This window comes from Paenibacillus sp. JJ-100 (genome assembly GCF_948329825.1).
Classification (GTDB): domain Bacteria; phylum Bacillota; class Bacilli; order Paenibacillales; family Paenibacillaceae; genus Paenibacillus.
The window spans coordinates 1-57,671 of the sequence record NZ_CAOJCM010000008.1 but is presented as its reverse complement, the minus strand read 5'-3'; the positions used below and the strand labels follow the sequence as shown (position 1 = coordinate 57,671).

Sequence of the window (57,671 nt, the reverse complement as noted above, 5' to 3'; positions counted from 1 at the left end):
GCTCTATTGCCAGAGAAGAGCTTTTGATTACTTCCAAGCTTCCGGGCAGATATCATGCCTATGACAAAGCGTTGGTCGCGATACAAGAGTCACTATACAGAGCTGACCTCGATTATTATGATCTGTACCTGATTCACTGGCCTAATCCGAAGAAGGATATGTATGTAGAGGCATGGCAAGCCTTGATTGAAGCTAAAAAACGCGGATATATCCGTTCCATCGGTGTCAGCAACTTCCTGCCGAAGCACAATGAACGGCTGATTCAAGAGACCGGCGTAGCGCCAAGTCTGAATCAGATTGAACTGCATCCATTCTTCGACCAAGCGAATCAGCGGGAGCAGGATGCGAAGCATGGTATTGTCAACGAGTCGTGGAGTCCCATTGGACGTGGCAATGACGCTTTGCAGGATATTTTGAAAGACGAGAATATTCTTCGCATTGCGGACAACCATGGGAAAACACCGACGCAGATCATTCTGCGCTGGCATATCCAGCTTGGTTCGATCCCGATTCCTAAGGCAGGTTCTTTAGAGCATCAGCAGGAGAACATTAATATTTTTGATTTCGATCTGAGTGCAGAAGAGATGCAGATGATTGCCTCGTTTAATCGTGCGGATGGACGATTGTGGAATCAAGATCCGAGCGAGTATGAGGAATTTTAATAGATTCTAGTTGAAAAAAAGAAGGGTTGCCTCCATGTCGAATGACAGGAAGCAACCCTTCTCTTTTTGTTGCTATTCATCTTACGATAACCATTTCTATGATTGCCGTTTTAGCTGTTTTTTACATTAGGGATGGATTAGTTGGATGCGCTCGGGATACGGAATGTCACAATCTCATAGGGCTTGATGTCAAAAGCAATGCGTGCATTCTCCATACGGTACTCTGCTTCGATATTTTCCAAGAGATCACATGCGAACCCTGTATCACCTGTTCCTTCAGGCAATTGCAGGGAAGCACGGCTGCGACGGCCATGGGCTTCATACACACGGATGATCATGTCATCGTTGTCCTCGGCTTTTTTCACAACCTCCAGCACGACATTCTCCTGATCTACGGAAGCCAGGGACCACATGTCCGGTAATGTGCCGGTCTGTGAACCTATTCCCAGGCCAACCAGCGGACGGTTGAGATCATAAGCCGCCTGAATAACACGTCCCTCACGGAAGTCACCTTGATGTGGAAAGAGCGAGTAGGTGAAGGCATGCTGCTCTTTGTCGGCATTTTCGTTCGGATAGGTCGCGCTCTTGATCAAGGACAGGCGCATCACAGAATTGTGAATGTCATATCCGTATTTGCAGTCATTCAGCAAGGCAGCACCGTAGCCACTCTCCGCCAGATCCGCCCACTTCTGACCACATACTTCGAATCGGGCCTGATCCCAGCTGGTATTGCGGTGTGTTGCACGTTCCACATTACCATACTGGATTTCATAGACGGCCTTTTCACTCCAAATATCGAGTGGGAAGGCTGCTTTCAGCAGCAAATGCTCCTGCTTCCAGTCTACGAAGGTACGGAAATCAATCCGCCGTGTATGTGCGTAGAACATAATTGTTTGCTCCACGACAGAGTCCAAGAATTGTCTTTTTACTTGAAGCACAGAACGTACAGGGCCGCTTTCGACCCATTCCATCGACTGTAAGTCATTGATTTCCCACATCTGCTGTTCATAATAATCATCAATATTCCATGCCTCATATTCCGCAGGACGATCTTCGAACACTTGAAGTACGTTGCCGCGCTCGCCAGATTGAAGCAGTTCACGCCCCTCCAGCTTGTCCCACACGGATATGAATTCAGCACTTTCATTCAGGCGAATATCATACCAAGGGGTCTCGATGGATTGCTGCTCGGATTGCCACTGGGCGACCGATACACCTATACTACTGTGTTCTGCCGCAACATCTGATATGATCCGGAACGTTTTATATCCTGCAGCAGGCACATTCTCTGCAAGGAACACAAGACCGCCTTCCGGCGTGTACTGACTTGGTACAGGGCGCTCTCCATCGTATACCGTTACTTTTCTCGCAAAAGAAGGCAGTTCCACCACATCTGTCCGTGCAAAGCCCGTGCTGTTAAAGACAACAATTCCTTCGCCAGCCGATGTAATCTGGCTCACAATGCTGTTCAAGGCGCTATCCTTCAGCTCGTCCGTGACACGAAGCACCTCTTCGTACTGCTCCTGCGAATCGACGTAAACTTGTTCAATGGAGCTGCCCGGCAGAATATCATGGAACTGGTTCAGCATCGTCAGCTTCCATGCGTGCTCCAATGCGTCTGTTGGATATACAGTCTTTGCATCCGCCTGACGTTGAATCATGGAGAACAGCTCGGCATCCGCCAGCGCAAATTCGCTGTGACGGTTGTACTTTTTGTTACGAGCCATGGATGTGTACGTACCGCGATGGTATTCCAGATACAGCTCGCCTGACCAGCGTGGAACGGAACGCACACCTGCTAGATTCTGCTCTAACTTTTCAAAAAACTCACGTACGAAAGTACGTTTCACCGTAGGTACGCCAGGAAGTCCTTTTTCAAGCCGTCTGCCATGTTCCAGCATCTCCTCCGTTGGTCCACCGCCGCCGTCTCCGAAGCCGAAGCATTGCAATACATCTGTGTTGATGTTTTTGTTCTGATATCGCTGCCATGTGCCTTTCACTTGTGAAGCGTTGAACCGTCCGTTGTATGTCGTTTCGAAACGGTGCTTACCGAATTCAGGGTGTTTGATATAGTCCTTCGCCGTAATAAAATGAGTTAGAACCTCCGAACCATCAATCCCTCTCCAGTACATCGTGTCGTTCGGAATCTGGTTGGTATCATTCCAAGCAATTTTCGTCGTCATAAAATAATCAATACCGCTCTTGCGCATAATCTGTGGCATCGCTGCACTATACCCGAATACATCGGGCAACCACAGTACACGGTTCTCAACGCCGAACTCTTCTTTGAAGAAACGCTTGCCATAGATAATCTGGCGGATCATGGATTCACCGGAGATCAGATTGCAATCGGCCTCCAGCCACATCGAACCTTCGGCTTCCCAGCGGCCTTCGGCCACTTTTTCTTTGATTTTTTCATACAAAGACGGGAAGTCGGCTTTCAGGTATGCATAGAGCTGAGGCTGAGAGGACATGAACGTGTACTCCGGGAATTTATCCATCAGATAGAGCACACTGGCGAAGCTACGAATGACTTTTTCCCGTGTCTGATCCAGCGTCCACAGCCAGGCCACGTCAATATGAGTATGACCGATACAATGAACGGTTGGGATGTGATTACTGTCAGGACGAGCCTCACCATAGATATGGTTTTGCAGATAGTCGCGTGCCTTCAGCACAGATGCGTGAAAAGCTTCGCTATTTTCCTGCCGTAAATCTAGCAGATTCACAGCTTCGTTCAGTTGTTCAATCAGCTTCAGGCGCTCGAGATCATCCTCTGGTAACAGGTCTGCCGCATCCAGTGCAGCCTTCAGGTCATAATACAAATTCGAAACAGGCTCATGATGCTCGGCAATATATACGTTTAGAAAGACATCGGCTGCGGACGTGCTGCAATAGGCGTACAGCGCCAGCTCGAACTCGTCGCCTTTGACAGCGGCAGGCGTCAGGTCGATCTCGGTATGATTCACATCCAGACCGCAGATCAGCTCTCCGTTCAGGAACGCCAGAAACTGCGGGTTATCATAATTCCAGATATCTGTCGCACCGGTAACGATAGCACATACGACCTTTTTTCCTTCCATATGATCAGGGATCTGAATGCGGGTCTTGAAGCAGCTGTGCACATCCTTACCGCCCCAGCCATCACCCTTACGGAACACATTCCACGAAGAAGGGTCTTCATGCACGAGATCCCACGTATGGTATCCGCTCTCTTTATGATAAAGCTCGGGTATATAGGTCTTAGACGTTAATCGTGCAGTCTCCAAGTGTTTCACAATCGTATGAATTCGAGTGGACAAAGAATTGATTTTCATATGTGTTTCCCACCTTGGTATGTAGTAAGTACAGGTTGTAAGGATTAATCGACAACAATCACAACAATAGAATTTCTAACTTTGAAAACGCTGACATTTTAACTTTATCATATCAAACCGGAAATGATCGAAACTACGTAATGTATGCTGAAAATGCCGTCTTTTTATTGCATTTCATGCTAAAATAAAGCTATGAATGAACAGGGAAGGAGCATGTCCATGACATCATCGGTTTTGTCATATGAGAAGGGATATGCGATCCATGTGAACCAGCCGGAGGATTCCCTTTTTTATTATCTGGATTACGATGAGCGTTCGCATGATCTCAATATGGAGTTTCAGCATTTTCACGATTTCTATGAAATTTGCATACTGCTGGATCGTACCGCTGCACATATTATTGAAGGCAGTTTATATGAGATTCAGCCTGATGATATTGTGCTGCTTCGGCCTGCTTTGCTTCATAAAACCCAATATCCGAAGGGCATGCCGCCCAAACGGTTAATGATCAATTTTGCTATGCCCCGCAGTGTGCCTGGACTTGAGAGCGGTTACAGCGAGCTATTTTCGATATTTCATGCTCCCGTTCCTATTTTTCGGTTCTCGGAAGAGCGGCGGAAGGAGATCCTTGCCCCCATTAATGACATTTTTGCGCTATCACAGCAGATGTCTCCCATTCAATCCGTGGCTATTCATCATAAATTTGTAGAATTCCTGTGTGGTATACATCGGTATTCAGCGGAGAATACCTATGTACGTGAAGAGACTGGATCCGTAATGTCCCGGCGGATGTATGCCGTTGCATCGTATATTCACAGCCACTATCAGCAGGAGCTGTCACTGGATGAAGTGTCCAGACGCTTTTATGTGAGTGCCCATCATCTGTCTCGCCAGTTCAACAAAGTGACGGGTTTCACCTTTACAGAGTATGTACAGATGACCCGAATCCGTAATGCGCAACAGTTACTGCTGCATACAAGTGAGAAAATTACAGATATCGCTTCCCAGTGTGGCTTCAGTAGCTTCTCGCAGTTTAATCGGATTTTCAACAAACAGAATGGGATGTCACCAAGTGCATATCGCCGCAGTAGACCAGTACAGGACGAACGCCAGATGGGGTTTACAAAGGAAAGGGTACAAGGCAACTTAAGGAGTACTTAAGCCTCTTGAGCATCCTGAGCAGGTTATGAGCGGCAGTCAGATAGAGTGTCTAAAGTATGAGGTAGGAGCGGAGTAAGCGGAAGCTAGTATAAAAATAAGGAAGAATCAGCGCCAAATTAGGGAGCTGATTCTTCATCATATAGGGAATTACATCATTTTCATTCATCGGTTAAATGGGTTAAAGCTTGTTCTAGGACGTTGTAGCAAGGGTTAGAATTCCATCATTCATTCGGTATACCTTATCGCAATAGGCAAGCATACGCTCATCATGGGTAACCATGATCGCTGCTTTTTGGCGTGATTTTACCTCTTGGGCCATGAGACTGACCACTTCATGTGCTCTTTTGGTATCCAGGCTGGCCGTGGGTTCATCCGCCAAGATCAGGTTGGGATCATTCATTAATGCACGAGCAATGGCCGTCCGCTGTTTTTCCCCGCCGGATAATTCATCCGGGAATTTTCTGAGCTTCTGTCCGAGCCCGAGCTCTTCCAGCAGTTTGGTAGCAAATTTCCGATCCTCTTTCTGAATGGTTCCAGACATTCTTTTGACGACGAGGAGCTGGTCGAGAACATGTAGATAAGGAACCAAATTGGATGATTGCATAATAAAGCCGATCTCTTTCAGTCGTATATTCGATAATTTTTTTTCCGTAAGCGTGGATATTACATTTCCATTCAGTCGGACTTCTCCTTCGGATGCTTTGAGCATGGCCCCCGCAATAGACAAAAATGTACTTTTACCCGACCCGGACGGACCAACAACAGCAACGAATTCTCCCGGCTCCACAGATAAGGACACCTGATCGAGTGCCTTTATCCGCTGACTTCCTTCACCGTAGTACATTGTGACTTCATTCATCTGCAGTCCTGTTGTCATTATTCAACCCTCCCGAGCGCTTTAAGTGGATCAATCTTAGTAATTTTTCGAACAGAGACCATTGAGCTTAACATCGCAATCACCAGCAAGATGATAGAATACGTCACGACTAGACTGGTTTCCAGCTTGAATGGCATGCCTTTAGGCATAATCGCAGCAGTTCCATAAGTCAGTAGGATCCCAACGATGATACTCGTCAGCGACAGTACAAACACTTGAGATACAATGGCTTTACTCAAAAACCGGTTACTAGCACCTATAGCTTTCATAATGCCGAATTGGTTGGTCTTTTGCATGGTGATGACATAAAAGAATACACCCAACACAAAGGCAGAGATCGCGAGAAGGAAGGCAAGCATCATCAGAATCGTACCGTTTTCTTCTTTGTATCCCGGCATACCTTGTACAGCTCCGGAGCGGGTAACGGTATCTGTACCGGACAGCTTGTTATTCATTTCAGCCGAATCAATATTTGCGCCTTGTAGCATAATGGCATTAACCGGTTCGGCTATTCCTTTATCGGAACCCGGAGCCGCAAAGGCAATCTTCCGCCATTGATCCATCGGTGTAAATACGGATGCAACGTGGTTATACGTCTCATTCTCTACAAATCCAACGATCGTTAAGGATTCTGTCGTACCATCGAGCTGAAAAGTATCCCCGAGCTTGAATCCCTCATCTTTCAGGGTCATATTCACTACGACACCCTTAGGGTTATCCGAAGACAGACCTTGACCTTCTACAATATTGGGCTCTAGAAAACTCCCTGGATTAATGCCTAGAATGGCTACATCGACCTTATCTTCATTCTTCGAACTTTTTCCCTTCATCGCTGTTGCCATGGTACTTCCCATAGGTGCAGCAGCTTCTACATTGGGCAGCTTTTCCGCCTCCGTCACACGTTGAGCAGATAGTAATGACTTACTCATGGAAGACTGTGAGCCTTCTTCGAAGATGACATAATCAGCTTTCATATTCTTGAAGGTGGCGGCAGCTAAGTTGGATAATCCATTACCGAGACCAGATAGAATAAATACAAGCCAAGCAATTAATACAAAAATAATGATAATCATTAGAAATTTCAGTTTGCTATGCATTAGTTCTTTTATAGCTAGAAACATGAATTCAACCCCTTTTTTATGACACTTGTGTCAAATTTGAAGTGTCGCGACACACGTTCTCAATTATTAAACAATATAAATGACACATGTGTCAAATTGAACCCAAGAAAAAACTCAGTTCTTGGCTCCGCCGATCCACGTTTGAAAAAGTAGTCTACCCCAGTCAGCCGTAGGAATATTCATCATGTTAGGTGTGTTAAATAAGTTGAAGAAGACACCAATAAGTACAGGTAAAGGGATATCTTGGCGCAGAGATTTATTCTGTTGAGCGCGCTCAAACAAACGTGATAATTGCATTTTGAGCGTCTGATGTGCATCCTCAATGAATTCAAGATCCCTCGCCGCTGCAGGAGAGTTGGACGTATTAATTTTATTCGCATCCCCCAGAAGCTGATGAAGTGCGGCTTCTTCCACATAGACCAGGAGTAAATCTTCCAGTGCTTTCATGGGATCAGACTCATCCACAGCGGATGCTTGTTCCAACACATCAGCGATAACTCGCTTCATGCAAGCAGCTACAATTTCTTCTTTGTTCGCGTAATACTGATATATGGTGCTTCGGGCTCCGGATAGATGCTGTGAAAGCAGCTTGAGGTGGAAACCGTCGTAACCATGCTCAAGGACCAATTTTTTGGTCATATCCAGCAGCTCTGTTTTCGTAAACGATTGCTTTCTTCCCATCGACAATCTCTTCTTTCATATGATTTAAAACCTGTCTTACAGGAATAGAAGGGTACTACTACCGATTTCATCATTGTAATTAGTTTAGCATAAGATTCTCCATTCCGAACATGGACCATGAAGCGGACATACTAATCCCGATGCTGTGCGCCCCATTCGCACATCTGTTCCAATACAGGCAAGAGCGTCTGTGCTTTTGGTGTCAGTGAATATTCCACCTTAGGGGGGATCTGTGGATACTCCTTACGCTCAACCAAGCCGTCTGCCTGCAGCTCCTTGAGCTGTGCGCTCAAAATCTTGTAAGTGATCGCTCCGATCTGCCGCTGCATTTCATTGAAACGAACAGGTTGTTTGGCAGCGAGCAGATACAGAATAATCATCTTCCATTTGCCACCGATGACTGACATGGTGTAACCAAAAGGTGAATCTTGAATAAGCATATTCTCGTCTTGAAAGTCGGAAATCCCCATGTTTACACTATCCTTTCAGATAGTACCTATCGTTATTGTGCGTACTATCCTAATCTTTGAGCTCAGTCTATACTAGCCTTAATTTAAAGTAAAGGGGCAAGGAATATGACGACTATTCAAACGTACAATCATCAATTGTGGGACCATGGGATCTCTCAAGGCTACTGCGTTAATAACACCCTATATATTTCTGGACAATTCTCTCACAACGCAGAAGGCCACTTTGTTGGAGAGGGTGACATTCAGGCGCAAGTGTCACAGACACTACAGAATCTGGATCATGTGTTAGCACAGTTTAACGTAACGAAGTCGAATCTTGCATATGTCGAAATATATTTGACCCAGGCACAAGAGCATGGTGGGATTGCCATCGAGATGTTTAAAGAATATGTTGGAGAGCATCGACCAGCGGGTAGTCTGATCGGGGTGAATTATCTGGCATTCCCGGAACAATGGGTAGAAATAAGTGCAGTTGCTCATGTGAATTAATGGAAATATAAAATTAATGGAATGGTGCTCAGCTCGCGTTTCATCCAATCTCCAATAGGGTAAATAAACACTTCTCCATATACAGATATCATGTGCTAAAGGAGTGGGGATGAATCGTACATAAAGTAGCACCTTACATACTTATGCTCGGCATCTGGACTGTCATGTTGGATGGACTGTGGATTGTAGAAACCTATGATTCCTATGGCAGTTATCCTGGAGCAGCATGGATTCTTTTGGCGATTGGACTAGGCTTGATGATACTCGCTTACTTCATGATTCAACTTAAACGGAAACGGGATACCCGTTCAAAAGATGAAGTACCCGGACCACAGGAGAAGAGGGAATCTGCTGCCCAGCAGTTCGTTAACCGGATGTGGAAGGAACGAGAGGCTGTTGGTGGCAAGATCATTCTGGTTCTGCTGATCATCCTTGCAATCATCGCTTTCTTTCATCTCAGTCTGGCTTTGCGTATGTTGCAGATTAGCATATTTGTTGGGATCATTACCTTCACGTTCTTCTATATTATGAATGATGAGCAGGGTGATCTGAAGGAGCAGGAAGAGGATCTGAGACCAGAGAGTCACTTTATGCAAACCTTCATGCGTTTGATTGATTACAGGCGACACCCTTTCAGTCTAGGGCTTCTCGTGTTTCTTATCCTTGTGCTGACATGCCTGATCTCGAAGGGATTGGGAGTAGATCTCAGTTTTGAGACGGGCGGTAATCCGCGCTATGTCATGAGTTTATCTACATCTGCTGTTTTGTTATCGGGTCTCACGTTCGCTTGTGGACTAATCTATACCAATCAACATGGTGACTTTTTAGGAATTCCCCAAAAGGAGCAGGGGGCATACAGGGTGTTTCAGATTCATTTTTTTGAAATCATTGTTTGCGGTGCCTCCTTCTTGATCTGGCTTGGCCTTATGATATTGAGCTGAGTTATAGGTAGACGCGTATTGGATATGTAACAGGAAAAAAGGAAAACTCGCTGTCAGAAGCGGGTTTTCTTTATTTTGTCTATAGTAGTTATAATCATATGACAATTCATTACATAATATAAACTTTTTAGAGTTAGTAGATCGTGTAAAATAAATTAGATGATGGAGAGTTATACGTCGTTTCAAAAGGGAAAGAAGCCACTGGACATATCACTATACCAAGTGTTCTGGGAGTTGAAGGAGATATGTTTTATTAAGGGGATTATGCTGTGATGTACAAGCATAATAAGAGTGAACAAGAGTTAGAAGAGTTAAGGGATCTTGTTTTTGTTCAACCCTCGGATCAACCTGTTTCTTTCGAGATAATCAACTTCGACACAATGGATGTATTCCTGCTGACTCCTGAATACACCGGATCAAGAGGGTTTAATTCGTATGTTTTTGGTGTGGATCAAAAAAGCGGAGAAGAATTTACGATTATGTTTAAAAAGGATGCAAGAGTTTGGGAAACCATCAATTATGAAAAAGTCAGTACTCCTGTGAATAAAAATGATAAGCTGGTTGTCACAACTAGAAACACCGAAGGCCAAGGGGATACTTTAACTGTAGAATACAGGTTCGATCGAGATAGTAAACAATTCATAGCAGAACAGTAAATGAATAAGAAGAAGGAGTGAAGAAGCATGCCCAATATTCATAGAGCTGCAGATCCCGATCACATTATTCAGTGCGTTGTGGAACGATTCCCGTGCAGAGTGCTCTGGAGCGAAGGCCGTCCATGTCTGGAGTACCAGCGGGAGGAAGATGTGGCAGTGATCACCGACTATGTTCGGACGACATACGGGGTGGAGCTGCTGGATGTCTTCTTTACAGCGGTAGAGAGTCTGCCGGAGGAGACAGAATGAATACCGGATCATCGACGGCGGATACGATTTACATAATACGAATACAGAACAAATAGCCGAGGAAAGTATAAAATGTATTGCAGAGCTAAAGATGAACTGATTATTAAATGTGAAACGTATGCCGTCTTATTCATGTATTATATTCATATGAACATACCCGAAGGAGGAACGAATGATGGGAATCTTATCGAGGTTTAGAGACGTGATGAAAGCGAATGTGAACCACATGCTTCGCCGGTCGGAGGACCCGGAGCAGACCGTGAATGAGTATATGCGCAGCCTGAGTAGTGATTTGGGACAGGTGAAGGCAGAGACAACTGCGGTGATGGCGGATGAAAATCGAGCGAAGCGGGCACTGGATGAGTGCCAGGCTGAGGTGAACAAGCTGCAACGTTATGCGGAGAAGTCAGCCGAGTCGGGTGATGTAGACAAAGCACGGAGCTTTTTGGAGAAAAAAGTGAAGCTGGCAGATAAACGGAATGAATTGCAAGCGGCTTATGATCGAGCTTCTGCCAAAGCAAAAATGATGAAACACATGAACGATAAACTCGTTGCAGATTTGGAGAAATTGGAAGCGAGACATGCTGAGCTGAAGGGCCGAATGGCGGATGCGAAGGCACAGCAGCAACTCAATGAACAGAATGCCTCCGCGAGCCGCGCTGAAACAGCGTTTAAAGCGATGGAGGATCGAGCCAATCAGGCACTGAACGAAGCGGAAGCACTTGCCGAGCTTCGCGCAGGTACGCAGGAGGACGATCTGGATGAACTGATTGCACAACTGGAGCGGGATATGAACGCCGATGCGGGTAATAGGGAGAGTGAGCACCCGACTCCTAGTGCGGATGAGGAACTGGCGGCCATTCAGGAGAAACTCGGGAAGTAATTTATCACATTGACACACAATTCAGACACGGAGGTGAGCAAATGCCGGTATTAGAGTACAAGTGCCCGAACTGCGGCAGTGGCATGATTTTTGACAGTGTATCCGGTGCATTATCCTGTCCCAGCTGCGGACGCGAGGACAACATCGAGCAACTCCCTGATCCCCTGAAGAAACAGGTGTTTACAGAGGGAGAAGTCAAAGAATATCACTGCAATAGCTGCGGAGCAGACATCGTAACCGAACCGGAGACAAGTGCAACGACATGCAGTTTCTGCGGTGCGGCAGTAGTGCTTAGTGATCGGCTTACGGGCAACCTGGCCCCGGCGATGGTCATTCCTTTTTCGATCAATAAAGAGCAAGCCAAGCAGGCATTCAAAAAGTGGTGTAGAAACGGCTTGCTGACACCGAGCGGCTTTATGACCGCAGATCGGATCCAGAGCATCACGGGTATTTATGTGCCGTTCTGGCTGTACGATTTACATAATCGAATAGAAGTTCATGCCCAAGGCACCAAGGTGAGATCTTACACGCAGGGTGATTACCGATATACAGAGACACAACATTTTGATATTTATCGTAAAATTCGGTTGGAATATGTGAATCTGCCCATCGATGCTTCGGAAAAAATGAACGATGAACTAATGGATAAACTAGAGCCGTTTCCTTACAATGAGCTAAAATTATTTAAGACCCCGTATCTAGCCGGATATATAGCGGAAAAATACAGTTATACCGAAGATGAGCTCTTCCCACGAGCCAAGGATAAAACGAGATCCTATATCGATTCTTACATTGCCTCTACCGTGTCCGGATACACGAGCGTGAGCTACACGGATAAACAGATCGACACCACGCTCAAAAATGCAGACTATGTGCTTCTCCCGGTATGGATGGTCAACTATGACTTCAATCGTAAACAGTATACCTTCGCCATGAACGGACAGACGGGTAAAGTTGTCGGCAAGCCGCCGATCAGTAAGGCCAAAGTAGCCGGATGGTTCACAGGTGTATCGGCTGTTTCGCTATTATCGCTGAAGCTGGTGTCGTGGATGATGGGAGGTGGATTCCTGTGAGCAAAAAACGGCCTATAGCTGTGATGGCTGCGCTAATTGTACTCCTAGTAACGATGATTGCTCCGATCTTCCCTATACCATCGGCATCCGCAGCAGAGACCAAAAATCTCATCTTTGATGAGGCTAACCTGCTAAGTGAGCAGGATCGAACTGAATTGAATGCCCTGGCGAATAAGTATTCGGCAGAGCGCCAGACGGATTTAATTATTTATACTACTAACAATGAGGAGCAAAAGGAAGATGAGCTCCTGACTCAGGAATTCTACGATAACCGGGCACCGGGGTATGATAAACCTCATGGAAACACCGTTATGCTGACAATGGATATGTATCATCGTAAAGTGTATGCAGCGGGGTTTTACAAAGGTGAAGAGTACGTTGATAACAGCCGAACAGCCAAAATCACAGAAAAAATCGCTCCAGACTTGTCGGATGGCAATTATCGAATAGCTTTTGAAAAGTTTCTAAATCTCTCTTATGAATATCTGGATCTCAAGCCTGGGGTGAACCCGGATAATATTTTGTTTAAGACATGGTTTCAGCTTGCCGCATCTGTTGCCATTGGCGGTATTGTTGTTGGTGTCATGACGTATCGTTCGGGTGGACGTGTGACGGTGAACCGTGCTACCTATGAGGATTCGGAGAACTCGCATGTGATTGATCGTCAGGATCGATATATTCGTACAACGGTCACGAAGACCAAAATTGAGAAGAATAACAATAACGGCGGAGGTGGCGGTGGAGGCACTACCGCAGGCGGACATTCACATAGCGGTAGCAGTCGGTCGTTCTAAAAATGAAGGGATGGGATCGAACATGGGATTTTTCAGAAATCAGTTTTCTAACGTAGTGGAATGGGAAGAATTCAGAGATGATATGATCTTCTGGAAGTGGAGCAATCGGGAGATCAAGAAGGGCAGTAAGCTGATTATTCGAGCGGGGCAGGATGCGATTTTCCTTAATAACGGCAAGGTGGAAGGTATTTTTGAGGACGAAGGTACGTTTAATATCGATTCGGAGATCATTCCATTTCTGTCTACGCTGAAAGGCTTCAAGTTTGGATTCAACAGCGGCATGCGAGTAGAGGTATTGTTCGTAAATACAAAAGAGTTCACGGTACGCTGGGGCACGAAAAGTCCGGTATTAATTCCGACACCGCAGCTTCCGGGCGGCATGCCGATTCGGGCGAACGGAACGTTTAACTTCAAAGTGAGTGACTATGTGACCCTGATTGATAAAATTGCGGGCATCAAACAGAGCTATGTGGTCGAGGATGTCAAAATTCGCATCACATCTGTACTGGACCAGTTGCTGATGAAGTGGATCAGCCGTGAAGGTAAAGATATGTTTAATCTTCAGGCGAATGCTTCGGACATTGCACGCGGTATTCAAGAGGATCTGGATATGCAGATGATGGATATCGGGATTGGCATTACCGGGTTCCAGGTGATGAGCTTTAACTATCCGCAGGAGATTCAGGATATGATCACCAAAACCGCTTCCCACGAGATGATCGGTAACCTGCAGAAATACCAGCAGGTGAGCATGACCGACGGCATCTCCTCTGGTAAAGTACAGGGCGGCGGTGCAGCATCAGATATGGCAGGCATGATGATGGGCATGAACATGGCGAATGAAATGATGAAAAACATGAACCAGAATCAAAACCAGCAGAACAATCAAAACTCGAATGCTCAGAACCAAAACAACCAGAATCAAGGTCAACCGCAGAACAATAATTCGGGTGCGTCTCCGTCTTCTAACGGTGATGGCAAAAAGCCGAACTTCTGCCCGAACTGTGGCACCAAAAACGAAGGAGCTAACTTCTGTCCGAACTGTGGTCAAAAGCTGGCATAATGGAGTAGCAAGGGGTGAGACACCCTGGAATAGAAGAGTTAGCTTCGCAGTAAGACTTAATGTCTGTTGTGGAGCTGACTCTTTATATTTCTAATGACAATAGGCACAAAGAGTAAGAGAGGCGGAAAGAGGCTGTTCCTTTTTCACATTAGCAAACGGTTGACATCGTAACAAAAATCATTTATCTTTATATTAAGACATTTAAATTGAATCAAATTGACAGCAATACCAACTTCAGAATATACTCCAATAAATATCTTCAATCTATATACAGGAGGAGAGATCCAGATGATGATTCCAGCACTGACACGAATTAATGAGCTCGCGAGAAAAGCCAAAGCGGGTGGATTAACGGAGATGGAGAAAGCAGAACAGACTCGCCTTCGTCAGGAATATTTGAAGACTTTTCGAGGTTCGGTCAACGACATTTTGCTGAATTCGACCATCTACGATCCAAACGGCGATGACGTGACTCCGGATAAATTGAAAAAAGTGCAGGCTTCGAGACAGAATCCTTAGGGCGCCTTGCAGTAGACAGACCTTTTCGAACAGCAACTATGCAACGTCCCCAATTCGTTAAACAGAAAGCTCGTACTGGTGCCAGTTGCAGTTCAGATCTGGCACGAGTACAGCAGATCATATATCTTAATATAAAGATAATTTGAACATCACTCATGAGTATACAAGCCAAGGAGGCTATAATGATGAACATTCAAACAACGGGTATTCACCACATTACCGCTTTTGCAGGAGATCCACAGGCTAACGTTGACTTTTACGCTGGTGTACTGGGACTTCGACTGGTGAAAAAAACAATAAACTTCGATGCACCGGATGTATACCACCTGTACTTTGGAGATGAGCACGGCAGCCCGGGTACCATTATCACCTTCTTCCCGGCTGCTGGTTCACCACGAGGCCAGATTGGCGGCGGTCAAGTCGGGATCACTTCGTATGTCATTCCACCGGGTTCTATGGATTTCTGGCAGAACCGTCTGGAAGGTTTTAATATCGACGTGACCAGAACGAATCGCTTTGATGAAGAATTGCTGCAATTCCAAGACAGCGAAGGGTTACGCCTGGAATTGGTTGAACGGGAAGAGGGAGCAGCGAATACATGGGTGCAGGAAGGTATCCCGGCTGAACATGCGATCAAAGGTTTCGGCGGAGCAGTACTGTTCAGTGTGAACCCGCAGCGGACAATGGATGCATTACAGCGTATTCTCGGATTTGAAAAAGTGGGCCAAAATGAGGTTTATGCCCGTTTCCGGTCAATCGGAGATATCGGCAATATTGTGGATGTTCCGGTTAACCGTGTACCGCTGGGCATGGGCGGTGCAGGAACCGTGCACCATATCGCATGGCGCGCAGTCGATGATGTACAACATGCACAATGGAGTGAAGCCGTGCGCAATTATGGATATCAGCCGACTCCGGTGCGGGATCGTCAGTATTTTAACGCCATTTACTTTAGAGAAGCTGGTGGCATTCTGTTCGAAATTGCTACCGATCCTCCGGGTTTTGCAAAAGACGAACCGGTTGAAGCGCTTGGACAGAAACTGATGCTGCCAGAATGGTTTGAGCAGTACCGCACTCAGATTGAGGATAATCTGCAACCGATACAGGTAAGAACGCTTATGCCTGCAACAAAGGTTACCGAGTAAAGAAAAGTTCAAGAAGATCAGGGTATAGGACAAATATAAGAGTAGATGAAAAATATGATCTGCAAGAGCCACGGACAGCCTTTGTTCGTGGCTTTAATATTTATTATAAGAGCATAAATATTTCTCATATATTTTCCTACATGCAATCTGTTAATATGGGACTAAGTACAAGTAAATCTGCCATATCTATGAAGTTCGTTGCATGTTAGATGAGCTTAGCCCGGGAAGAGTGTTTCCCAGATATGGGGATGACAATCAGGAGGGAAATCATTGAGTACAAGTCTAATTGGTGTTCCGTTGGAAGGGTTTGCAGAGTTTAGCCGTACAGTAGCAGCGGAAGGTGCTGTTTTGCTTAGAAATGAAGGGGACATTCTTCCGCTTGGTCAATCCGAAAACGTTTCAGTTTTTGGCCGAATTCAAGTGAACTATTATCGCAGTGGCACAGGTTCAGGCGGTAGTGTTCATGTGGCGTACACAACGAATCTGCTGGATGGACTGTGCAGCAAAAAGAATATTAGTGTTAATGAAGAACTGGCCGCTGTGTATGAGCAGTGGATTGAGGAGAACCCGTTCGAGGACGGCGGAAAAGTATGGGCAGCCGAGCCGTGGAATCAGAAGGAAATGCCGCTCACGGACGAGCTGGTTGCAAAGGCCCGAAGCAAATCCAGCAAAGCGATCGTAGTCATTGGACGTACCGCAGGTGAGGATCAGGATAATGCAGATGCACCCGGAAGTTACCGACTGACCGATGATGAGAAGGCTATGTTGAAGCATGTTACGAACCATTTTGAACATACCATTGTTGTACTCAATGTCTCGAATATTATAGATATGAGCTGGCTGAACGAAACGGTTCTACATCCCATTCAAGGTGTGATCTACTCTTGGCACGGCGGCATGGAAGGCGGGAATGCCATTGCGGACGTACTCGTAGGAGAGGTGACACCAAGCGGTAAACTGACAGATACGATTGCATATTCTATCGAAGATTATCCGTCCACAAGCAATTATGGAAATGAGTTTAAGAACCTGTATCAGGAAGACATTTATGTGGGATATCGCTTTTTTGAAACGTTTCGACCTGAGAAAGTACAATATGAGTTCGGTTATGGTTTGTCTTACACCACCTTTGCGGTTCAAACCGAGGAAGCGCGCACCGTGACCGAAAACGGGGAGACATCTATCGAGGTTCGCGTGAAGGTAACCAACTCGGGTACGACTTATGCGGGTAAAGAAGTAGTTCAGGTGTATTACGAGGCACCGCAAGGAAAACTGGGGCAACCCGTGAAAGCGCTGGCCGCTTTTGGCAAAACAGGACTGCTACAGCCCGGTGAATCCGAACGGTTAACGATACGTTTCCCGGTTCATCGCATGGCTTCGTACGATGATGCAGGTGTGACGGGATATGCGTCCGCATACGTGCTTGAAGCCGGAACGTATCGCTTACATGTCGGTACCAGTGTGAAACAGGTAGAGCATGTTGGCATCGATGGCCAAGATGGCTATGTTGTGGACAGCATTCAATTGGTGGAACAATTGCAGGAAGCAATGGCGCCAACGGAAGATTTTACACGTATGAAACCGGGTACTCGCAGAGCAGACGGTACGTATGAGTTGACGTATGTAGATGTGCCTAAACGCAAAGTGTCCATCGCAGATCGCATCACACAGAACTTGCCGCAGACCCTGGAGCAGACGGGCAATCAGGGCTACAAGCTGAGCGATGTGAAGGCAGGTAAAGTCAGTCTGGAAGCTTTTGTAGCTCAACTGAGTGATCAGGATCTCGCAGCACTTGTGCGCGGGGAAGGTATGAGCAGTCCACTGGTTACTTCGGGAACCGCTTCAGCTTTTGGCGGTGTCAGTGACAGCCTCTTTAACTATGGCATTCCGGTGGCCTGTACGGCAGATGGCCCATCCGGTATCCGTATGGATAGCGGTGAGAAGGCGACACAAGTATCGATCGGAACACTGCTGGCAGCAACGTGGAATACGGATTTGGTAGAAGAACTGTATGTGATGGAAGGGCGCGAGCTGCTCCGTAATCAGGTGGATACCCTGCTCGGTCCTGGACTTAACATTCGCCGCAGTCCGCTGAACGGACGTAACTTCGAATATTTCTCGGAGGACCCGCTGATCTCGGGTGTATTTGCTGCAGCATGTACGAAAGGCATTATGAAAGGTGGCTCCAACGCCACATTGAAGCACTTTGCCTGCAACAATCAGGAGAAACACCGCAGCAAGGTCGATGCTGTTGTATCTGAACGCGCTCTGCGGGAGATATATCTGAAAGGGTTCGAGATTGCAGTGAAAGAGGGTGGCGCCAACTCTATCATGACCTCCTACAATCCGATTAATGGGCACTGGGCTGCATCCAATTATGATCTGAACACCACCATTCTGCGTGGAGAGTGGAACTTTGACGGTATTGTGATGACCGACTGGTGGGCCATTATGAACGATGTGGTAGAAGGCGGCGAAGCTGATCGTAAGTTCACGAACTGGATGATTCGGGCGCAGAATGATCTCTACATGGTTGTGCCGAACTATGGTGCAGAGATTAACGGCTGGGACGACAACACGATTGAATCACTGGAAAATGGAACATTGACCCGCGGCGAGCTGCAACGCTCTGCGATTAACATCTGCAAATTCATCATGAATGCGCCGGTATCCTCACGCAAACATGAGATTGTAGAGAACGTGGCTTCCTTCCAGGCGAATACATCCTTGTCTCCGGCAGATGTCCAAGTGCTGTCTGAGAGTGCACAGGTGAAACCTGCGGTAACTGAGCCTGTCTATATGAAAGTAGATAAAGCAGGCCAGTACCGGATCATTGTACAGATCATGTCGCCAGAGCCAGAACTCGCACAGAGTGCATGTAACGTGCTGCTCAATGATCAGATCGCTACGACGATTCAGACCAATGGTACCGAAGGCAAATGGATCAGACAAAAACTGGTGAAAGTGCAGCTCGAAGCAGGGCTATATGAACTCAAACTTGATTTTACCAAACCGGGTCTGCAGATCGATTGGATTGAATTCAAACAGATCTAAGCCAAGACAGGCAGAGTACGAAAACGTAAAGAAAGAACTCATAATCATAAATTAAAATACATTTAACATCTTAACGAGGGACACTGCATGCGGTGTCCTTTTGTTGTAACGGGAGAAATTGGCTGTTATGATCAAGTTAAGGGAAGGTGGAGAAACAGAATAATGGGCCAGGGGTGTGCTTAACGATGAAAAGATACAATTATTTAAGTCCGATTCTGCTGATAGTCGTTGCTTTGATTGTCCGAGGTCTTGTCACGAATCTGTGTATGGTGTTTGGATTGTCACAAGAGGTGTCCAGCAATATTGCGATGCTAGCCATGGTTATTGTGGCCTTGATTATGTTCAACCGTATGACCAAAGCGCGGCGCAATAAGTAGGTATACTCCGATTTTTGAGAGCGCTTTAATGAGTGTGATAATAAAGAGTGTGGAAGACGCGAACAGGTGACAAAGACGAAGTAGAGTTCATTTCTGCCTCGTCTTTTTTCGTTAAACCTCTGAATAACATGTTCTAAAGAGGCATGCGAAGGAACAAAGGGTACATCACAACTTATCTAATCTCATGGGAGGTTTAACATGAAATTAACGAATAAGATCGGTGTAATCGTAGACAGTTTTGGCGTAGGTGTGCGGGAAGGGCTCATGAAAGCCAAGGATGCAGGTGCAGAAGGGGTGCAGATCTACGCGGTGAAGGGAGAGATGGACCCGGAAAATCTATCTTCTGCAGCACGCCGAGAGCTCCGGAGTCATATCGATGGTCTGGGTCTTGAGATTTCGGCCTTGGTTGCCGATCTGGGCGGTCACGGGTTTCAGGTTAAGGCGGATAATGCATGGAAAGTGGAGAAGTCGAAGCGAATTGTTGATTTAGCTCTTGATCTAGGCACGAATATTGTGACCACACACATCGGCATCGTCCCACATGATTCTGCCTCGGAAGTGTATGAAACGCTGTACATGGCTTGCGAAGAGCTAGGGCAATACGCCAAAAGTGTGGGGGCTTACTTTGCTATCGAGACCGGTCCGGAAACGGCTGCTGAACTGAAACGTTTTCTGGATACACTTTCAACGAATGGAGTATCGGTCAACTTTGACCCGGCTAATATGGTCATGGTGACAGGGGATGATCCGGTGGAGGGCGTGAGACTGCTCAAGGATTATATTGTGCATACGCATGTGAAGGACGGTCTGCGTCTGAAAGAGGTAGATCCGCGAGACGTGTACGGTGCGGTGGGGTACGCTCCAATGGATCATGAGCAAATTGTTGACATGGTAGCCTCGGGTGCCTTTTTCCGTGAAGTGCCGCTAGGGGAGGGAGCTGTTGATTTTGATGCGTATTTTGCCGCCCTCCAAGAAATTGGGTATACCGGGTATTTGACGATTGAGCGTGAGGTAGGTCACCAACCAGAACAGGATATTCGCCAAGCCGTACAATTCATCCGACGATACCGATAGAGTGGAGCAGAGGAAGGTAGATCTGAGCAGGTATAGTTGTTGAATGATCTGAATCAACGAGGTAGAGCTATAAGGGGGTATAAGTTACGATAATCACAAGTATGTTATACTGAATGTACGCAGCCTGAAAGATAACTGGCTATGGATAGGAGAGATCATAAATCTATGCAGGTATTTGAGGACTGGAATCAGAAGGTGAAGAAGACGTTTAACGCTACGAATCCCGAGGTGGTACTGACGGTGACTGAGGCGGGAAGCATGCTGGGGTTGAGTAAGGACCAGATGAAGGTATACGTAGATAAAAATAAGCTTACCAAAGTACCTATTATGAGAAGTGTACATCGATACCTTTTGTTAAAAAGTGAAATTGATCGCATTGTTCAGGAACAATAAAATCAGGAAAAAGCACATAGCCTTATATGCCCAGGGTTGCCTAGGGTAATAACAGAATAGTAACGCTTATAGCCATTTGACCGACAGTACTCGGGAGAGTGGCTATTTTTTTGAATAGAGAGGGGAATGAGGATGCTTGGCAGGTTATCGTTAGGGTTGTATAAGCGTGTAAACTGGAAATGGGTTGTTGCTGCAACTATCGTTTTTGCTTGTTTTATCGCATTCATCCTGCCGTGGCAGTCGGAAAAGTCAAAGGAGGCGACGGGCGGTGGAGAATCACCGGATTCGTCGTTCCTATACTCCGCAGATGAGTTGTATCAGATGGCAGAACACTACGGAGAGGCTGGGCGGAGCGCCTATATTCAGGCCAGGTTTACGTTTGATATGATCTGGCCCCTGGCCTATCTGTTTCTGCTCGTCATTTTGATATCCATTCTGTATCGGGCACTTCCTGCTACAAGCCGCTGGCGCTGGATAAACCTGCTGCCCTTTCTCGGCTGGGGAATGGATATGCTGGAGAACGTGGGGGCATCCCTTGTCATGTTCCGTTATCCGGAGCAAACACCTGTTATCGCTGAATTAACGCCTGTATTTACGTTGTTGAAATGGTGTATGATCTATGCCAGTTTTGCCGCTCTTGTGCCAGGTCTACTAGTTATAGCCTTTCATTATTTTCGCAAACGTAAGGTGAACAAATAAACAGTGAATGGGAAAAGAAGATGTTGGGAAATATATCTCTGTAACAATGATCCGGTGGTAAAAATGGAAATTTGTTCTTGTCAAAAGGTGATCCATTGCTATATACTCATGTCGCAAGTGGCTTGGCCTATAATTATATGAAAACCAAGGAGATGGACAATCCATGGCAATTAGTTTGAACGTGTATCTTGTTACTAACGGTAACGGACGTGAAGCTGTTGAGTTTTACAAAGATGCTTTTGGTGCGGAAGTGCTTGCCATGCAAACTTTTGGAGAAGGCCCATCCAGCCCGGATCATCCGATTCCACCAGAAGCCAAAGACTGGATTATGCATGCTTCTCTGCAGATTGGCAGCTCGGTGCTGATGTTATCTGACATACTTCCAGGTATGCCACACACTGTGGGAGATCATATCACGGTGACGGTCAATACAGACACTGCGGAGGAAGCGAAGAACATTTTCAGTAAACTTGAAGTGGGCGGTAAAGTCATTATGCCGATGCAGGAAACGTTCTGGAGTCCGGCCTATGGTAATGTAACCGACAAGTTTGGTGTACAATTCCAGGTCAGTGCCACTCCTGCCAAGGGATAGGCATAGAAGGAATTAAACAACAGAGAATATTCATTCCCTCATTTGAATAAAAGATCGATATGTAGGAGCCTCTAACCGAGGCTCTTATATTTTTAAGGTGGTGTAGATTATGCTCGATGAATTAGAGATCAAGATCAAAGAAAGAATACAAGAAAGGTATAATATTCTAGAAGAGCTTTATTCGAATTGGTTTACCGAGAATACTTCCATCTTGGCACCTAAAAACGTATTCTATCAAACGGAACATATTGAAAAACATAGAGCGATATCATACTTACTTGATAAGGGATATATCATTGCTCAACCTGTAGATGGTGAAGATGAGATGGTTGCAGTTCATATTACTTCAGAGGGAATTGATACTTATGAGCAGGGATATCTGACAGGTGAAGCAAAAGGATTTCAAGTCGTTGCAGACATCAAGGATAAGAATTAGATATAAGTCCATTTCTCTATAATTAAGGCAATTCTCATAAGAGAGAATAGTTTTTGTCATGACAAAAAACCTCCGATTGCTACGAATTGCAGCATGGAGGTTTTTCGGTTTGCTTTTTTTGAAAATAAGGCTAGTCTTCCTTCTGGATTTTGGACGGGTTGTTGATCTTATAAGGCACAGGGTTGCGGGTCAGCTTTTTCTTAATGATTTTGGCTTCAAAGGTTAGCACATCGCCGACTTCCAGCTCCTGTTTCTTCATCGTTGCACTGTGGCTTGACCACGCTTCGCCTACCTCGATGACATCAGGCTCAGTGATCGTCACGGACTCATAAATGATAACTTCGTCATCATTGTCCGAGAAATGATTCGGTACCGTCGTAAATTCTTTGACGACTGCGCTCATCTTCACCTTGCCATCTGGCAGATCAATTTTGACGGCCTTTGTTTTCGGAGCTGCTTTGGTTTTGGGTTTGCTTCCCGAAGGCGCACCACTATCCTCTTTCTGAGGCCCGATATACTCTTCCACCAATCCATCGGGATCTCCCTTGAGCCCGGAGAAGGATTCTAGTCCATCCATGTCATCCTCCAGACTATACAACTCGGTTGGCGAGTCAGCCTTAACAGATGTTTCAGCAGAATCAGGTGCTTGTACAGTCTTAGATGTGCTGCCTGAAGATACCGGCTCATCTGCCTTTTTCGGTTCAGCCGCCGCTCCGCTTAAACCTCTGGTGCTGTAAGCAGAAGCCTGCATTTCTTTCAGATAGGATGGGTGAATGCAGTGTTTTTGCCCGTTATCCAGTTCGATGACAGCTGTCATGTGATCTACAAAGCCCAGAATGGTGCAGGGTAGGTTCAGCCCGTTTCCTTTATAATAGAACGTTTTGAGTTTGGTCGCTTTGGCCGAGATTAGACCCCATTCCTGACACTTGGCCATTAACTCTTGCTCGTTGTCCAGCGCATAATATTCCGGTGGTTCAATGGTAAAAGCGTATGTCATATTGAATTTCCGCCTTTCAGTTGCTCTTATGTTCATCGTTTCCAAATTAACATCAGTGTATCACAATATGTACCCGAAAGATGCAGATTCTGAAAGCTTGTATGCAGGGGCTGTGCTATAATTTGAACAAAATATTTAATAGAAATGTGATCGGGAAGTTTTCGTGGAGATGTCTTTCGTTTCATTTATATAGCTTTGAATGGCTGGTTACATACTTAGAGAAAGGATGACGTTTTGTGGAGAAGAAGGTAAACCATCAAGCACTTTGGCTCGCGGTGGGTGTGGCGCTTGGGGTTAGCTTGGGTACAGCTACGGGGCAGATTGGACTGGGCATCGCTTTTGGTGCTGCTCTTGGCGTGGTAATCGGTTCGGTGGTCAGCAGACGTACGGGAGCCGATTCGCATGAGATGTTAATCGAGCATGTGCGGGAACTGCATAAGCTGGGGGATTGGCAAGAAGTACTTCAACGTTCGCAGGAGCATCCGGTGCTGCTTTTGAAACATAGCACAACCTGTCCAGTAAGCGCACGAGCGTATCGGGAGTTTATGGCGTTTGTAGGCACCAATGCATCCGATCCAAAACAGGACATGGAATACTGTATGGTGAAGGTCATTGAGAATCGTTCGTTATCCCGGCGTATCGCGGAAGAAACCGAGGTACGTCATGAGTCACCGCAGGTACTGCTGCTGGATCAGGGACAGGTTATCATGCACACTTCACATGGACAGATTACCAAAAAAAGACTGACGCAGTGGGCACAGAATCCGTTTGGGTAGATATTAGTATAGAATAAGCCAAGTTACTTTAAAAATATAAGAAAAAATCATATCTTATCGTTACTATATCATTTAAAATAAAGGAAGCCTTTATAACTTCTGAATCGGAGTGATATATATGGAACAATATAAATTCAAGCCTCAGCATAGTCAGATGATTGTCAAAGCAATTATTGAAGGTTATAGGGAATATATTGAGCACCGTATAGATCGACGAGATCACATGGAGATTAGTTCAGCATTTGCTTGGACAAAGGGCAATTTTATAGAGAGTAAAATCGCTGAATATTGCAAAGAAGATAAGGGACAGGCATTTACACATAAAAAGTCCAAAGCAGGTCTAACCTGGGATTATCTTCAATTCACACATAAGGACTCCAAAGTTCTATTTTTGATTAAAAATGCGGCGTACTTTAATGAAAAATGTTTTTCTCGGGCAAAACTACCTATGGGCAATGATCGTAAAGGGGCAATGCGCACATACTTACATGATCTGTCCAAAATTAATGTGAATTTGGATTTCCCGACAGATCCACCCATGGATGAAGCAGATCAGACCGAGAAGGTGGTCCAACTTTCCTTGCCCATTCAAGTAAGCCAAGTTACACGTGTGAAAGAAGAAATTAAACAACTGTCCTCAACGTACAATGAATTTCACATCCTTACCTATGGTATTGATGATGCATATCAAATTTCCGAGGTGAAGCACTATTTGCCTAACCCACATGATAATATAGCCTATTTTATAGAAGATCTGTCTGATCTCATCTCGGGCGCTGAACTTAGTGAACAAGAACGTGAAGTTCTCGCACCTGACCTGGATGATATTCTTGATCCGGCAGCATATGATATTGAAATTTTGGAAGAAGAACGGCAGGGGTAACCGACCCGTAGTCTAATAAGGAGGGAACCGTGTGTTCATGGGTGAAAATCTGACCAACTTGCGCATCATGCATGGTTATTCGAGAAAAGAGCTTTCCGAAAAACTGGGTGTGACCGAGCAGGCGGTCTGGCAGTATGAAAATGCGTACACTTCCCCCAAAGTGCCTATCGTTAATGAATTAAAACGGATTTTCAGCGTCAAAAGCAAGTATTTTTATGAGAAGGACAAACTGGCTGAACGTAATAATGCAGCCAATATCAATGTAATGGACATTGCATATCGATCCAAAGTAATGAATGTGATATCCAAAACGCAAACCGAGGCAAAGCATGTGGAGTACCTGGATACCTTTGTAAACTATATTACGTCTCAGATTAGTCTTCCTACCTTGAAGATTATTCAGCTCAGGGAAGAAGCAATTCAATACATGAATCAATCACACGACGATCGCACAGCACAAATTCAACATATAGCAAAGCTTGCAAGACAGCGATTAAATCTGGAGAGATCGACCAATGAAAACCTGATGTTCTGGATTGAAAAAAGCGGAGTGTATGTCTTTGAAAAGGCGATTGGGGAAGGAATAGATGCATACAGTTTGTGGACGAGAGAGGATCGACCGTTCATTATTCTAGGCAACATTAAGCGGTCGGCTGTACGTAGGAATTTTGATATAGCTCATGAACTAGGCCATTTGTTACTTCACTACCGTCTGGAATTCGTGAATTTAGATCGGAAAGAACATAGAGAGATTGAGAATGAAGCCAATCTGTTTGCCGGTGCATTTTTATTGCCAGAAGAAGAGTTTACACAGGATATGCAGGCTATCTCCCAAATGACTAATCCGGATCATTATCTTGAGTTAAAAAATAAATGGAAAACATCGTTGCAAGTGTTAGGTTATCGTGCAGCCAATCTGGGATTGATGGATGCCAAAGCTCATCGTAATTTTTATGCAGCCATGCATCGAAGAGGATATCTGGAGAGAGAGCCGTTTGATCAGACGATTCCCTTGCAGACACCTATGCGGATTCGAACCATTATCGATCTTCTTGCAAATAAAGGACTTGTCGATATTCGATATATGATAGAGCAGGATTGGAAGGTGGAGACCTCCTTCTTTCACCATATGACCGGAATTAAGACGGAGTTCTTTAACAAGTATATGACGAGTAGTCCAACGGTAAAAGTTCATGATCTGAACGCTATACCCAATCGCAGCTTTAAAAATGGATAAGCTTCCTATTCATTTTATGATTTGAATTATCTAAAATAGACCCGGTTTTCTCAGCTTAACCCTGAGCGGGTCTTTTTTAACGTTTTTTTACACACCAAGACATTCCTTGACCCCTGGGAAGATCCAACTTGTCCAATCTATATCCAGACAGAACCGGGGAAGGATACCGTTTTTTGCTGCCTACTCAATGAAGTTACAAACATTATACAGTGTGGTTGAGTAGAGGGATGTATCCGTTTAGGGATATCAAACAAGGGAAGTATATGACTTTCTTGCAGTTTTATTAAAATAAAGTAGAAAGCACTGTTCCCTTCAGTTTTGAAAGGAACAGTGCTTGTTTTGTCTGTCTTGGTTTGTGTATCTCGGCTCGCCTTTCTTGGATTGTATATATCGATGTTTAGATTATGAGAATTTCGGCAGCCAGTCACCGTGAGCCTCAATCAAGTCGTCACACATGGCCACGATGTCGTCCATAGACAGTTCAGCAGCCGTATGCGGGTCAAGCATAGCCGCATGATAGATGTGCTCTTTTTTACCCGTCATCGCCGCTTCAATGGTCAGCAATTGGGTGTTGATGTTCGTGCGGTTCAGCGCTGCCAGCTGTGGTGGCAGGTCACCAATGTATGTGGGGCTAATGCCAGAACCATCAACTAGACAAGGCACTTCGACACAAGCTTCGCGTGGCAGGTTCGTGATGAGTCCGTTGTTCATGACATTACCGCCGATTTTATATGGACGATCTGTTTCCATCGCCTCGATGATATGCGAAGCATATTCCCGGCTGCGCGTATGCTGGATGTTTTCACTCGCAAACAACTTCTCCCGCATGTCCTTCCACTCTGCAATCTGGTTTACACAGCGGCGCGGATACTCGTCCAGCGGAATGTTGAAGCGCTCGATCAGCTCCGGGTAGTTCCGTTTGATGAAATACGGATGATACTCTGCGTTATGCTCGGAGGATTCAGTGACATAGTAACCGAAGCGATGCATCAGCTCGTAACGTACCATGTCGTCATGGGTTTCCTGCTGTTTCTGTCTCGCCAGGCGTTTGATCTCTGGATACAGATCAACGCCATCCTTTGTCACTTCCAGCAGCCATGCCATATGGTTGATCCCGGCAATTTTGGCAACGACACCTGTCTGGTCAATGCCCAGCGCATCGAACAGATGTGGTACACAGACCTGTACGCTATGACAAAGTCCAATTGTTTTGATCCCACCATGTACGTTCATCACGTTGGTGAGGACAGCCATCGGGTTCGTGTAATTCAGGAACCAGGCGTCCGGGCATACTTCCTGCATGTCCTTGGCGAAATCAAGCATTACCGGGATGGTACGCAGGTTACGGAAAATGCCGCCTATGCCGAGGGTATCAGCAATGGTTTGACGCAAGCCATATTTCTTAGGGATTTCAAAATCGGTGATCGTACACGGGTCATACCCGCCCACCTGGATGGCATTGATGACATATTTAGCTCCGCGAAGTGCTTCCTTGCGGTCATGGTATGTCTTGACGGAACAGCGGCTTCCCAGTGATTGCGCCAAGCTTGTTAACAAGCGCTCCGAGTCACTTAGACGTTCAGCATCGATATCGAATAAGGCGAGTTCAAAGTCCTGCAAGGCCTCCGTCATCATGACATCACCCAATACATTTTTCACAAACACGGTGCTGCCTGCACCAAGAAACGTAATTTTGTTCATCTCAAGTTCATCCTTTCCGAAAAAATGTTGTACCCCAACTATAGGCCGAATAGGTAAATATCACTATGGTTCAACCCCTTCCAAACATGGCATAATCCCATTTATGTTTCCGTTTTCATGAGGAATATGCGCTGTATACCTGTTATAATTTAATCTAATTACAAGTGAAAAAGCGTGAGACAAGTATAGAATGACTGGAGTGTTATAGCCGATAGGAGGGGGAGCATGAGTCGGAAAATTGAAATGAATGTGGTTGCTGCAGGTTGGACACAGATGGAGCTGGTGCTATTATTTTATGGATGGGAGGCGTGTGATCCTGCTCATTATTGGGGGCCGGGGGTACGTGATTCCTATATTGTGCATTACATTCATGAAGGCTATGGCACAGTGTATATGGGAGATCGGGAATATCGTCTGGGCCAGGGACAAGGATTTGTTATATTACCGGACACTGTTATTCATTATGAGGCAGATGAGCAGGAGCCTTGGACATATTCATGGTTTGGCTTCCGAGGTGTGCAGGCAAAAGCATTCATGCAGCGTGCACAGCTAAACCAGGAGCATCCTGTGTTCGAGGCTCACGATGCAGACATCATGGCAGAGTTATACGATGAGATGGTTCAAGCTGGATCGAGCTCACTTCCTGGAGGGGACGTCCTGCATCAAAGCTTGTTATATCGACTTATGGCAGCACTAATCGCATCTTCGCCGATGAAGGAAGAAGACAATCCGCTCCTTTCCACGAAAGAGACGTATATCCGGCAAGCGGTGCAGTTTATGGAGAATCGGTATAGTCAGCGTACTTCCATTCTGGATATCGCACAGGCTGTTGGGTTAGACAGAACGTATCTATCAGGGTTGTTCAAAGAGCGATATGGCAAGTCATTGCAAGCTTTTTTCCTGGAGTATCGCATGAATCGGGCAGCAGAGCTGCTGCGCAATCCGATGTTGTCTGTAAGTGAAGTAGCCCACTCTGTGGGGTATACGGATCCGCTACTTTTTTCCAAAATGTTCAAGCGTGTAACGGGAGTATCTCCCAAAGGTTCGAGAATACGTGACTAGCCGCATCCCCTTGTTGCTAGTACCAGAAGTCGATGTCCTCAGCGCTGTCCTTAAGAGAGTAGAAGGGTGAAATGCAGATGCAATAGGCTTCGTTGTTATGGCAGGGAGTCGATAGACGGAGTTCATTATGCAAAATTGTAAAAGAAAAGGGTTGTCTGGGGTGAATCCATTGCAAGAATGATCCCAGACAACCCTTTTAATATTCCCTCGTCCACACCGGATTTGGAGTAGTCTCGCTTTCAGGGCAATATTTTTTCTTAATCTTTAATTATTGATTCTTAGTTCCTGATTCATAATTCATCATTCTTAATGAGGTACTTGGGACTGAAAGTCATTTCGGCTGGACTGATCCGCATGATAAAAGACAATGTCCCCGTCCTTCAGCGGCCATCTTCTATTGTTGTTAATGAATGCAGGTGGGCGGTTGAAGCCTTCCAACTGCCACTGATTCATGAGTGGAGCATGGATATATTGCAAATGCGGTGTCTGTGTATTGCCGTTGCGTAGACTCTCGATATTAAAGTTAACGACGATGTATCCATTTTTCAAAAAGGTATCAGACTTTTCATCCAACTTGTTCTGTCTGGCAAGAGGTTCGAGGTCAGTTCCTTTGGGAACGGCGTATACATCCGCAGGTAGACTGTATTCCCCGTACCAATGCTGGATAGCTGCGTTAGCCCTGTCGACATTGACACTAGCCGGGATGTTGGTTTTAGGTCCAATCAATGTTCGAATCGGAGCCGTCAGAATCATCCAATCATACCGTCCGATCTCTGTTTTTTGGCGTGAAGTCTGATTGGCCATTTGTACCATATGTTCTGCTAAGGTGAGACGGTTACGTTCATTTGGTGAAAGTTCATACGTGTATTGATAACGTGCCGTATCACTTAACTCTATGCTAGGTACATTACGCAACCGTGAGTTGAGAACAACAAAACGCTTCTCTACATCCTGCGGTGAACCGATTCGGATCAGACGTTCCTGTCCCCGGTGGTAGTAGAGGTCAACTTCCTGACGGGAAGAGCCGTCGTTACTTATAAAGGAAAATGTAGGTGTTACTCGAATGCCGTCCTGTTTTCCAAACATATTACCTTTTGTCTTGAGATCGAATTTGAAATGGTAACCTGTCTTCACTGCAGCGTTTCGGAAGCCTTGATCCGGATGACTGCCAGGTCGAATCGGTAGCACGAATGGAGCAGAGTTCCCTCGGGGGTCACCATCAATGCTCTGTAGTCCGGTCCAGTAGCTGTGGCCTGTAGGCTCTGGGCTACCTGGATGTGTGCGGAATACTTTTTCCCAGTTATAGTCGGATACATCGGTCACATGAAAATCATATAGTCTGCCGATCACATCCACAGGTATTTTATCACTTGCAACGTGATGGGGTAGATTGGTATTCGCATCGGGTTGTTCTGTAAAGCTCGCAGGTGCATTCTCGGCGATGTTCCTAAACTCGATAGTATAATTCCCCTCGTCTACCCATACCGGCAGATAGAACGTTGTATCCAACTGGTTAACAGGAATGTTGACCCATGTGTTGCTCGGAATGAACTGCGTACGGTCGGCTGTATAGACATCAAACGAAAAAAGTACCTGTTTGATTCGGAAATATTTGGCATAGTCCCGGTTTCCGTAGCCGGGATGACTGGATGCATTCAAGTGTTGCCCGGTTGTAGGGATACGCACGATGAATGGACGTTCCAGAATGATCGCTGCACGAGTGGGATCGGGTACCGTTTTCTGATTATGCGGCTGGTCGTCTGACACCCAAGCGTAGTTTACAACAGGGGTATGCACAGTAACGGTGTTGATGTTATGGATAGGAAGAACTTTGTTGGCACCGCCGTTTACATTGCCAGGCAGCAGATCATAATAGATCTGGCCTGAGCTCTCCGTATTAGCTTTGTTAAGCAGGGAACTGCTAATCCTATGATTGGGTGTGTACAAAACATCCCGTCCGATCGTTGTTGGTGAAGGAATGTTGATGGGTGTAGGGCCATCCTTGGATGTTTCCGCATCATTCATGATTATTGTATTGTTAAACTTCACCAAGTCATTTTTTACGGTGCTTTGGGGTGTATTTGTTTCAGCAATCCTTTTTAATAACTCCGTATCGTCCGGTACATCTGGGGGTGAATCCAGACCACCTGTTAGTTTGTTTGGTGTATACGACAGGGAGGAGGTTTGTCCAGGTACAACATGACTTTCCACGGCAGTATCATTTCTCGATTCGAGTGTCGGTGGAACATAACCCGAAGGATTCATAGTAATCGTTTCACCAGGTAGAGCGTAATTTTTCATGGTTGCTTTGGCAATTTTATATACCTCAAGATTGCTAATGGTCCAATAGGAATAGTCTCTAGTAATCTGGAAACTGTACGGTCTTGGTACCGAATCATTCATCGGAATAGGTGTGCCATCCCGGCATCCTGTTTCATCACAGACCTCAGGCCCGGATACAGTCCATTCTCTATCATAGGAGACGGTGACATTACAATTATAAGTAACTTTCCCACTCATCTTTGTCCAGGCCTGCTTGAATAGATAATGGTCTGCAAAGGCATTAGTATAAAGAGATTCGGAAGTGGGAATTCCTTTTAACACATCGAATGTCTCATTATCTCTGTTATCTGACTTTATTACTCCTGTAGCGTTGGGATCGAGGTCACTGCTGTCCACGCGTGTACCTGGAGAGGGTGATCCAATCGTCGGAGCACAGCGAGCACTGCCGCTATCTCCACCACCGTTGTCATTCCCACCTCCGTTTCCCTGATCAACGCTGATGGTTGTTCGGGTCGTTAATTCAAATCCATCCTTTTCCCATAAAACAGTAATGTTGGTGCTTCCCCGACTAACTGCTTGTACCAACCCTGAATTACTTACCGTAGCCACCGAGGGGTTGGAGGACTCCCATGTGGTTGTCCCGCCGCTACCAGTGTTTACATTGGTTTCAGGACCAAAGTTGCCATCCCCTGTTTTGGTTTTAACGGTTGCCTGAAGCTGTTTCGTTTGATTTAAGCCGATTTGCCCTCCAGGAGTAAGGTTGATTTCTTTGGTTGTTTCGGCTTGACCTTTCCAATATAAGTCTGTTCTGAATATGTAATCTGCTGAAAATTTAGGGGGATGATATTCTCTGAATTCTGTTGGATTAATTACGCCTCCAATTTTCATAGTGAAAATAGCATTCATTCCGTTGAAAGAGTCTACAGAAACAAGTTTTGGCATATTTCTATTTGCATCATAATATTGAGTATCATCCATGTAATGTGGTTTTAATGAAACTTCTACTATTTCTGATTTCAAATGCGGTTCGTTATCTTTATCTAAGTATGCAGTAGGTTTATAAACCTCTTTATCGAGATCAAGATTTATGCATACCGTTGATGAAACGGGCAGGTTTTTTGAGGAATCATTATTTAATAGAATATTGTTGCATTCTCCATCTACTCTCCATTGCAAACTATCAACTTGGTAGATATAAATTCCGATATTGGTCTTAGCCACACCTTCAACAGGGATAACTTTCTTTTGTTGTTTTGAAGCGGTACTTGGGACCAAATATTTAGAAGGTATTTCAGGTTTGGAAGGACCGGGCCCACCGCCAGCTTGAATATAAGAGTATGGATAAATAACCATGCTGATGGATAGAAGTAGCAATATAATTCCCATTATCAAAGCTTTAAATTTCAATACAGTACCTCCTAACTATTCTACGAAACTAATACTATAGATTACTCCTTCCTTAGTTTGAAGAGTTAGAGCTCTAGCAGTAGTAGAGTTAGTGTGTAAAAGTCCGTCTGACCAAAAAACGGGATTATTTGCAGTAAATACTCCTCTAGCTTTTGTGAAATCTCCTATTTTAGGCACAGAATAGGACAAGAAATTCTCCGATTTCGGTGAGGTTAAGGGATCAAAAGTTGCTGAATTAAGTAGACCTCCAGCCTGAAGCTGACTCATAGAATCTGATTTAATATCAAGTGCAAATTCAACAAACGAGAATTGTCGGCCACTCTGAAGTTTCACGCCTTCATCAACAAAAACAGGATAATAAATACTGCGATTATTGTTAGGGACATTAGTATCTACAATTATCCAGTTTAAAATTTTTAAATCTGCATGATTTGTTTGGGTAACAATGTTTTTGTTCCTGACTAGTGAAAAGTCATCTGTTACCACATCCTCGTACTTCTGATTCCCTGATAAAAGGATCTTTCTCTCCGGTGTCTTTTTAAATGACTTGGAAACCACATTCAAATTGGTCCCCGTCAATCCAACCTGCCTCAGCTCATTCAACCCTTGGAGATCGGCAGGTTTTGTTTTGGCAAGAGACGCATAGCGAGCAATTAACACGGCGACTTCTGCCCGGGTTGTCGTGCGATTCACACCAAATGTCTTATCACTTGCAACGCTCATCAGTCCCGTCCCAAGGGCAACAGCGACAGCATTTTTTTGTGAGTCTGCCAGCTTGCCTGTAAAATATTCCTTCGCCGGAATTACAGTGTTGGTCACATCGGAGAGGGCCTGTCCATAGTCTGCATCGACTACACTCAATCCTTGTGTCAGCCAGTTAGCCATCTCACCCCGCTCAAGCGCAGCTTGGGCATTCAGTTTGCCCTTGTAGCTGGAAGGATGGATAAATCCTTTAGCTATGGCAGTAGAGACCCCATCTTTAGCCCACTCGGGTACATCTGTAAAATTATTCGCTTCTGCTCCCTTCAACTCGGGCTGGTTAGTTATGCGCGCCAGAATACTTGCCATTTCAGCTTTGGTCACCGGTGAGCCTGGTTTAAACGTTCCGTCTGCATATCCCTTGAAATATCCTTGCTCTACGGCTGAGTGAATAGCTGAAGAGGCCCAGTGAGATGCGGGTACATCTTTGAACGTGCTAGTGACTTGCGCAGCTTCTACGGAACGATTACCTCCCATGCCTACAAATCCTGTAAATCCCCCTACTAATAAAGCTAATGCCGCTACACTGGAAATCATCTGTTTTCTCATCAATCTGACTCCTCTCGATTTAAATAAGGTTGTTGCTTGTATGTACTGAATAGTTTCTAGATGCTAAATTTGTAATATTAATCTATATTCTACCATGTATACCTAGGCTATTGGTATGATTTATCAAAGCTCCCTCTTTTTGATTAATTATTTATTTGATTCTTTAGACCTGCATTTTATCCAAAAACGTAAAAAAAGGCCACAAATCCGAAGATTCGTAGCCTTATGCTTTAAGGTCCCAAGAATATCTAATTCATTATGAATTCCTCAATACATCAAGAATACTCCATTATCCAACATTTGAAAACCCCATCAATATCGAAACTGAAAATAAAGTCAGGCAATCGACGTGCCGTTCGGCAACGGATGATCTGGGGAGAGCAGGACGACATCACCTTCGCCAGGTATACCACCTAGTACAAGGACTTCAGAGACGAAACCGGCAATCCGTCGAGGTGGAAAGTTAACGACAGCAATGACCTGTTTACCAATCATCATGTCAGGTGTGTAACGATGGGTGAGTTCTGAGCACTGGAATTTTTGAAGCCAAGCGGCCCAAAATCAATTTTCATTTTGATGGCAGGAACACGGGCTTTCAGGAAAGATTCAGCCTCCACAACCGTACCAACACGAATGTCATGTCGCATAAATTCTTCAAAAGTAGCCACAAGATAAACTCCTTTCGGGTAGTACAACTTCGTATAGTATAAATTAATATTGCACTAGAACAAACAAAATCCAGATTACGCTGAATCGTAATCTGGATTCTTAAACACATCTCCTGTCAAATGGGCACTGTAGTGTGATGAGGTTATGATCTGTTCCAGTTTTCTCCTGAGAGATACTTCTCGGTAAGGATGGATAACATCTGAATACCTACTTCATTGTGCCCACCCTCTGGGATAATGATATCTGCATACTTTTTGGACGGTTCAATAAATGCATCATGCATCGGTTTTACCGTTTCGAGATACTGTTTATAGACGGACTGAATCGTGCGTCCACGTTCTTCCATGTCCCGCAAAACTCTGCGCAGAATGCGTACATCCGAATCGGTATCTACAAATACTTTGATATCCAGAAGAGTACGAAGATGCTCATCAATTAGCACATGTAACCCTTCTACAATGACGATGTGGTTTGGCGCAAGCTCAATTGTTTCGCCTGCAGCACGGTTATCTATGGTGAAGTCATATACGGGAGCATATGCGGCTTGGCCTTTTTTCAGCAGGGTAAGGTGCTCAATTAATAGATCATTGTCAAAAGCAAATGGGTGATCGTAATTCGTGAGCCGACGCTGTTCGGGTGTGAGGTGCGACTGATCTTTGTAATAGTTGTCTTGGGATATAAATGTAACTTTAGCTGATCCCAGACGTTCGATAACGGAGCGAGCTACCGTTGTTTTGCCGGAGCCGGTTCCTCCGGCGATACCTATAATGAGCATGGTTGTTCCATAAACCTCCCTAAAGTGGCAGCATGGTCAATCGATGAAAAATGCCAAAATATTTTATTTTTGACTCCGATCTGCATGTCTGTCTGCGAGTACACAATTCTTTTATTTTAGCATAGCTCACAGACTTTTTCATCTTAAGGAACGAACCATGTTTTGCCTTTCAGGAAGAGGCATGCTTATCCATCGGTTTCAGCTATGGAAGCAGAATTTTCATGTCCATCCCCTTAATAAATTGATGATCTTTGACGTCCTCAGCATAGTTATCATTTACCTCAAAAGGTTTTACAACCAGGTACTTCACATCCTTGGATGTTGTCGCATAGATGCTTTCCCATTTCAACCGGTTACCTTCATATACACCATCTCCGCTAAGTGCAGTTAGTTGCCGACCTTGATCATCATAGACAGCGAACCGGATATGACGTAGTTGTTCTTCTTCTTTGGTAGTTAACGTTTCTATCCCGTTTAATCCGATGGAGGTAGTTAACCGAGTCGTAATCGGTGTAACTTCGGCTTTTGAAACCGTGGCTGTATATAGATCATTATTCACGACCGTATCAAGCTGAATGTTGTGAGTGTTAGTTGTCGATTTGGTAAAAGGGACTGTCAGCTCAAACTCATGCTCCATACCTTGTAGTGTCAACTTAATCTTAGCTTCGAATTGATCCGGGATGGAACCCGTGTGATCGGTTGGAATGACCTGTTCAAAAAGCAGGGTGTCAGGCTCATTCGCGCCCGCTGAGCTGTAGAACAGACCGCCATCCAAGCGAGATCCGTTTACATCGAAGAACACATTCTCGACTCCATTGCTCAGCTTCACAATGTCTTTGCCATTGTCATACATGCCTTGATTCAGATTAGGTGCAGTGACATGAACAATAAATGCTGCGCGTGTACCGTCATAGACGGTTTCTAATACGTTGAATTCGACATCCTGATGAGCAAAGGAACGATTTACTGTCGTAGTCATTCCCTCGTTACCTGCTGTTCGTAGTCCCATATCCGCTTCAATGGAGCTGAACAGACTGCCAACGAGTGGAATACTGCGCAGGGAATTGGCCAGAGCTGGGGACACAAAACCGGATGCAAATACGGTTACGCCCAATGCACTAGCTGCTATGACCACTCCTGCAGTGCGGCGCAGTCCTCTACGAATACGTCGTGAACGCGGAGTCTGAACCTGTTCAACATTTAGTTCAACATGAGATTCCGGAAGGGACTCTAGAGTAGCATCGATTCGGTTACGTACTGTTTCGGACATGGCAGGTCGCTCTTTGGCCTGTTCTTTTAACTTCTGTTCGAGGTTAAATGGGTTTGACATGTAATTTTACCTCCCGAAATTTTATGAATTGCTGATACAGTTCCTTTCTTGCCCGATTTAGCCTCATCTTCACAGCACTTTCGGACAGGCCGATTGTATCGGCAATTTGACGCAGACTCATATCTTCAAAGTAATGCAGTACAATCACGATTCGCTTGGTTTCTTCCAGCTGATTGACTACTTCTCTTATGTCCACCTCATCATATGGACTGGATTGTGTCTGAAGTCCTGCGGGTACTTCTGCATAAGAAGTGGAGAGGGAACGGCGAGATAACAGGGTTTTACATTCATTGATAAGAATACGGAACAACCATGTTTTGAAATACCGGGGTTCCCGGAGGGTGTGCATGGATTTGTAGGCTTTTAGTATCGTTTCCTGGATGGCATCCGCGGCATCCTCTTCTTTACGGAGCATGGATATGGCTGTATTGTATAGGGAATTTTCGATGTCTCGAATCAGCCTGATGAAGGCCTCACGGTCTCCATGTATAGCCTGCCTGATGAGATCGGGTGAATCCATGGTCGACAGCTCCTTTCGTAACGGGTTTGGGTCGAGTTTTAAATACATCTCTTGAACTGTTTTACATAGATTAGACTGGGGGGAAGGGAATATGGTCACATTTAATTTTGTTGTATGTGGGAAATTAGTGTGTTTTACACTCGGTATGTTAGACGTATCAAAATAATGTGAGCCCCTCATGTCAGGAAATATGTGACGTAGGGGAAGGGGTGAAGGGATTTCCCTAGAAGCCAAGGGACATCAATAAAACAGCACGCACCTGTCAGATCATGACAGATACGTGCTGTTTGCTGTGTTCATCTATATAAAAGCTCATGGGGGAGCTGGGGGCAATAACGGGTATCGGTAAACAGTGCTCATTTATCTCAGAATTTAACGAAATGAAAGCTTACAAACCAAGAAGTTCCTTAACACTTTCAGCTACCGCTTTGCTGGATTGCGGGTTCTGTCCTGTAACCACACGACCATCTGTTGTCACATATGAAGTGTAGGCAGAACCTTTAACGTACTCAGATGCGCGCTCACGCAGAGCATCTTCCAATAGGAAAGGAACATATTTGGTTTGCTGAGCCATCTCTTCTTCCTCATTGGTGAAGCCAGACACTTTCTTATCATTAATTAGAAGCAATCCGTTGGACAGCTTCACATTCAACAGGGCTGTAACTCCGTGGCATACGCCGGAAACAACGCCACCTTTTTCATAAATATCACGGGACAGCGCTTGAAGTTCAGCATTATCCGGGAAGTCCCACATCGTACCGTGCCCACCTGTGAAATAGATCGCATCATAGTCGCTTGCGCTGACTTCACTCGGTTTCAACGTGTTTTTCAGTTTGTTCATGAAGGATTCGTTTTCGAAATAAGCTTTCGTGCTAGCATCCAGAGAGTCACCCAGACTTTTCGGATCAATCGGTATTTTTCCGCCGTTAGGGCTAACCAGATCAATCTGTACATTCTCATTATGGTCGAACTCTTCAATGAAGTGAGTCGCCTCACTCAGCCACAAGCCTGTAGGCTCATCCTTGGTTGCGTATTTATCGACATTGGTCAAGACAACTAATATTTTCTTCATGTTAAAACCTCCTGTACTAACCGCAATTTAAATTGTGTAAAATATAATTGTTAAAAACTTATTGTAGACAATATATCATACTCATCGTTCGAAGTAAACTAAATCAATGAAATTTGTATAGTTTGTGTATTCTATCTATATTGTCCAAGATGATATACTCTTTATATTGTCCAATTTGGAATTTTTGAAGCAACATGAAGGAGGTGTCCCCTTGAAGCGGTTGGAAAACTCACATAAACTACTGACCAAGATTATTCCGGTACTGCGTAAGAAGTCGATTAGTTCCCTGCGTATGGATGACATCGCTAAACATATGGATATTAGCAAGGCTACCCTGTATAAATATTTCTCATCGAAGGAGGAGATTATCCAGGAAGTTCTGAGTGTGTATATCGAAGAGATTCATGATTCCCGGGCTACAATCGAGGATGATACGATTTCGTATGAGCGCAGATTTCAGATCACCTTTGAACATGCCATGACCCATGTGTTATATCTACCCGAGTTTTTCTGGAGCGAGGTGAAGAAGCTATACCCGGCATTATACGAGGGGTTTGCTTCAGCTCTGCAACATCATAGCGAACAGTTATGTTCCTTTTTTGAAAAAGGAATGGCAGAAGGCATCTTTAATCGGATTAATTCGGTGCTCTACATGATTCAGGATGAAGCAGTGATTCGCAGAATTGCGGAGCCATCGTTCTCCATCACCTATGATATGACGATCCGTCAGGCATTGTTTGACTTGTACATGATGAAGAAACATCAATTGCTCCACCCATCACGGATCGAAACCCTTGAGGATCAGCCAGTAAAAGCATACATTAACGAACTGATCCAGCAGCTATCACGCACGATGTAAGGATAGAAGCCAGTTGGTTAGACTCCGAGTTCACTCGGAATGCCTATTTATCTGGTAACATCCATCCTAGAACTAGAATCTAAACCTGAGGAGATCTTTCTCTTTTATCCGCGCATAATTCAAAAAGAGCGAAGCTGGAACTTACATTCCATAGCTTCGCTCTTTTTCATTCGTTTTAATTTAGCCAGACCAGTCTCTGCGCCGAGTGAATAGATCCTTCAGTTCATCGGTAGACAGTTCTGTAATCCAGTTCTCGGAGCTGGTGATGATGTTGTCGCTAAGCTGCTGTTTGCTCTCAAGCATCTCGTCAATCCGTTCTTCCAGTGTGCCGAGTGAGATAAATTTATGAACTTGCACATCCTTGGTCTGTCCCATGCGATAGGCCCTGTCTGTTGCTTGATTCTCAACGGCAGGGTTCCACCAGCGATCGAAGTGGAAGACGTGATTCGCCGCCGTCAGATTCAGCCCTACGCCACCTGCCTTAATCGATAAAATAAAGACCGAAGGCTGCTTGTCGGCAGGTAATGTACGAGACTGGAATTCCTCAATCATGCGATCCCGTGCTGTCTTCGACGTGCCCCCATGCAAGTAAAGTACGGGCTCTTGTAGTTCCTGACGCAACACTTGCTGCAACATCTGTCCCATACCGATATATTGCGTAAAAATAAGACAGCGCTCGCCCTCATCGCGTAGCTCTCGGACAAGTTCCATCAGCCGTTCCAGCTTGGCTGAGCGGCTAATCAGCATCGCCATGTCCTGCGGGCTGTACACATCATAGGGAGATGTTGCCGGGTCATCCGCAGGCAGTTCTTCAGGCAGCGTCTCCTTAGTGAGCAGCAGTGGATGATCACATAGCTGCTTCAATTGAGTTAACGCCGAGAGGATCGCGCCTTTGCGCTTGATGCCCTCCAGCTCTTTCATTTTATCCATCAGTGCTTGTACGGATTGGTCATACAATGCACTCTGTTCACCCGTAAGGTGAATATAGGTTTTCATTTCGTTTTTGTCCGGCAGGTCGAGCTGGATATTCGGGTCCTTTTTCTTGCGGCGCAGCATGAACGGTTTTACCAGCTGCTGTAGATCCTGCATGCGCTGTTCATCCTTATCCTTTTCGATCGCACTGATGAAGCGGGTCTGGAATGCACGAGCGCTGCCCAGATAACCCGGATTAATGAAATCATAGATGGACCAGAGCTCGGCTAGCCGATTCTCGATCGGTGTACCTGTGAGCGCAATTCGATGTTTGGCCGGGAAGCTGCGCACAGCCATAGACTGTTTGGTCTGGGCATTTTTAATATTTTGTGCTTCGTCCAGACAGATGGCGGACCAGGTGTACGCTTCCAGCAGCTCCTGATCTAGTGTTGCCGTGGCATAGGAGGTAATGATGATATCCGATTGCTCGGCCTGCTCCCGGAATGCCTCTCCGTTTAAACGGCGTGCGCCGTAATGAAGGCTCACACGAATGGAAGGGGCGAAGCGACTGATTTCCTTCTGCCAGTTACCCAGTACGGATGTTGGACAGATCAGAAGAGCAGGAGCTTGTCCCGGTAATCTTGGCTCATGTTCTTTGACGTGCAATAGATACGTAATGAACTGGATCGTTTTCCCGAGACCCATATCATCAGCAAGACAAGCACCTAAGCCAAATCTGCGTAGAAAACCGAGCCAAGCGAAGCCCTCCTTCTGGTAGGAACGTAGCTCTGCATGAAGTCCATCCGGAACAGGCAGGGAGGGAGCACCGCCTTGTCCACCTCCAAGCTGTGCGATGACCCGATTCAGATGTTCATTCAATTCGACCTCAAGCCGAATGCTCTCATTACTCTGAGACGGTGGAGTTTCCTCCTCAGCTTGTTGACCTTCTTTCCATTTCTGCTTGGCATATTCCCGCTGTTCATTGTGAAGCAGATGCAGGTGCAGAATATCCTGGAAAGAGAGTCCTTGCTCCCGATCTACGCCACCCATCGCTCTGCGAATCTGCTCAAGCAGGTCGGGGTCGAGCGGCACCCACTCACCGCGGAAGCGAACGAGTCGTTCGTTACGAGCGACAAGATCGGCGAATTCTTCTTCACTCAGATCGGTATCCCCAATAGCGATGCGCCAGTCAAAATGAATAATCGAGTCGAGTCCAAAGAAGGATTGGCCCCGCTCACTGCCTTCTTCCGGCTTCACCTTGGCACGCAGCTTCGGCTTTTTCTTCCGAGCAGCTTCCCACCAGCCCGGCAACAGCACTTGCCATCCGGCGGATAACAAGCGGCCGCTCTCTTGGGTTAGGAACTGCCAGGCTTGCTGATCATCCAGTGGATCGCTCAGGATATCTCGTCTGCCGCTGATGGAGCTACCCAGTCGCGGCAGTTGTGCCCGCAGCTGATCCAGCCAGCCAGCGGAGCGATCCAGAATAAATGGCGTCCAACCTTCGGGCCATTCACCCTCAAGTCTTCCGCGTGAATCCAACATGACGGGCACCAGAACAGCCGCATCCAGCTTGTTCTGCAATACCAGCCGCAGCCGCCATGAGGAGTCGTCTTCATCTGGCTCCTGCAATTGCAGCATCGGCCGGAATGGTGCTGCATCAGCCTTCCAGCCGATGGATACCAGCCACGATCTTGCATCAAGGCCTCCTGTTCGCGGCAGTACACCGCGCTCGGGGAAGAGCTGCGGGAACTCACGCCGCAGATCGGTAGCGGCTTCTTCGGAGCTATACCAGTGCTGGAACACAGCGGCAGAATAGGCTGCGCCAAGCCCTTCGACGAAACTTTCATCCGTCTGCTGGATCGCTTGGTGAAGTGCAGCCAGATCTTGCTTTTTCAGACCATCCAAGTCCCAGGTCCATTGCAGTTGCCCAGCACGATAAGCCTCGAAGCTGGGCACATATTTGCGCTGGTCTATGGACGAGGACAGTACTGGAGCAAGTCGAATGAGGTGCTCAGCTTGCTCGTCCCATATCCATTCAATGTGAATCAGAGTTTGCATCTTCGCAAAGAACGGGATGACCTCTTCCGCAGGTAGCACCACGAGCTCGACCTCTTCAATCTGTCTTATTTCCAGCTCTGTTCCATAGAAGGAAGGAGCATGCCAAGCGAACAGACGCTGCTTCAGCGACTGGCCTGATACAAAATGGTGTGTATTCAGAGCACCATAAAATAACGCATCGCCATATCCGGTCAAAGCAACGTGTACCTCAATCGTTTCCGTGTACGGGTGGATTAGACTCATGGAATCAGTTTACCTTTCCGAAGCTCTTCCTGCAGGGCGCGTAATCGGCTGTTGCGAACAGCCAGTGTAGTGATGAAATGCTCCCATAGCTCCTCTTGCTTCATTTTTTTATAAATTTTAGACAGTCGTTTCAGCAGCTTCACTGCGGATTTATAACCATCTCTGTTTTTATGTCCAATATATCGCTCTACCGCCTGATGATAGAAGGGTAGCAGCAATTCAGGCTCATCCTTCTCGATCGGTTGCAGGACGGCAACGCGAAATTCAAGAGGTTCAGTGCCTGTACTCAGCTGAAAATCAATCCATCTTCGCCACTGCCCTCGAGAATGCATGGCATCCTCATAGGCAGGGCGAGAGTGAGGAAGCATGCTCACAAGTGTGTCCCACATCCGGTGCTCAGCTTCTGGAACTTGCTGAATGGTCATATCCCACAACCGCATATAGTCTTGCAGCGGGGCATTGCGACGATTCGCTAGCAGAGGTCCAAGCTGTACCAGCCATTCGGCAAGACGTCTCCATTCAGCTGAATCCATTAATGTATGGAGGAAGTGCAGCAGATGTTCTGGAGGAATTCCATAAGCGGAGCTCCCATGGACAAGCTTCTCCCATGCAGATGAATCTTGTTCTAAGTGGTAGTACATCCAGCTTTGTGCTAGAACAAGTGGCAGGGGCAAAGAGACCTTGCGGGTGTTCTTCTCTGCGCCGGGTAATGCTCCCGCAGATGCAGTGTTTTCAGCTTCTATATCATTCAGAAGCGTGAGTTCAGAATGTAACATCTCCTGTTTTCCTTGAAGATGGGGCACCATCCAGTTCAGCCACAGCTTGGAATAGAGCGGCGTGAAGAACATCATGTTAGCCGTCTCGGATAACATCTCTGTCCGTAGATATGCCGCAGTTTCGTTCAGTCTCGCCCAGACTTGCTCAAGTGCCTCACTATTCAACCCGGACAAGTCCAGCGGTTGAAGCAGAAGGGATTCGAGTCCTTTCTGGAGAGCATCTACTGCCAGCTGGGCAGGATAACTTAGATACACGGGTGTATGTGTAATGGAGTTGCGCGCAGGCGGTATACAGTATCGCATGAGGTAGAGTTGGACGTGCAACTCAAACAGCTGTTCCATTGCGGCTGAAAGCTTGGGTTTGATGGCGTACAGTTCATCAGCGGCTTCCTGGATGTAAGCGGTCGTTGCGGTGCCTGTCCCCAGCCGTCTGAGACTGGCACGGAACAGCTCGTGCCAGTCCGGAATGCTCATTCCAGCGAGCGTCATTGCCCGTTCCTTGATTTCGCTGTATTGCTGGCCATTTGCTGAGTTGTTATCTTCGGGTGTGTTCTCTATGTCGGTAGCGCTGCTGAAGCTGTAACTTCTTCTGGAATCAGCACCCATGGGTTTACTGGTTTGTTTCAAGGCGGTGCTTGCGTGTGCATTCACAAGTGCAGGAACTGGACGTCCTTGATGCTCCGCATAATTCATTAGTACAGCGGCCATATGCTTGCATGGAGAGTTGACCGGACAGGTACAATGACTGGTGGATAAAGAATGCATGCGGAGTACCACTTCGTACGCTTCTGCTCCCTGGACCTCGGCCATAACGGACTGAGATTCAGTAAAGGTTAATGGTCCGACACGTTTCTGTTTATAATATTGGAATCCACGCATGATCGTCAGGTTATTAAAGAACTCTGCAACTTCACGAATCAATGTTTGCCACTGCGTGTCATCCATGATCCAATCATGGGGTATGTTCATTATTCCATCTCCTGGGGTAAACATGGGTTAACTAATCATGATACATCGGATATCATAACCTAGATGTTCAATGATTCTATCATATCAGTTATAGGCTTGCTCGTGCATGGCTTATCTGAATGACAAGAGCTCATTTCCGTGAGGAAGAAGGTAACACTATCCGAATGATGTTCTAGCAGACATGCAGAAACACTTCATATTGTGTATGCTATGCTTATCATACGAATTCTTTTCAGGAGCAATGCAAGCTCCGCAGCGGTAACACGAAGACTATATTTTACAACAGGAGAGAGCACATGAAAATTCTTACGCTAAACGTCCATGGCTGGGCAGAAGAAGATCAATTGAAGAAGATCAGTCAGTTGGCTCATTTTATCAATACACAGCAATTTGACATTATCTCCATGCAAGAAGTGAATCAGTCCATTCAAGAGACAGCGCTGTCTCCAGAAGAGCTTCAGACATATACAGCAACCCAGGCAGATGTGACGATCAAAAAAGATAACTACGCCCACGTCCTGCTACAGCAGTTGACCGAAACGTATTATTGGACCTGGATTCCAACCCATATCGGGTTTCGTATATATGATGAAGGGCTGGCGATCCTGAGCCGTACACCAATTCATCGTTCGTTCGGAGAATATGTGTCGCACATGCGGGATTATAGCAACTACCGTACACGCAAAATTGTAGGGATCGAGACTACCGTGCAAGGTAAATCTACTCCGACATGGTTCGTGAATGGACATTTTAACTGGTGGGATGATCAGCAGGAACCTTTCAAGGGGCAATGGGATTTGACGGAGAGTAAGCTTGCACCATATATGGATCAACCGCTGTATCTAATGGGCGATTTCAACAACGTTGCGGAGATTCGTGGAGAAGGCTACGATTACATGATGGAACATGGCTGGAACGATCTCTACGCTACTGCGAAGCAAAAAGACGATGGAGCTACCGTCGTTAAGGCAATTGCCGGATGGGCTGACAATGAACAGCCACTACGAATTGATTATATTTTTGCTAATCATGCTGTACAGGCTCAATCTTCTAAAGTCGTATTGAATGGCGTCCATGGACCCATTGTATCCGATCACTATGGTGTTGCAGTGGAGATCTGATCACACATCATATGAAGCCTCCGCTTCTTTTCCGAACAGGAAAATGAGAGCTGGAGGCTTCCTCGCTGTGATAGAGTATATTCTTATGTAATTCATGTTGTATTAGGTGTTGTCATTTCTATAACTTATGTAAAACCATGAATTTCTCATCTAAAGATTTCAGGCTCGCTTTAATTTTGACAATCTTATTCCAGAGCCAGCATCTGCTGTACAAACTTTTTCAGATTCGAACTAGTCTCGCTAAGTTGTTCAATACTTTGCATAAAATTAGTAACAAGTTTCGCTTGATCCGCCGTTGCTGTCGTTACCTGTCCAATCTCTTGTTCCATATGTTGCATGGAATCCTGTACACTGCCCAGTGAAGTTTCGATATCTGCTGCAGCCTGTTTCGTATGATCGGAGAGTTTGCGCACCTCGCTAGCGACTACACCGAATCCGGCCCCTTGTTCTCCAACACGTGCGGCTTCAATCATGGCATTTAAACCAAGAAGATTGGTCTGCTCTGAAACTTCGCGAATGACATTGGTAACTTTAGTGACATTAACAGAGTTCTCGGAAGCCTTTTGTGAATTTCGTAAAATTTTCTCTGAGGTCGCTGAGAGCTGTTCTGATTGGGCTGCGATTTGTTGAATGCTCCCAACAAGCGCATTAATTGTAGTTTCATTTTCATTGATGAGGGTTTCCAATTTCAGGTGGTGATCAAGTGCATAGTTGACCCCGAGGATGCCGACAACTTGTCCATTTTCTTTCACAGGGATGAGGATAGAGTCAAACGGTCTGCCCTGAAGATCACCAGGCATTCGTACAATCGTGCGTGAATCATGATTAGTTAGCATTTTGAAATGCTTATAATCATCATGCAATTCATCGCCTACTTTTACACCAATATCCAGACTTTCAGCTTCGGAAAAATATAATACCTTCTCATGATCATTAATGGATATGGAGATATCATCACGGAACATTTGACGTACAAAAGGCATGGCATTGACGAGAGATTCAAGAGTATTCAATGTTGATCTGTCCTTTCGGAATAAGAAGTGGATGTTCTCGAACTACTGATATATATCGGTAATAGCTAAATTGGTTTAAACCCCTTATGGAATAAAATAGAGTGTGTTTTTTGAAAAAAGTAGTAAATTCAGAAATGTTGTAAGCGTAAACAAAAATCTGTAGCCACCATGAGAAGTGTCAGTTATACTAGGGTTAATCAACGGTTGTATTGGAAAAAGAAGCGATTGCTTCTGAAGTCAAGGGGTAACCCTAAGGAGGTTAAGCGCTATATCTTCAAGCAAATAGCAGAATAACGTCCTAATTATTTGAACATCAGCTTCTATATGATAGGAAGACATACTCCAACATGAGAGGATTGTGGCATTCGATGACGACTTATTTCAGTGAACCCCAGAGTATGTATTATCGATTCGGAGAAGATCAGGAACAGGTACTGAAGGTACTTGCAGAGAGATATATTGGAGCGAATGCGCAGGCTGATTTCGTATACCGGGTATTTCAGCAGTCCGGGATCCTACAAAATGATGAAGGGTTGTATGATCTCAATTTGGGTGAACGCTTTCCTAATGCTCTCAAGGATCATATATCCTACGCCGCAGCGCTGATCTGGGGGGATGAGAATCGCAACCTGGATGTGCTTGTTCGCTGTTACGGACCGGTGCGTTTTTATTTCAACAATGAGCTGGTCTACCGCTCTACTGTAATAGATGAAATTACACCAGACGCTACTGTGAAAATGGGGATTGATATTGAACCTGGTTGGAACACCGTATGGTTGGAAATGAAAAATACACCAGCCGGTTTCGGCTGCCAGTTCGGTTCCGACGAAGGAAAAGTACGGATCATGAATGTGTTGGCTCCTTTTCAGGAGCGTTCAGGACAAGCGGGCTGGGTCTTCTCCGAGCCTGTTCCATCAGGGCAGATGCAGCCGAACTTGCTCGCAGGTCAAGAGGAGAGCGGACTGAAATGGCTGCCAGAAGTTCAATGGCCTGCCTCAGAGCAGAATACAGCTAATCTTGAACGAATCTATGGTCTACTCTGTGGCAGACATGCTTATGCCTGGACCCAACTGAACAATCGTGATGCATCTGGACACCCGGTTCGTTTATCGGGACAATCCTCTGGCCCGTTACAGATATGGCTTGGCGGCAATTTTATTGCAGAAGTAAACGATGCGGGGCTGTTTGAAGTGGAGATATCAGCTGCATTTGGCCGACATGATCTTCTCATTCGTAGTGAATGTCAGGCTGACGCAGAATCGTGGGGATTTGATCTGAGTGCATCTATCGGAACAGAGCCCATACAGCTGGAGCTTCCGCAGCGGGTGCAGGGGGCCTTGGGTGAATGCTGGTTCTATGCAGGTCCTTTTGAATCAGGAGCTGATCCAGAATTGGCTGATTTGATGCGTATGGATCGCGTGTACCCGACAAGTCCAAGACAGACGAACACAGAGGGGAGCGGTACCTCTACGAGAGCCGAGCAGACATACTGGAGGCTGGATCGGCCAGATGCTTTTATCCGACCTTACTATGAAAATGCGATGTTGAGTAATAAATGGACAGTGGGCAGTGTAACGAACTATGGAAGATGGGACTATCCGCTTGGTGTTACCGTGTATGGACTACTGCAAGCAGGCCGGTATATGCAAAGGCCGGATATTACGCGATATGCGGCTGAACATGTGCAGTCATGCACCCAGATGTATGCTTATTCTCTATGGGATCGTGAACAGTATGGCTTCCCTGCAATTAATCAGCAGCTGATTATGCTGAAAATGCTGGACAACTGCGGTTCCTTTGGCTCAGCAATGCTGGAGGCTTATACCGAATGCAAGGACCCAACCATCCTTCCGATTGCTGATCGCATTGCTGATTTTATGCTTACCCGTTTAGAACGCCGAGCGGATGGGGCATTCTATCGTACTTGCGTGGGAGAGTATGCTGAGAACACGATGTGGGCAGATGATCTTTACATGAGTACACCGTTCCTCGTGCGTTATGCTCGTGTGACGGGCAATTCAGCAGCACTGGATGAGGCGGCAAAACAGTTTTCTCTATATCGCAAATATTTGTTTATGCCTGAGTACAAGATCATGTCCCATGTGTATGACTTCAAATACGAACAGGCCACACAGATTCCTTGGGGACGCGGCAATGGCTGGACTCTGTTCTCCTTGACGGAAGTCTTGGAGGCTCTGCCGGAGGAACATCCGGAGCGCCCGGCGCTTATCGCCTTTTTCAACGAATTATGTGAAGGATATGCTGCCCTGCAAAATGAGAGTGGACTCTGGCATCAGGTATTGAACAACCCACAGACATATCTAGAAGCCTCCTGTACAGCCATGTTTGCTTATGGTTTTGCGCGTGGAGTGCGCTTCGGCTGGTTTAAAGATCCTGCATTGTACATTACAGCGGCTCAGCGCGCTTGGAAGGGACTCGTATGTAACGCTATAGACCGTCAAGGCAATGTGCATGGCGTATGCAGCGGATCGAGATATGCATTCACGGCCGAATACTATGATCAGGATCTGCGTACCGTAACCAATGATAACCATGGAATTGGTATTATGATGCTGGCGGGGACAGAAGTTGCCAAGATGGAGAAATACCTATCGGAGTGTGCAGTGAGCTCCCCAATTGCGTTTGGTGCTTCAGGGCTGTAAAGAATGTGAAGAGGTAAGTAGTAATAAGAAATGATAGAAGTGATTAGAAGAGTATATTAGGAGCGCCATCTTGTCTGTAAGAATGAGCACTACCGGAAGGGTGGATTCCGGTGGTGTTTTTTCTACATAACCCCTTACTTTTTTGAAAGTATAGCTTACTTTTGTTTATGTCATGTCCAGAGACAGGCGATTACAATAATAATGTAAGCGATTTCATTCAAGCGTAAGGGGAGGAAATTTATTCATGATTATCACTAAGAAGTGGGTAACCCTGTTCTGCCTGTCCCTATTATTATTCGCTACAGCCTGTTCTGGAGGAACTTCGGGCACACCAGTATCTTCTGGTGACACGAGCGAAGGTAGTACCTCAGAAAAGATTGAACTACGCATGACCTGGTGGGGATCACAGACCAGACATGATCTGACCACCCAAGTGATTAAGCTTTTTGAAGAGAAGCATCCGGGTATCACGATTAAACCGGAATACTCCGGCTGGGATGGATATTTTGACAAGCTTACGACGCAGGTTGCCGGCTCGAACGCGCCAGATATTATTCAGATGGATTATGCGTTTCTGACGGACTTTGCACGGCGCGGCGCTCTGCTTGACCTGACACCCTATGCTGATCAAGAGCTGGGCATCAAAGATCACGACAAAAGCATGATTACAGCCGGATCAATCGACGATAAATTATATGCCATAACTCTTGGGGTGAACGCGCCAGGTGTCGTATACGATGCAACATTATTCCAGCAGCTGGGCATTGAAGAGCCGAAGGAAAGCTGGACGTGGGAGGACTTCTCGGCGATTGCAGCCCAAATTGCTGCGGCTAAAGGTGAGGGATTCTACGGCACGGCTGACATTTCCGGAGCTACGAACATGTTTGAGGTGTTTGTGCGTCAGTCTGGGAAAGGATTGTTTGAAGATGGCGTCATGACAGCAACAAGTGACCAATTGAAAGAGTGGTTTGAGATGTGGGCTGCACTGCGTGAGAACGGAGGGGCTACATCTGCGGAAGTGACAGCTTCCACAACGAATGCACTGGAGACCAGACCGATTTCTTTGGGTACAGCGGCCATGGATTTTGCGTGGTCCAATCAATTGCTTACGTTCCAACAGGTGAACAAAAATCAGGATCATAAGCTGGGCATTCAAGTGCTACCTCATGGCGTGAACGAACAACGGATCGGCGAGTATCTGAAACCAGGTCAGTTCATGTCCGGGTATTCCAAAACTAAACATCCCAAAGAAGTAGCCATGTTCATTGATTTCATGGTGAATGATCCGGAAGCAACAGCTATTCTTGGTTCGGAGCGCGGGGTGCCTGTCAATGCAAGCATTCGGGAGCAGTTGCAGCCGCAATTGTCTGAGGGAGAAAAAATCATTTTCCAATTCATCGATATCGTATCGAAGCATTCCAGTGAGATTAGCCCGCCATACCCGCAAGGATTCGCTGAAGTAGACACGAGTTTCAAAAGTGCAAGTGAGCAGATCGCTTTTGGCCAAGGCAGCATGACAGATATCATCCATCAGTTTATTGAAGGCGCCCAAGCAACGCTTGCATCCAGCCAGTAAAAAGACTAGAACGTGTAGCTAGAAACGAGTTTAACCCGTATCCATATCGATATCTATGTATGTAGATATAACTGGCAGAAACCGTTCCGAATAACTTCAAATACTGCGGGGAGGTTGCGAAAATGACGACATCACAGGTCAGTCAAGCCAGAATCGAGAAAGTAGCTGCCCGGCGTGTGAAACGTCGCTACGCCCATAATGGAGCCGCCCTTCTATTTCTCGCGCCCTGGCTTGTCGGATTATTGTTCCTGACCCTGGGTCCTATGCTTGCATCGTTATATATTTCCTTTACCGATTACAGTATCCTGGCCGCCCCGAATTGGGTCGGTCTGGATAACTACATCACCATGTTTACGTCGGACAAACTTTTTACGAAGTCACTTCAGGTGACGTTCACCTATGTTGCTGTATCCGTTCCGCTCAAATTGATCTTTGCCTTATTTGTCGCCATGTTGCTCAATAAAGGCATTCGCGGCCTGGGGATTTACCGCACAGTGTATTATATTCCAACATTGCTCGGAGGCAGTGTAGCGATCGCGATGTTGTGGCGCAAAATGCTTGGCGGTGACGGATTGCTTAACAGCGTACTGGCTATGGTAGGCATCAAAGCTCCGGACTGGGTGGCTAACCCGAAGTACGCATTATATTCGATTGTCCTGTTGTCCGTATGGCAGTTCGGGTCATCCATGATCATTTTTCTGGCAGGACTCAAACAGATTCCACCCGAGTATGATGAAGCTTCAGCCGTCGATGGTGCGGGTCCAATGCGAAGATTTTTTTACATCACATTGCCGATCCTGTCGCCAGTCATCTTCTTTAACCTGGTCATGCAGTTAATCACATCCTTTCAATCGTTCACACAGGCTTTCATTATCAGTAACGGGAGCGGAGGTCCGGTGAATTCAACCTTGATGTACTCTCTGTATCTGTACAAAAAAGGATTCTCCTTCTTCCAGATGGGATATGCTTCCGCGATGGCTTGGGTACTGGTCATTCTAATCGGCGTATTTACTTTGCTCGTATTCCGCAGCAGCAAGTTGTGGGTGCACTATGAGGATGGTGGAAAATCATGATTGGACAACGGAACTCTACAGCATGGATTGTCACGAAACATGTAATGATTTCAGTCATCGCCTTCATCATGCTCTATCCTGTTCTGTGGATGCTGGGCAGCTCGTTCAAACCAGGACATATGATTTTTACAGAGACGTGGTTCTGGCCGAAAGAGTGGAATTGGCAAAATTACATGACGGGCTGGTCCGGAATTCAGGGGAATGCCTTTTCCAAATTTCTGACGAACTCTGTTGTTCTATCGCTTGGAGCGGTGCTGGGGAATGTGATCTCCTGCTCGATGGCGGCCTATGCGTTCGCCCGACTGAATTTCCGCTTCAAATCCATCTGCTTCGGGTTGATGCTGATGACGATCATGCTGCCACATCACGTTACGCTAATCCCCCAATATATTCTTTTTAATCATCTAGAGTGGGTGAATACGTACCTGCCACTGGTTATACCAAAATGGCTCGCAACGGACGCGTTTTTTATCTTCCTGATGGTGCAGTTTTTCCGGGGATTGCCTCGGGAACTGGATGAAGCAGCGACTATTGATGGGTGTGGTCCAGTGAGAATCTATACCAAAATCATTATTCCGCTCGCTTTTCCAGCACTGGTAACGACGATGATTTTTACGTTCCTGTGGACATGGGATGATTTCTTCAGTCAATTGATCTACCTGAGCGACGTGAGCAAGTACACCGTTCCGCTGGGACTGCGCTTGTTCCTGGATTCCAGCTCGCAGTCTGATTGGGGTCCGATGTTTGCGATGTCTGTGCTATCCCTTGTGCCATGTTTTATCGTATTTATCGTGTGTCAAAAGTACTTCGTGGAAGGAATCGCGACCTCTGGGCTCAAAGGGTAATTCCATGACGAAACGAGTTGATTCCGTATGCGAAAAACAAGATGGTCTGCCTATATTCATCAAAAACTGCAACAAAGCAAGCTCTCCACATTGATGGTGACTTGCTTTATTGCGTTTAATCTATTGCTTGTCTCAATTATTGTCTGGCTGGCTTATCAATCTTTTTCCGCTGTTACATTTAACGAAATCAGTAAAGCTCGCCTCGCTCTCCTGAACGAGAGCACCAGAAGGGGATTTGATTTTATTACAGGAGTGACGGGCACGGCCTACAGCCTAGCAAGCAACAGGGAATTGTCCAACCTGCTAGAAACGACCAACACGGGCAGGCTGGCACAGATTCATCAGCGGAGAGAGGTTGCACGAATTCTGGATCATACCATGGTGGTGAGTGAAGGGATTACCTCGATTGAGCTGTACACGGATGCTTTTAACGGAGTGAGGGTTACGATGGCTGACCGTATTTTTCCCATAGATACGGTTGGGAGCGATTCGTGGTTTTCCGCGCTGGAGAAGGCAGATGCAGCCTGGGTTCCACTTCCCGAGAACGAGTCGGGGCAATCCCTGGTTGGATATGCGCAGCGGATCTATGACAGTCGGGGAGGAACGGTCGCTTATGTGCTCATTCGGTTGAGCCGGGCAGATATCATACGTAGATTTGCAGATGTACCGATGGTGCTGGATGGCAAAGTGCTGCTAGTCGATACCGCTGGCAATGTGGTGATGCAGATGGGGACAGCTGATCCAGCAGCAGAAGGTGTTATTCAGTTTGAACATACTGATGAGGCTGAATCCGCAGCGGAGCACAAACGAACAGATCGAGAGAGTCAGGAGATTCGAATGACTCCAGGCGATCAGCCAGATTCAGCAGGAATAGTTCGGAACCCTGGTGACCATGCAAATGTTTCTTCTTCTATTATAGATAGCGCATGGATTCAGGAGCATGTTCGCCCTGGACAAGATGGATTTGAAGTGGTATCCGGTGAACCGGGAGGAGCTCAGCTCGTATTGTACTCCAGACCTGCTATGCTTCAGTGGCGTCTTGTGCAGACCATTCCTGTTTATACTTTGTTATCCCCGGTGCGACAAGCAGGTTGGCAGATTCTCGGCATCGCTGTACTTGGACTGTTATGCTCGGCTGTGCTTGCGTATTTGTTTGTGCGGCAGATTATTCGACCTTTACGGCAATTGATCAAGCGGATGAGGCAGCTCGAAAAAGGAGACTTCGACACCCGTGTACGTCTTTCGTTTACAGAGGAATATGCCCATCTCGCTTATGGATTTAACCATATGGCCTCTCAGCTGACCATGCTAATGGAGCAGGTCAAGGATGAGAGCCGCGCGAAAAGGGAAGCCCAGACCAGCTTGCTCGAAGCTCAGATCAAACCCCATTTCCTATACAATACGCTCGATATGATCCACTGGCGTGCCCTCGATTATGAGGCCAAAGACATCAGTCGTATGATTGTACAGCTGAGCAAGCTGCTACGGATTGGACTAAGTGGGGGCAGATTGTTTATCCGTGTAAGGGATGAATTAGAGCATGCGCGTTGCTATGTTAGTATTCAATCTGAACGTCTGCCGTTTTCCATTCAGTATCAGGAGCGTATTGATCCACGGATACGAGGGTGTTATATTCCCAAGATCATTTTGCAGCCTTTTATTGAGAATGCCGTGATGCATGGACATCCAATAGAAGGAACTTTGCGCATTCAGGTATGTATGGAGGAAGCAGAGGGAGCTCTTTCTGACATCATGATACGAATCACGGATAATGGACAAGGCCTGCCGGAGCTTTGGAACATGGATGATGCGCGAGGGATCGGTGTCCGCAACGTGCATCAACGTATACAGCTATATTGCGGGCAAAGGTATGGTGTGCAGTTGAGCAATGGAAGTTCAGGCGGTGTAGAGGTGAAAATTACGCTGCCGCGTATTGAGACCGAAGAGCAACTAAATCTTTGGCTGGACGGTGAAAAAGGATGAAAACCATTATGCTTGTTGATGATGACCCGCATATTATTAAAGCGCTGACCGAGCATATCGATTGGCCCTCCTTGGGCCTGAGCATTGCTGGTACAGCGGCAAACGGGTTGGATGCACTGGAGCTGTTCCACCGCGTGCATCCCGATCTTGTTATGACCGATGTATACTTACCGGGCATGACCGGCCTTGAAGTGACGCAGGAGTTACGGCGTGACTATCCCCTCTTGCCGATTATCATCCTTAGTGGATATGACGAGTTCGAGAACGCGAGAGCGGCCATGCGCTGGGGCGTGAATCATTTTTTGCTAAAGCCGGCGGAGGTCGAGGAGATTGAGTCTGTGCTACAGGAGGTGCTGCTGGAACAAGATGTGCGTGAGCGGCACGAGCGACTGGAGCGGACGTATAAACAAGAAGTGGGAAGGGTGCTCCCTTATCTGCGTAAACAGTTTCTTCATGAGCTTCTGACCACGCGTTATCGCGCGGATGAATTATCCGAGGCTCGTATGGAGTATATCGGCTTTCGGATGTGTGCCAAGGTTCGTGTCGTAAGTTTGCAGTTAAATCGTCCAGGTTTTATGACACGAATGAAAGAGCGGGACTGGCAGCTTTTGCGTTATGGGGCGGCAGATATTATTCAGGAGACAGTGAAGGATTGGGCATCTCGTATGGTGGACTGTCAGGTGGAGGTAGTTGATTACTCGGATCAGGTCTTTGTGCTGCTGATGCTTGATGATCGGGATTGTTTGGAGGAATTGCAGACTCTGGTGGGTCAGATGGTGGAACAGATTTTTACGTACCTCAAGATTGAGGTGAGCGCCGGGATTGGTCGGTTGAAAAGTCATCCATGCGAGGTCATCGATTCGTATCTGGAGAGCAGGGAAGCGGTAGAGCGGGCAGAATTCCAAGGGGGTAGTCGATTATATCAATATGAAGAAACAGAGGAGATGGAGCGGAGTGTGACCGATTATTCTCTACTGCTTCATCAATGGAATGAGGTCTGGACAGATATGCGAGTCAGTCTCGCGGAAGAAGTATGGCTTCAAATATTCCATTTGCTGAAGGCAGAGAACTGTGCGAGCATTCAGGATGCGCAGGTGATCGCTGTCAGTTTATTTGATACAATGATGCACAGCTGGAAAAGGCAGCACCCTATGCTGACACCGCCGCTCGCGATGAGTGACTTTCTGCGTGAAATCCAATCGAAGTATGCTTTGCATGATCTGATCAGCTGGCTGGATCGTGTAATTCGAAGTTGGCTGGATCAGATTCGTAAGGAGGTAGGTGAGAAGAAGAGCAACAAGCTCATCGCTCAAGTGAAACAATATGTCGAGGAACATTACGCAGAGGAGATCAGTTTCGAAGCGATTGCGAAAAGTCTTTTTGTGCACCCCAAATATTTGAGCCAGTTGTTTAAAAGGGTGACCGGAGAGAATTTTGTCAGCTACCTGAATGGATACCGTGTCCAACGGGCTTTGGAGCTTTTGCAGTCGGGACACTATATGGTGTATGAAGTGAGCGAGATGACCGGGTTCCGCAATGCGACGTATTTTAGTCAGGTCTTCAAGATGTTAACGGGGAAAAGTCCCTCGGAAGTTGGTTAATTCTATTTTACTATGAAAGGCGTAATGGATCTGGATGATTATCAATGAACAGGATTATGAAATTAAAGGTATGCAGTATACCGTTCGTTCAGCTGTGGAAGAGGATGCCCGTTCTTTGAGTTCACTTCGTGTGCAGCTGGACGGGGAGACGGAAAATATGGATCGTGAAGCAGGAGAGGCTTATATTGATGCTGCTGGTTTCAAAGAGCTTATTCGGAAGGACTCGGAGGAGCGTAACAATCTGTTTCTAGTTGCCGTGGTAGCAGGTAATATTGTAGGTTATTGCAGGTGTGCAGGATCAGAGTTAAAACGATTTTCTCATCAGGTAGAGTTTGGAGTATGTGTTGCTCGCTCTTTCTGGGGATATAGCATAGGCAAAAACCTCTTAAAGTTGTCTTTACGGTGGGCCGATGGAAACGGGGTAGAGAAGGTAACCTTAAAGGTACTTGCAACGAACGAGCAAGCAATACGATTATACGAGTCAAATGGTTTTATAAGAGAAGGGGTCCTTAAGCGGGATCGACGTCATGCGGATGGAAAGTATTATGATACTGTCGTAATGGGCAGGTTTCGTTTATGAATGGCTCATGAGGAATAAGTATAGTTTATTTGGATTGCAGGATGCAGATCAGGTTCAGACTTGTTTATGAATAGAGGTACTTACAATGGACGAGAAGATGGGTGTGATGATCGAGGTAGGGAATGATTTTCTTATATCATAAGTGTTGGTCTACAGTCTCGGATGTCCATGGATCGTGATTGGTGTAGAGTTCGGTGTAGATTCAAATGATGTTGAGCCGGGATAATATCCTACTACGAAACGAATATGCGGGTATTCGAATTAGGCTTTACTATTTAAATTTAATGTATTGAATGGTACAAGATCATGATTTGAATAACTATTTGTTTGTGTGGGATATTTTACAAGTTGTCATCAAGTTGGGTATATGATATATTCTAATTCCAGCCAAGAAAACACGGTTTACATCGTGCGGCGAGCCAAGTGAAGAAACACAAGCTTCGAAAGAAACTTGAAAAAAAGAGCTTGCAAAGTTGGTTTGGAAGTGATATGATATAAAAGTTGCTGAGACGAACTGGTTTCGGTAGCAAAAGAAAAGTTTGATCTTTGAAAACTGAACAACGAGTGAGTAATGATCTTGCTTGCAAGATCAACAATGAGATTTTTAATCTCGTCAGATTCAAAATGAGCTAATCGCTCTTTTCAATACTTTA

48 protein-coding genes and 1 pseudogene (1 of these 49 running past the window's edge) are annotated in these 57,671 nt (G+C 46.0%); 32 read left to right on the top strand and 17 right to left on the bottom strand.

The features are described from left to right. A protein-coding gene (locus PQG66_RS22120) for an aldo/keto reductase (protein ID WP_272040000.1) crosses the window boundary here: on the top strand, positions 1–662 show its 3' portion. Its footprint begins 190 nt before the window's first position; the window shows 662 of its 852 coding nt (coding positions 191–852); the start codon falls outside the window, past its left edge; the stop codon is at positions 660–662. A gap of 137 nt (positions 663–799) precedes the next feature. Here the strand turns inward: PQG66_RS22120 and PQG66_RS22115 are convergent, their stop codons facing one another. Continuing rightward, the gene (locus tag PQG66_RS22115; RefSeq protein ID WP_272039999.1) at positions 800–3,979 is read right to left on the bottom strand and encodes an alpha-mannosidase; all 3,180 of its coding nucleotides are present in this window, start codon (positions 3,977–3,979) and stop codon (positions 800–802) included. Between the two features lie 219 nt (positions 3,980–4,198). Between PQG66_RS22115 and PQG66_RS22110 the strand changes: the two genes are divergently transcribed. After that, positions 4,199–5,140: an AraC family transcriptional regulator gene (locus PQG66_RS22110; RefSeq protein ID WP_272039998.1), complete on the top strand. Its 942-nt coding sequence runs from the start codon at positions 4,199–4,201 to the stop codon at positions 5,138–5,140. Between the two features lie 190 nt (positions 5,141–5,330). Here the strand turns inward: PQG66_RS22110 and PQG66_RS22105 are convergent, their stop codons facing one another. From PQG66_RS22105 to PQG66_RS22090, 4 genes are all read right to left on the bottom strand, one after another. After that, complete coding sequence (locus PQG66_RS22105) at positions 5,331–6,017, bottom strand: ABC transporter ATP-binding protein (RefSeq protein ID WP_272039997.1); 687 nt, start codon at positions 6,015–6,017, stop codon at positions 5,331–5,333. Continuing rightward, on the bottom strand, positions 6,017–7,138 hold the full coding sequence (locus tag PQG66_RS22100; protein WP_272039996.1) for an ABC transporter permease: 1,122 nt from the start codon (positions 7,136–7,138) through the stop codon (positions 6,017–6,019). The genes PQG66_RS22105 and PQG66_RS22100 overlap by 1 nt, the downstream gene beginning before the upstream one ends. 114 nt (positions 7,139–7,252) lie before the next feature. Further along, a complete protein-coding gene (locus PQG66_RS22095) occupies positions 7,253–7,819 on the bottom strand; it encodes a TetR/AcrR family transcriptional regulator (protein WP_272039995.1) in 567 nt (188 codons plus the stop codon). A 131-nt stretch (positions 7,820–7,950) separates the two neighbouring features. Next, a complete protein-coding gene (locus tag PQG66_RS22090; RefSeq protein ID WP_272039994.1) occupies positions 7,951–8,289 on the bottom strand; it encodes a winged helix-turn-helix transcriptional regulator in 339 nt (112 codons plus the stop codon). A 105-nt stretch (positions 8,290–8,394) separates the two neighbouring features. Here PQG66_RS22090 and PQG66_RS22085 point away from each other — a divergent pair, with 105 nt between their 5' ends. The 17 genes from PQG66_RS22085 (at position 8,395) to PQG66_RS22005 (ending at position 22,726) form a co-directional block, all read left to right on the top strand. Beyond that, the gene (locus PQG66_RS22085) at positions 8,395–8,778 is read left to right on the top strand and encodes a RidA family protein (RefSeq protein ID WP_272039993.1); all 384 of its coding nucleotides are present in this window, start codon (positions 8,395–8,397) and stop codon (positions 8,776–8,778) included. A gap of 143 nt (positions 8,779–8,921) precedes the next feature. Next, positions 8,922–9,719, top strand: a complete 798-nt coding sequence (locus PQG66_RS22080) for a hypothetical protein (protein WP_272039992.1) — start codon at positions 8,922–8,924, stop codon at positions 9,717–9,719. 272 nt (positions 9,720–9,991) lie between these two features. Continuing rightward, positions 9,992–10,375: a hypothetical protein gene (locus PQG66_RS22075; RefSeq protein ID WP_272039991.1), complete on the top strand. Its 384-nt coding sequence runs from the start codon at positions 9,992–9,994 to the stop codon at positions 10,373–10,375. A gap of 27 nt (positions 10,376–10,402) precedes the next feature. After that, entirely contained in the window at positions 10,403–10,624 is a 222-nt protein-coding gene (locus PQG66_RS22070) for a hypothetical protein (protein WP_272039990.1), read from the top strand. 175 nt (positions 10,625–10,799) lie between these two features. After that, complete coding sequence (locus PQG66_RS22065) at positions 10,800–11,507, top strand: PspA/IM30 family protein (RefSeq protein ID WP_272040068.1); 708 nt, start codon at positions 10,800–10,802, stop codon at positions 11,505–11,507. A 41-nt stretch (positions 11,508–11,548) separates the two neighbouring features. Continuing rightward, positions 11,549–12,580 (top strand): TFIIB-type zinc ribbon-containing protein, encoded by a 1,032-nt coding sequence (locus PQG66_RS22060; protein ID WP_272039989.1) that lies wholly within the window; start codon positions 11,549–11,551, stop codon positions 12,578–12,580. Then, positions 12,577–13,374: a TPM domain-containing protein gene (locus PQG66_RS22055; protein ID WP_272039988.1), complete on the top strand. Its 798-nt coding sequence runs from the start codon at positions 12,577–12,579 to the stop codon at positions 13,372–13,374. The genes PQG66_RS22060 and PQG66_RS22055 overlap by 4 nt, the downstream gene beginning before the upstream one ends. A gap of 22 nt (positions 13,375–13,396) precedes the next feature. Continuing rightward, entirely contained in the window at positions 13,397–14,437 is a 1,041-nt protein-coding gene (locus PQG66_RS22050) for an SPFH domain-containing protein (RefSeq protein ID WP_272040067.1), read from the top strand. Positions 14,438–14,728: 291 nt separating this feature from the next. Next, positions 14,729–14,956: a DUF896 domain-containing protein gene (locus PQG66_RS22045; RefSeq protein WP_272040066.1), complete on the top strand. Its 228-nt coding sequence runs from the start codon at positions 14,729–14,731 to the stop codon at positions 14,954–14,956. A 185-nt stretch (positions 14,957–15,141) separates the two neighbouring features. Next, positions 15,142–16,101: a ring-cleaving dioxygenase gene (locus PQG66_RS22040; protein ID WP_272040065.1), complete on the top strand. Its 960-nt coding sequence runs from the start codon at positions 15,142–15,144 to the stop codon at positions 16,099–16,101. Positions 16,102–16,371: 270 nt separating this feature from the next. Beyond that, entirely contained in the window at positions 16,372–19,155 is a 2,784-nt protein-coding gene (locus PQG66_RS22035) for a glycoside hydrolase family 3 C-terminal domain-containing protein (RefSeq protein WP_272039987.1), read from the top strand. Between the two features lie 185 nt (positions 19,156–19,340). Further along, positions 19,341–19,532 carry a hypothetical protein gene (locus tag PQG66_RS22030; protein WP_272039986.1) on the top strand — a complete coding sequence of 64 codons (192 nt, stop codon included), beginning with the start codon at positions 19,341–19,343 and terminating at the stop codon, positions 19,530–19,532. Positions 19,533–19,730: 198 nt separating this feature from the next. After that, the gene (locus PQG66_RS22025; RefSeq protein ID WP_272039985.1) at positions 19,731–20,606 is read left to right on the top strand and encodes a sugar phosphate isomerase/epimerase family protein; all 876 of its coding nucleotides are present in this window, start codon (positions 19,731–19,733) and stop codon (positions 20,604–20,606) included. A gap of 165 nt (positions 20,607–20,771) precedes the next feature. After that, entirely contained in the window at positions 20,772–20,999 is a 228-nt protein-coding gene (locus PQG66_RS22020; protein ID WP_272039984.1) for a DNA-binding protein, read from the top strand. A 156-nt stretch (positions 21,000–21,155) separates the two neighbouring features. Next, positions 21,156–21,698, top strand: a complete 543-nt coding sequence (locus PQG66_RS22015; RefSeq protein WP_272039983.1) for a hypothetical protein — start codon at positions 21,156–21,158, stop codon at positions 21,696–21,698. A gap of 163 nt (positions 21,699–21,861) precedes the next feature. Beyond that, positions 21,862–22,290 (top strand): VOC family protein, encoded by a 429-nt coding sequence (locus PQG66_RS22010; protein WP_272039982.1) that lies wholly within the window; start codon positions 21,862–21,864, stop codon positions 22,288–22,290. A 109-nt stretch (positions 22,291–22,399) separates the two neighbouring features. Next, the gene (locus PQG66_RS22005; protein ID WP_272039981.1) at positions 22,400–22,726 is read left to right on the top strand and encodes a hypothetical protein; all 327 of its coding nucleotides are present in this window, start codon (positions 22,400–22,402) and stop codon (positions 22,724–22,726) included. Positions 22,727–22,856: 130 nt separating this feature from the next. Here the strand turns inward: PQG66_RS22005 and PQG66_RS22000 are convergent, their stop codons facing one another. Next, positions 22,857–23,723, bottom strand: coding sequence for a hypothetical protein (locus PQG66_RS22000; protein ID WP_272039980.1), 867 nt, complete (start codon positions 23,721–23,723; stop codon positions 22,857–22,859). A 236-nt stretch (positions 23,724–23,959) separates the two neighbouring features. Here PQG66_RS22000 and ytxJ point away from each other — a divergent pair, with 236 nt between their 5' ends. The 3 genes from ytxJ (at position 23,960) to PQG66_RS21985 (ending at position 26,619) form a co-directional block, all read left to right on the top strand. Continuing rightward, a complete protein-coding gene (ytxJ, locus tag PQG66_RS21995) occupies positions 23,960–24,499 on the top strand; it encodes a bacillithiol system redox-active protein YtxJ (protein ID WP_272039979.1) in 540 nt (179 codons plus the stop codon). A 118-nt stretch (positions 24,500–24,617) separates the two neighbouring features. Beyond that, positions 24,618–25,382 (top strand): spr1630 family ClpXP-sensitive toxin, encoded by a 765-nt coding sequence (locus PQG66_RS21990; RefSeq protein WP_272039978.1) that lies wholly within the window; start codon positions 24,618–24,620, stop codon positions 25,380–25,382. Positions 25,383–25,413: 31 nt separating this feature from the next. Continuing rightward, positions 25,414–26,619, top strand: a complete 1,206-nt coding sequence (locus PQG66_RS21985) for a spr1629 family repressor/antitoxin (protein ID WP_272039977.1) — start codon at positions 25,414–25,416, stop codon at positions 26,617–26,619. Between the two features lie 402 nt (positions 26,620–27,021). On the opposite strand, the gene PQG66_RS21980 is transcribed toward PQG66_RS21985, so the two are convergent. Next, the gene (locus PQG66_RS21980) at positions 27,022–28,320 is read right to left on the bottom strand and encodes an alpha-glucosidase/alpha-galactosidase (RefSeq protein WP_272039976.1); all 1,299 of its coding nucleotides are present in this window, start codon (positions 28,318–28,320) and stop codon (positions 27,022–27,024) included. A gap of 225 nt (positions 28,321–28,545) precedes the next feature. Here PQG66_RS21980 and PQG66_RS21975 point away from each other — a divergent pair, with 225 nt between their 5' ends. Then, positions 28,546–29,382: an AraC family transcriptional regulator gene (locus PQG66_RS21975; protein ID WP_272039975.1), complete on the top strand. Its 837-nt coding sequence runs from the start codon at positions 28,546–28,548 to the stop codon at positions 29,380–29,382. A 306-nt stretch (positions 29,383–29,688) separates the two neighbouring features. Here the strand turns inward: PQG66_RS21975 and PQG66_RS21970 are convergent, their stop codons facing one another. From PQG66_RS21970 to PQG66_RS21940, 7 genes and pseudogenes are all read right to left on the bottom strand, one after another. Next, complete coding sequence (locus PQG66_RS21970; RefSeq protein ID WP_272039974.1) at positions 29,689–32,607, bottom strand: DUF5704 domain-containing protein; 2,919 nt, start codon at positions 32,605–32,607, stop codon at positions 29,689–29,691. 480 nt (positions 32,608–33,087) lie between these two features. Continuing rightward, positions 33,088–34,380 (bottom strand): S-layer homology domain-containing protein, encoded by a 1,293-nt coding sequence (locus PQG66_RS21965; RefSeq protein ID WP_272039972.1) that lies wholly within the window; start codon positions 34,378–34,380, stop codon positions 33,088–33,090. A 336-nt stretch (positions 34,381–34,716) separates the two neighbouring features. After that, positions 34,717–35,048 (bottom strand): annotated as a pseudogene (csaA, locus tag PQG66_RS21960) (chaperone CsaA). A 143-nt stretch (positions 35,049–35,191) separates the two neighbouring features. Next, entirely contained in the window at positions 35,192–35,824 is a 633-nt protein-coding gene (gene udk / locus PQG66_RS21955; protein ID WP_272039971.1) for a uridine kinase, read from the bottom strand. A gap of 202 nt (positions 35,825–36,026) precedes the next feature. Beyond that, entirely contained in the window at positions 36,027–37,154 is a 1,128-nt protein-coding gene (locus tag PQG66_RS21950; protein WP_272039970.1) for a DUF4179 domain-containing protein, read from the bottom strand. Next, a complete protein-coding gene (locus PQG66_RS21945; protein ID WP_272039969.1) occupies positions 37,138–37,674 on the bottom strand; it encodes an RNA polymerase sigma factor in 537 nt (178 codons plus the stop codon). The genes PQG66_RS21950 and PQG66_RS21945 overlap by 17 nt, the downstream gene beginning before the upstream one ends. Before the next feature lie 388 nt (positions 37,675–38,062). After that, entirely contained in the window at positions 38,063–38,746 is a 684-nt protein-coding gene (locus PQG66_RS21940) for a type 1 glutamine amidotransferase domain-containing protein (protein ID WP_272039968.1), read from the bottom strand. Between the two features lie 211 nt (positions 38,747–38,957). On the opposite strand from PQG66_RS21940, the gene PQG66_RS21935 reads away from it, so the two are divergent. Then, the gene (locus tag PQG66_RS21935) at positions 38,958–39,605 is read left to right on the top strand and encodes a TetR/AcrR family transcriptional regulator (protein WP_272039967.1); all 648 of its coding nucleotides are present in this window, start codon (positions 38,958–38,960) and stop codon (positions 39,603–39,605) included. Between the two features lie 180 nt (positions 39,606–39,785). Here PQG66_RS21935 and PQG66_RS21930 read toward each other — a convergent pair whose 3' ends face one another. Together PQG66_RS21930 and PQG66_RS21925 are read right to left on the bottom strand one after the other, a co-directional pair. Continuing rightward, a complete protein-coding gene (locus tag PQG66_RS21930) occupies positions 39,786–42,809 on the bottom strand; it encodes a DEAD/DEAH box helicase (RefSeq protein ID WP_272040064.1) in 3,024 nt (1,007 codons plus the stop codon). 5 nt (positions 42,810–42,814) lie between these two features. After that, positions 42,815–44,563, bottom strand: a complete 1,749-nt coding sequence (locus PQG66_RS21925) for an SWIM zinc finger family protein (RefSeq protein WP_272039966.1) — start codon at positions 44,561–44,563, stop codon at positions 42,815–42,817. 296 nt (positions 44,564–44,859) lie between these two features. On the opposite strand from PQG66_RS21925, the gene PQG66_RS21920 reads away from it, so the two are divergent. Then, on the top strand, positions 44,860–45,684 hold the full coding sequence (locus tag PQG66_RS21920; protein WP_272039965.1) for an endonuclease/exonuclease/phosphatase family protein: 825 nt from the start codon (positions 44,860–44,862) through the stop codon (positions 45,682–45,684). A 185-nt stretch (positions 45,685–45,869) separates the two neighbouring features. Here the strand turns inward: PQG66_RS21920 and PQG66_RS21915 are convergent, their stop codons facing one another. After that, positions 45,870–46,697, bottom strand: a complete 828-nt coding sequence (locus PQG66_RS21915; protein ID WP_272039964.1) for a methyl-accepting chemotaxis protein — start codon at positions 46,695–46,697, stop codon at positions 45,870–45,872. Between the two features lie 347 nt (positions 46,698–47,044). On the opposite strand from PQG66_RS21915, the gene PQG66_RS21910 reads away from it, so the two are divergent. The 7 genes from PQG66_RS21910 (at position 47,045) to PQG66_RS21880 (ending at position 57,018) form a co-directional block, all read left to right on the top strand. Continuing rightward, positions 47,045–49,360 (top strand): glycoside hydrolase family 88/105 protein, encoded by a 2,316-nt coding sequence (locus PQG66_RS21910; protein ID WP_272039963.1) that lies wholly within the window; start codon positions 47,045–47,047, stop codon positions 49,358–49,360. Between the two features lie 244 nt (positions 49,361–49,604). After that, positions 49,605–50,936 (top strand): ABC transporter substrate-binding protein, encoded by a 1,332-nt coding sequence (locus PQG66_RS21905; protein WP_272039962.1) that lies wholly within the window; start codon positions 49,605–49,607, stop codon positions 50,934–50,936. Between the two features lie 122 nt (positions 50,937–51,058). Then, positions 51,059–52,009 (top strand): carbohydrate ABC transporter permease, encoded by a 951-nt coding sequence (locus PQG66_RS21900; RefSeq protein ID WP_272039961.1) that lies wholly within the window; start codon positions 51,059–51,061, stop codon positions 52,007–52,009. Then, positions 52,006–52,854, top strand: coding sequence for a carbohydrate ABC transporter permease (locus PQG66_RS21895; RefSeq protein ID WP_272039960.1), 849 nt, complete (start codon positions 52,006–52,008; stop codon positions 52,852–52,854). The genes PQG66_RS21900 and PQG66_RS21895 overlap by 4 nt, the downstream gene beginning before the upstream one ends. A gap of 27 nt (positions 52,855–52,881) precedes the next feature. Next, on the top strand, positions 52,882–54,837 hold the full coding sequence (locus tag PQG66_RS21890; protein ID WP_272039959.1) for a cache domain-containing sensor histidine kinase: 1,956 nt from the start codon (positions 52,882–52,884) through the stop codon (positions 54,835–54,837). Next, positions 54,834–56,438 carry a response regulator gene (locus PQG66_RS21885; protein ID WP_272039958.1) on the top strand — a complete coding sequence of 535 codons (1,605 nt, stop codon included), beginning with the start codon at positions 54,834–54,836 and terminating at the stop codon, positions 56,436–56,438. The genes PQG66_RS21890 and PQG66_RS21885 overlap by 4 nt, the downstream gene beginning before the upstream one ends. Before the next feature lie 34 nt (positions 56,439–56,472). Further along, complete coding sequence (locus PQG66_RS21880) at positions 56,473–57,018, top strand: GNAT family N-acetyltransferase (RefSeq protein WP_272039957.1); 546 nt, start codon at positions 56,473–56,475, stop codon at positions 57,016–57,018. The last annotated feature ends 653 nt before the right edge of the window (positions 57,019–57,671 follow it).

Bases quoted from the DNA above. Each gene is read 5' to 3' on its own strand.
- PQG66_RS22040 (WP_272040065.1), top strand. From the start codon at position 15,142: ATGAACATTCAAACAACGGGTATTCACCACATTACCGCTTTTGCAGGA.
- PQG66_RS21980 (WP_272039976.1), bottom strand. From the start codon at position 28,320: ATGAACAAAATTACGTTTCTTGGTGCAGGCAGCACCGTGTTTGTGAAA.
- PQG66_RS21890 (WP_272039959.1), top strand. From the start codon at position 52,882: ATGCGAAAAACAAGATGGTCTGCCTATATTCATCAAAAACTGCAACAA.
- PQG66_RS21950 (WP_272039970.1), bottom strand. From the start codon at position 37,154: ATGTCAAACCCATTTAACCTCGAACAGAAGTTAAAAGAACAGGCCAAA.
- PQG66_RS22030 (WP_272039986.1), top strand. From the start codon at position 19,341: ATGAAAAGATACAATTATTTAAGTCCGATTCTGCTGATAGTCGTTGCT.
- PQG66_RS22095 (WP_272039995.1), bottom strand. From the start codon at position 7,819: ATGGGAAGAAAGCAATCGTTTACGAAAACAGAGCTGCTGGATATGACC.
- PQG66_RS22025 (WP_272039985.1), top strand. From the start codon at position 19,731: ATGAAATTAACGAATAAGATCGGTGTAATCGTAGACAGTTTTGGCGTA.
- PQG66_RS22115 (WP_272039999.1), bottom strand. From the start codon at position 3,979: ATGAAAATCAATTCTTTGTCCACTCGAATTCATACGATTGTGAAACAC.
- PQG66_RS22100 (WP_272039996.1), bottom strand. From the start codon at position 7,138: ATGTTTCTAGCTATAAAAGAACTAATGCATAGCAAACTGAAATTTCTA.
- PQG66_RS22050 (WP_272040067.1), top strand. From the start codon at position 13,397: ATGGGATTTTTCAGAAATCAGTTTTCTAACGTAGTGGAATGGGAAGAA.
- PQG66_RS22005 (WP_272039981.1), top strand. From the start codon at position 22,400: ATGCTCGATGAATTAGAGATCAAGATCAAAGAAAGAATACAAGAAAGG.
- PQG66_RS21900 (WP_272039961.1), top strand. From the start codon at position 51,059: ATGACGACATCACAGGTCAGTCAAGCCAGAATCGAGAAAGTAGCTGCC.
- PQG66_RS22010 (WP_272039982.1), top strand. From the start codon at position 21,862: ATGGCAATTAGTTTGAACGTGTATCTTGTTACTAACGGTAACGGACGT.
- PQG66_RS21975 (WP_272039975.1), top strand. From the start codon at position 28,546: ATGAGTCGGAAAATTGAAATGAATGTGGTTGCTGCAGGTTGGACACAG.
- PQG66_RS21920 (WP_272039965.1), top strand. From the start codon at position 44,860: ATGAAAATTCTTACGCTAAACGTCCATGGCTGGGCAGAAGAAGATCAA.
- PQG66_RS21885 (WP_272039958.1), top strand. From the start codon at position 54,834: ATGAAAACCATTATGCTTGTTGATGATGACCCGCATATTATTAAAGCG.
- PQG66_RS21970 (WP_272039974.1), bottom strand. From the start codon at position 32,607: ATGCCAAAACTTGTTTCTGTAGACTCTTTCAACGGAATGAATGCTATT.
- PQG66_RS22065 (WP_272040068.1), top strand. From the start codon at position 10,800: ATGGGAATCTTATCGAGGTTTAGAGACGTGATGAAAGCGAATGTGAAC.
- PQG66_RS21880 (WP_272039957.1), top strand. From the start codon at position 56,473: ATGATTATCAATGAACAGGATTATGAAATTAAAGGTATGCAGTATACC.
- PQG66_RS21945 (WP_272039969.1), bottom strand. From the start codon at position 37,674: ATGGATTCACCCGATCTCATCAGGCAGGCTATACATGGAGACCGTGAG.
- PQG66_RS21990 (WP_272039978.1), top strand. From the start codon at position 24,618: ATGGAACAATATAAATTCAAGCCTCAGCATAGTCAGATGATTGTCAAA.
- PQG66_RS22000 (WP_272039980.1), bottom strand. From the start codon at position 23,723: ATGACATACGCTTTTACCATTGAACCACCGGAATATTATGCGCTGGAC.
- PQG66_RS22060 (WP_272039989.1), top strand. From the start codon at position 11,549: ATGCCGGTATTAGAGTACAAGTGCCCGAACTGCGGCAGTGGCATGATT.
- PQG66_RS21925 (WP_272039966.1), bottom strand. From the start codon at position 44,563: ATGAACATACCCCATGATTGGATCATGGATGACACGCAGTGGCAAACA.
- PQG66_RS22090 (WP_272039994.1), bottom strand. From the start codon at position 8,289: ATGGGGATTTCCGACTTTCAAGACGAGAATATGCTTATTCAAGATTCA.
- PQG66_RS22110 (WP_272039998.1), top strand. From the start codon at position 4,199: ATGACATCATCGGTTTTGTCATATGAGAAGGGATATGCGATCCATGTG.
- PQG66_RS22075 (WP_272039991.1), top strand. From the start codon at position 9,992: ATGTACAAGCATAATAAGAGTGAACAAGAGTTAGAAGAGTTAAGGGAT.
- PQG66_RS22070 (WP_272039990.1), top strand. From the start codon at position 10,403: ATGCCCAATATTCATAGAGCTGCAGATCCCGATCACATTATTCAGTGC.
- PQG66_RS21905 (WP_272039962.1), top strand. From the start codon at position 49,605: ATGATTATCACTAAGAAGTGGGTAACCCTGTTCTGCCTGTCCCTATTA.
- PQG66_RS22085 (WP_272039993.1), top strand. From the start codon at position 8,395: ATGACGACTATTCAAACGTACAATCATCAATTGTGGGACCATGGGATC.
- PQG66_RS21895 (WP_272039960.1), top strand. From the start codon at position 52,006: ATGATTGGACAACGGAACTCTACAGCATGGATTGTCACGAAACATGTA.
- PQG66_RS21910 (WP_272039963.1), top strand. From the start codon at position 47,045: ATGAGAGGATTGTGGCATTCGATGACGACTTATTTCAGTGAACCCCAG.
- PQG66_RS22020 (WP_272039984.1), top strand. From the start codon at position 20,772: ATGCAGGTATTTGAGGACTGGAATCAGAAGGTGAAGAAGACGTTTAAC.
- PQG66_RS22105 (WP_272039997.1), bottom strand. From the start codon at position 6,017: ATGACAACAGGACTGCAGATGAATGAAGTCACAATGTACTACGGTGAA.
- udk (WP_272039971.1), bottom strand. From the start codon at position 35,824: ATGCTCATTATAGGTATCGCCGGAGGAACCGGCTCCGGCAAAACAACG.
- PQG66_RS21940 (WP_272039968.1), bottom strand. From the start codon at position 38,746: ATGAAGAAAATATTAGTTGTCTTGACCAATGTCGATAAATACGCAACC.
- PQG66_RS22045 (WP_272040066.1), top strand. From the start codon at position 14,729: ATGATTCCAGCACTGACACGAATTAATGAGCTCGCGAGAAAAGCCAAA.
- PQG66_RS22080 (WP_272039992.1), top strand. From the start codon at position 8,922: ATGCTCGGCATCTGGACTGTCATGTTGGATGGACTGTGGATTGTAGAA.
- PQG66_RS21965 (WP_272039972.1), bottom strand. From the start codon at position 34,380: ATGAGAAAACAGATGATTTCCAGTGTAGCGGCATTAGCTTTATTAGTA.